Below are 57,671 nucleotides of genomic sequence, written 5' to 3'. Positions count from 1 at the left end.
CAGATTAGTACTGTAACTATTATTGGCTGGTCACATGTTCAGCAATCACCCTCGCATTTTCGGGTATTGATTCAAATGTAACGTTGAAAATAGCTTTGTTCGTTGGTCTTATTCTACGATGTCTATCGGTGCTTATTCTCCTTCTGTATTCTGCATACTTTTGCTGAATTACCTTTCCATCATCTGAAATGACTGATATCCGTATGCGAACATTTCGCATTGTACTGTGGGTGATTGACTGTAGCTCACCCCATACGTTCCAGCTATCTCCACTTTGGTTAACATTCACACTAAGAATAGTAACTGGGTCATTAGGTAAGTTTACTATTTCTGTTTCTCTAAGTGAGCTGCTGCAAGCCACGACAGACATCGTCAGGACTATTAGGAGTGCCCATCTTTTCAATGTATATGATTTTTTCATAATTTACTGTCCTTTGAAGAGATTAAGTCATTGATTGCAAAAGAGCCTCGCGTCTTGACGCCCCGAGGTTTCCTGACTATTTCATTTTTTTAGCATGAGCCATTCATTCGATACAGCACTGGCATCACAAAAGGGGTTAGTAAGGTTGATCTACCGATGGCCACTGTCGCCAGAGGCGTTTGAACTTCAGTACCCGTACCCACATTTAACTCCATGTGAATAAAACCCAAGTTCGCAACGAGCGCTGTCATCAACACAGGGCGAAATCTAGTGATTGCACCTTCTACAATCGATTCGATCTAATCATCTGTTTCCTCCAACTGCTGTTTAATAAACGAAATCATCACCAGCCCGTATAACGCCGCAATAGCAGATAGCGCTGTGAAACCTACTCCAGCGGATATAGACAATGTAAAAAAGAGATGTAATATTTTTTGGTAGCCTTTGATAGTTTTTCATATCTACTCCTATAAGGTTTGATGCTAGCCTATCGATGCTTATCGCATGCAACAGGCCAGCTCAAATTAAGATTATGCTCTTGCCATATCTTTTAACTTCCCTTTTGAAAACCAGGCGAATAGCACAGGTAATACAAATAGAGTTAAAAATGTAGCGGTTACCAAGCCACCAACGATTACACTCGCTAAAGGCTTTTGGATTTCAGCACCAACGCCATTAGACAGTAACATTGGAATAAGGCCTAGCGCAGATGTAATCGCTGTCATCAATACAGGGCGCAGTCTTGATGTAGCACCATCAAATACGGCGTCAGATACCGATAACCCGTCTGCAACACGCTGATTGATGCTTTCTACCATCACGACTCCGTTTAACACCGCTACGCCGAATAGGGTAATAAAACCTACGGAGCTCGGCACAGAAAGATATTGACCTGATAACCAAAGTGAAAATACCCCCCCGATAACAGCCAATGGTACATTTACAAGTATCAACATTGCCTGACCAAATGAAGCAAAAGCAAAGTACAATAATAAAGCTATTAACCCCAAAGAAAGTGGCACAACCAATGATAGTCGCTTCTGCGCTCGTTGCTGATTCTCAAATTGCCCGCCAATATCCACTGAATAGCCAGTAGGCAGTGCTAGCTGCTCATCAATAGATTGACGAATATCTGCCACCACGCTACCCATGTCTCGACCTTGAACATTTGCCTGGATAACAACTCGCCTCTGTACGTCATCACGTCTGACTTGCGGTGGACCAGAAGCAATCGTCACTTCTGCAACATCTCCTAAACGAACCCATGCACCTGACGGAGTTTGTAAGCGCAAGTCGGCTATCGTTTGACTGTTATTTCGAAATTGTTCAGCAAGCCTGACATAAATATCATAGCGCTCATTACCATTGATGATTTGGCCAGCGCTGGCTCCACCTAAACCTTCGCTTACGAGCTCCATTACATCACCCACGGCCAACCCATAGCGCGACAGAGCGCGGCGATTCGGTGTCACAATCAGTTGAGATTCACCGGCAATTTGCTCCATAGCAACATCTCTTGCACCTTCAACTTCTTTTACTAAAGCTTCAATGGCTTGGCCTTTTTCAGCCAAGATGTCAAGATCAGGTCCAAATAATTTAATGGCAAGTTGAGCTCTTACACCCGATAACAACTCGTCCACTCTTGTCGCGATAGGTTGAGAAAAATTGAAGAGCAAACCCGGATGTTGCTCCATTTTTTCTTCCATTAACGCTTGCAGTTCATAGCGGTTACTTGCACTTGTCCATTCAGGCACTGGCTTTAACCCGATATAAATTTCGATATTGTTTACAGGCTCAGGATCGCCTCCTATTTCGGCGCGACCGATACGCGACAATGTATAGGTGACTTCTGGAAACCCCATTAATATATTCTCAAGCTTAGGGGAGACCTCTAGGGCAGTATCTAAACTAGATGAAGGCGCTAAAGTAACACGCAAGTTAATGGTGCCCTCTTCCAGTTCTGGTACAAACTCTGTGCCAAGCCGAGGAAGCACTACACCAGCAGCGACTACCATAATTGCAGCAATTCCAATCACTACTTTTTTATGCAAAATTGCCCACGATAGCCCTTTGCGATACCCCGCGTCTAAAGGTTTCAACACAACGCTTTCTCGTGGTTTCACGCCTTTTTTAAATAGATACGTCGCCAATGCCGGTACAATAATCAGTGCAACTAATACCGCCGAAAGCATGGCCAACATAATACTAATAGCCATTGGTTGAAATAATTTTGCTTCAACGCCTTCAAAGCTAAACAAAGGCATGAATACCACAAGGATTATGGCTGTTGCGAAGAAGATAGGCCGGGCTACCTCCTTGCCCGCTTCTTGTAATCGCAAAGCGATACCGTGCGTATCATGGGACGAGTCTAATGGATCATCATCTTCAACATGTTCACCCAATTGTCTCTTGTGATCATGCTCAGCATCAGTGTGAGTCAAGTGTTTAAACATGTTTTCAACCATTACCACTGAGCCATCTACTAGCATGCCGATTGCCACTGCAATGCCCCCAAGCGACATAAGGTTGGCAGAAAGTCCAAACCACGACATGACCATTAAGGCAATACCAATAGAAATAGGGATCGAAATCAGGACTAAAAACGTGGCTCGTAGATTCATCAAAAATAAAGCTAGAATAACAATAATAAATACGAACGCTAACATTAGCGCATTTACAACCGTATCCACGGCTTGAGTAATTAAGTCAGCTTGATCGTAGAATACTTCAAAACTCACGCCATCAGGCAATGCTTGGTTAATTCGCTGAATACGAGCATTGACGCCATCAATTGTGGCTTTCGTGTTAGCTCCCATGCGCTTAAGTACAATGCCTGAGACGACTTCACCTAAGTTTTGAATGTTACCGTCGGCGTCTTTTCTGGTCATGGTGGCAGCACCCTGACGAATTTCGCTACCTAACTCAACGTTCGCCACATCGGATACAGTAATCGTTGTTCCGTCTACGGTTTTTAAAGGTACCTGACGTAATTGCTCTAACCCTTCCTCGCCATGATCTAACCAGCCAGTGCCTCTTATCACAAGTTGCTCCTGCCCTCGGTTCATATACCACCCCCCCACATTGGTATTATTCCGCTCAAGTGCTTCCATCACTATATCTTGAGTCAAGCCATATCCAAGTAATTGAGATGGATTGAGGTTAACTTGGTATTGGCGTACTTCCCCACCAAAAGAGAGCACATCCGTTACGCCATCGGCAGGAAGCAGCAGCAATTTCACCACCCAATCATTTAAACTACGCAACGCCATAGCGTCTAGGCCTGAATCGGGCTCAGCCAACAATAGATACTGATACACTTGCCCCAATCCTGATGTGTTGGGTCCCATTTCTGGCGTACCGACGCCCTCGGGAATTAACTCTTTAGCCGCTTGCAGACGCTCGAATACCAATTGACGTGCAAAATAGATATCTGTGTCCTCGCTAAACACAACGGTCACACCTGAAAGACCTGTTTTGGAAATAGAGCGCACTTCCATCACATCCGGTAAGGCATACATCACCGCTTCTATTGGATAAGTAATTAACTGCTCTACTTCTTCGGCAGCTAACCCCGGTGCTTCTGTATTGACAGATACTTGCACGTTGGTGACATCTGGAAATGCATCCAAATTCAGTTTTGGAATAACAAAAACCGCGCTGACTATTAACGTTGTCAGAGCAATCACCACTAACAAACGATTAGTAACAGCCCAATCAATTAATTTATTAAACATAAAGACTCCTCCTAATTAGTGGTTGTGTGGGTCAAAACCGCCTTTAGCGATTTGTGAAGCGACAAAAAAAGCACCTTCGCTTACTACGCGAGAACCCGGCTCTACACCGGTTATTTCCCGCAAGCCACCAAGCGCTCTTCCAAGTTCAACTTCGACGGGTAAAAACTCGCCGGGATGATCTTCTACAAATACCATCCAGTCTCCATCGGGCCCTCGCATTAGCGCACTTTCTGAAACAGCCATTACCGGCATTTTTGTCAGAAAACGGAAATACACCTCGGCAAATTGACCAGGATGCAAACGATGTTCAGGGTTGCTCACTAATAGCCGAACCGTTCTCGTTCGAGTAATTGGGTCAATGGTATGTGCCTCTTGTGTAACCGTTGCATCAACTGTGAAGTCTCCCACTTTGATTTGTGCCGGAGAACCTGCACCTAACCGCAGGTTAATATTCGATGGTAGATGCGCTTCTACCCAAAGTTCACTTTCATCTGCCAACGAGATCAACGGCTCTCCCGCATCAATACGCTGACCTTGTTCAAACGAGTCACTGAGTACCGCGCCATCAATTTCAGCACGTAAGCTATATTCTCCTAATGCTATTGATTGCTGTGAGGTGAGCGTTTTCAAATCTGCATCGGATAAACCATATGAGATTAATACTGCACTAGCCGCTTCAAAATTAGCTTTTGCATCAATGTAGCGCTGCTCTCCAACAGTTTTTCGACCAAGTCCTTTTACTCTTTCCCATTCTGGATATGTTGTTCGGTAATTGGCTTGTGCTTGCGCAACGGTTTCGCTAAAAAGCGTGACAAGCACTTGGCCTTTATTTACCCTGTCTCCCAATGCCACATGACGACGCGTGACAACGGATGCCACTCTGGGTGATACTCTATAGCTGCTATAGCCGTTTGATAATATTTCACCCGGTGCATACAAAGTATAATTGACAATTTTGGGGCTTAGTGTGCTTACTTTAATGTTGGCTAATGCCATTTGATTGGAGTCTAGCGATGCAGAAGCAGATTCATCATGCTCTTCATCGTCTTTATTCTCGCTTTCACCTTTATCATGAGCATGTTCGCTTTCGTGATCATCATGTTCATCGGCCCCCTCGCCTCCGTGCTCATCATGCTTTTGACCATCTTGTAGTTCATGTTCTTCATGACCATCATCAGTATGTTCGTCATGCTTATCTTGTATGCTTTTATCAATTCTTGTTACCGTTTCATTGTGAGCATGCTTTTGATCAGACTCTTGTGCGAAACTTGGTGCAGCGCCGACATATGAGGCGATGAAAACTGCTAATACTGTTTTATTCATTTTGTTAATCCTGATGATCAATAGAGAAATCGTGTTGAACTGGGGGCAAGTCGATAAGGCGACCTGATTGCAGCATGAGATTTTTCAATGCTATGCGCGTTTGCTTTTCCAGCTCTATGCCAGACAGTAAGCTTTCTGCGCGTTGATTCAGTGCTAGCAGGTAATTAGTTGTTGATAAATCGCCACTTCGCCACTGCTTTTCTAACAAATTAGCACTACTCTCGATGCGACTCTTTACGAGCGATTGCCATTGTGAAAACTGCTGGTTGTAGCTTTGCCATGCGCCAAACGCACCTTGTAAATCGAAACGTAGTTTCTGATACTGCGCTCTAAAACGTGCTTCGGTTTCTAACGCCATTCGTTCAGCGGAACGAGTTTCTGCACTGTAATTATTACGAATGTTTAACGGTATAGAAAAGGTCAGTCCAACGACGTTTTCTCGCTCTTCCCGCCCCGCATTAATACCAAAAGTAGGATTTGCTTTTGCATTACGTCTAGTGACTTCTGCTTCTTCTTTTTGCGTGAGCCATTGCGCATAAGCTTTAGCTATTTTGGGGTGCTTTAGTAATTCTTCATCAGACGGATATGCAACTTTAGAAGGCCAAAACTCGTCCGGTATCCGCCCTCGCTCTGGCTCCCAATCAGGAAGTAACTCACGCACTATTGCTTCGGCCATTTGAAGTTGAGCCTCTGATCCCGCCACCTGAGCAAATTGTTTCGACAACGACAAAAAGGTAAGCTCTGCATCGATACTGCCTAGATCACCGGCTTCTTGGCGTATTTCGACTAATTCAAGTAACGAATTAAGTTGCTGTTGTTGTGATTTGGCAATAGACGCTGCGCGTTTTGCTGCATGCCAATTAATTAATGCGTCGATAGCATCGGCTGATTTGTTTAAAACGACTTCTTGGTATTGAGCTTGTGCAGCAGTGCGCATAAAACCGGCTTTTTGTCGCCTTGCGCCTTGCCTGTCCCAAAGGTCGATTGTCTGTTCAACACCCACGCTGTAGTCATTGTTATCGCCATTACGCGTATAGTCAGTTGACAATTCAGGGTTATAAAGGGCTCGTTCAGAAGCATCAGCGAGCGCACCTGTGCTTAACAATTGTTCTTTGGCCGCGACAATATCGGGATGTTTGTTTATCTGTGAAGAGAACCAACTTTCCCAGTTCTGATTTTGCGCATGAGCAAAAATCGGTACAAACAATAAGCAAGTGCACAGCAGTTTGGTGCCATTAAATGTAAGTAAGCTAAGCCGTCTCAATGATGTGGCTTTTGTTGTTTGAATACGCTTAAAAGGCGCAGATAGCAGTGGCGACCTGACATGCAGGTCACGCCCAATAAAATGAGTAAGATTCATAATAATCCTAAAATTAAATAATAACGGACGTCGCGTTTAAGGTTATCGCGACTAGCTTTAAACAGAATTTAGGATTTTTGCTTAGGTGGGCGCAGTAAGCGGTTGATAGGTGCGTCTATAAGAGCATCTAGATAGTTAAAGTTGTGGTTTGACACCACGTGATGGTGTTTATTGATACTGTCATGACCGACCCACTGAACATGTGTACCATGGCAATGACCACAGTGATGACAGTCGGCTGGATTATGCTGCCCCTGTACTTGGTCGGTACTTGCATCTTGCGTACTTGTTGATGACAAACTCTTATCATGCTCAGCATGATTGTGTTCATGTTGCAAATGTTGAGTGTCTATTGCATCAAAATCTAACGAATTGGCCACAGCAGAAAACGACTGAAAGAGTATCAGCGAGATCATGATGTAACATATACGTTTTAAATTTTTCATAACAAGTAGCATACCAAACCTATTTCATTTCGTCACGACATTGTTCATCGGCAAATTCTAGCTCAACTGTAGTATGTTCAAAATGATACTTGGCTAATGAGCTTTGTATGCTCTCTTTTAATGACTGAATGTGTTCAACACTAACTTCTCCTTTTAAGACAAGGTGGACAGTCATAACATTGCGCTCTCCGTCTAACGACCAAATATGAAAATGATGGAGGTCGCTTACCTTATCGTTTGCAAGCAAGTCGTTTCGGATTGTTGACATTTGCTCTTCATCTGGCGTTGCCTGTAAAAATAGCATCAGGGTTTCTTTTAGGTTACGAAACACATTGAAGAGGATGAACAAAGTGAAGCCAATGGATAAGATGGGATCTAAAATCGCCCAAGGCTTGAACATTAAGACGATGGATACGATAAATACTGCCACCCAACCGAGAACATCTTCTAACAAGTGCCAATTAAGCACTCGTTCGTTTAATGACGTTCCTTCGCTTAGTTTATAAGCGGCAAAACCGTTTACTGCCATACCAAAAATAGATAAGGCTAACATTCCCTCTACTTGGGGCATTTCAGGCTCTGCTAAACGAGGGATTGCTTCAAACAAGATCCAAATAGAGCCTATGGTCAATACAACTCCGTTGATTAACGCCCCCAATAGTGAAAACCGCTTATAGCCATAGGAAAAAGTGCGATTGGCATCTTTATCGCTAAGTTTATTTAAGCCCCAAGAAGTACCAATCGACAAACTGTCGCCCAAATCATGCACCGCGTCAGCCATGATAGCGGTGCTGTTGGTTAGCCAACCACCAATAAATTCGATGATGGTGAACACCACATTTAGAAGGAACGCCCAGCCAATGCGCTTTGATGCATCGTCTGAATTGCCATCTGAGTGCGTATGGCTATGTGAATGATTATGACTGTGCATGTTTAATTTCCAATAATGCATTTACCTTATTATGTTTGTATGGATTCACTTAGCATATAAAACCCCGTTCTTTATCTTGTCTTATATCTATTGAATAGTGACTTTTTTGCATTACTCTCGATGTGTAGATACAGCTTCAAGCGCAATCTCCCTCTCACTTTTAAGACCGAATAATTTTTTGAGTATAATGGTTGCTGGACAAAAGCCCGTAAAGCTTTGTTGGAACAAATTTACGCCGACAAAAACAGTGAACCATACGAAATATGGGTGTAGCCAAATAGTTAGAATAACAGACAACAAAACCATAAAACCTGCAAATGCAGTGAGTGCTCTCTCTGAAGACATGACAACTCCTTAATAAAAATACCGAAAACGAACAAAAAAATTTGAGGCATCCTCGAACTGTCCCCAAAAAGTAAAAGGTTGTTTACCATAAAAAATGTTTAAACCACCTGATAATCGCCATAAATCAACAGGGCTATATTCTGCACTAACTTTTAAATAACCATCCTTATCTGTGGTTGAATAAAAGTTAAAGGCATTTAATACCAATGCTTGCTGCATACCTTTATAACGCAATCTTTGCGTAAACCATACTCGATGTTGTTTAGGCTCAAATTTAGGCGTCAGTGAATTTTGAATCAACGCTTGATGATCGAGGATGCTTTCGGTGTATAGTTGGAGGCTTCCTTCGAGGTTTCCAACAATTTCCTGTTCATATCCGAGTAACCATCGAGCTTGCCCATTAGGTACTAACGGGTTATCGCCATTTTTATCATCAACCGAATCGTAATAAGCAAATTCGGCATTAAATATACCATTTCCCAACGTAGTGCGAAAGCTTGCTCCGTAGACGTTCAATGATGAAAATGTAGGTCTATAGTCTTGTGTAAGACTATTAGGGCTTTTATGAAATCCACTGTAAAAATACCCCGCGTACTCTGATGTGCCTACCGATTTATATAGCCTCAACGCATACTCAGGCGATTGGGGTCTCAGGGGAGGAGTGACATCAAAACCTAATGCTACCTGAGTGGCTGCAGTGGGGAGAAAAAATGAAAAATAGTCGCCATTGATGTATACGTCAGGTTCAAATTCAGGTGTCAAAACTACATCTAGATTAAACACATCAAAATACGCCGATACCTTTGCAGACAATGATGGAGACTTTAAATATTCAACCTCTCGTCCCGCAAAAAATGATTGAAAGTCTTTCGGAAAAAGATCGTTTAAAAAAACATTATCTCCAGTTCCCCACGTCAAAACTTGTTGACCAACCTTCGCATCAAATCTGTTTCCCCATGCACCCAAAAAACCAAGGCGAGCCTCCCATGTAGCTTCTCTGATGTTTATTCTTGTCTGTTCCAAGACACCATCAAAATATGCGTCTGATACAAAAGAAAACTGGGAGGCCTGAAGGTCATAATCAAACTGCACTTGTAGACGTAGATCACTGAGGGTTTTGTCTGTTCCAATAATAGGATCATTCGACAAGCGGACGCCTGAAGCCATTTCTAGAAATCCGCTCAGCTGATAAATGTCTTCACTTTCCTCTTCCCAATCAATCATTCCCCAATCATCTTCATATGGTTCAGGAAAAGGTTTGGAATATACCTCGCCATGAACACAAACAATGAATATGATTATACTCAGAACTCGCTGAAGCAAGCGCCTTTGCATGTCCTCTTTGTTAAACCGGCTCATTATCATAGCGTTAGTCTAGCCAACGTCTAGGGGGATTGCGTAAACTGCGCTCGCTGAATACGTCGTCATCAAGGCCAACGTTGTATTTTATGTTCCTAAACTCCATCAACGTATACCCACCGGTCTTGAGGTCTGAAACTTTGGAACGCACTACGGTAGGAAATCCTTGTACATCCTGAATTTCAACAGCCTCTACTCGTCGATAGTTGTCATCACTTTCCTTATAAAAGTTAATGAGAATGGGTAAAAAGCTTTTCTTATCAATCGTAACAGAATAGTAATCAAACTCTACAGTTGATTTGTCAAGAGGCACTCCTTTTAATACATAGTACTTTTTGTTTTCTTCGATTAATTCAAAGTTATCCTCAGAGACTGTGCGGCCAGATACATCTTCATAGAAAAAATGAGAGCCCACAAATGAAGTTCGTTTGTCCCCAGCCGATATACGCTTAACCAGATCCAACGCTGGCATATATAACCAACGATCATCATCCTTTTTTAAATCTGCATGCTTTTCAACACGAAATACCGTGTCCCTAACATCAGATGGCCTAGAGAAAAACACCATCATTTGCTGATCACCGTTATCAGTGATGTCACGACGTAAAATAGTAAATTGCCTCATTTGCTTACGACCTTGTGCGTCTATTATCAGCATCCGCGCATCGGCAATGCCGTCTTCTCCGGAATAGTAGGCAGCCTTCTCTGCTTCTCGCACTATTTCATCTACATTAACGGACTGCGTGATAGCCGCATCAGCATTATAAACAACGCTATTCAATACTAAAGCTAACAACGTTGTTGCTATTGCTATTTTGTATACCTTCATTCTTCTATTCTCCTCTAAATGACTGACCAAAAACCCAACGAGCACCTAAAATCATGACCGATGGCAATATAAGCAACGTCACCAATGCCGAAATTGCCATGATGCTTGCAAGAAAAACACCAACAGTGATATACGGTACGAGTGGCGCAAATAACAAAGGTGTAAATCCAAGGGCGATTACAATTGCGTTGCGAGATATCGCGATTGCGGGCTCCTCGAACATTAAATCAAAAGTTTTTTTAACGCTTTGCGTAGATTTAAACGTTTCTCTTGCACGCTCTAGAAAATGAATCGCAAAATCTACCGATAGTCCTAGTGTCAATGCTGATAAAACGGCAATTGGCATATCGTAATCCTTGCCGATAATTCCAATAAGTCCATAAATAAAAGTGATGGTAATGGTGAGTGGAAGCATTGCCAACAAGCCAAATATCAGGGAACGAAATAAAGCCACCATAATAATAAACACAATTACGAAAGCACTAATAAGGCTGTCAAGCATTCCAGCAACCATATTTTCTTGCCATACAACATTAAGATAAGCTTTACCTGCCCAATCCAACTTTATAAATTTCGGAAGCGGATTTTTTTCTATATACTCATCTACAAGATTAACCACTCGACTCATATCTTGGTTATCTCCAGATCTCAATTGCAACCATACAAGTGTTTGTTGAAAATCAGGAGTCACAAAGTGCCACAGATCATCTGGTCTGTGTGAGGATTGATATTGTAAAAATGTTTGGGCAACTGCTTGAGGAGAATTCGGAATTTGATAATCTTTACTCTCACCTGACCGAAGCTCACGCGCAACCAGTTTGGTGACATCTGCCAGTGAATTAGATTTACCAACTAAACCAGATCCATTTAGATGGATTTGCAAGTCAGCAATATAACGAAGCAGTTCTGGTGACTGAAATGCTTTAGATCTACTTAACGTCGTTTCCAGTTGCTGCAACGTATTCTCTAAATAATTGACTTCTTCACCTGATAGATCAGTGAAAAGTTTATCCTCAATAATGATGATCATGTTTTGATATTGAGTATGAAGACTCGCTTCTATGATCGCATCGGACTGCTCTTTCACCCACTCAAATAAAGTGTGTGGAAGTTCTTTATTTAATATTTCCACAACAGATAATAGTGGTTGAGTAGACGTCAAAACCATATAGGCATCATATGTGCCTGCAAAATTCTCATTCAGTACTTTGTCCGCTACTCTAATTTCGTGATCAGTTTTAAACCAACGAACAGGGTTGTCATTTATTTGAATTTTACTTACCCCCCAAACAGAAACGACAAAAACTGCGACAAAAACAAAGAGAAGCGACACTCGGTTCTTTATCGCGAATCTTCCAGTAGATTTCACAAAGCGGAGCAGTTTATTGCTGCTTTCCTTCGAGTGCATGGTGGTTTGCAACGATCTCAAAGATTTATCTGACAATCTTGTTAGAAATGCCGGAATGAACGTGATGGTGATTAAAAATGCGAGTAAGATCCCCGTCCCTACAAAAGCACCAAATATTTGAACCGGTGGAATTGGGGTTAACATCAAGGAATAAAAACCTATGGACGAAGTGATTGAGGTGTATAACATTGGTGTAAATAAATGCCCGACAACCCCCTCAACGGTTTCTTTCAAATCATTGCCGGGTTTGTAACGACCGCTAAACTCGGATAATATGTGCACAGAGTCTACGACTGCAATTGGCATTAAAAAAATTGCAATCATTGAAGACATGATATGCACAGTAAATCCGGCTCCAATCAAAGCCCCCATAGTTATCAAGACTGTCGCCATTGCAACTATCATCGGTGCAATGATCAGAGGAAGATTACGAAAAAACACTAACAACAATATAAATATTGTGAGACCCGCTAAAGGTGCAGCAACTATCATTTGATTAAACATTTCCACACCAAACTGATCTTCAGCTACTGGTAATCCTGTCACGTACCATTTAGCATTGCCACTCAGAGAACTAGTCGCTAAGCGGATTTTCTCAGCAATTCTAAAACTTTCATTTTTATTTTTAATAGGGATATAAATCGCGGCAGCTTTGCCATTTTTGGACACAAGCGTCTCTTGTAACAGTGGTAACCGAGAAAGACTTTGCTTAATCTTCATAACCTCAAATTCACTGATTGGCGGCTTAGACATAAGCCATTCGAATCGTATCGTTCCGGAGTCATTTTGAGTTATGTTGTCAACCGTTGATATCGACATCACATCCGCTGAAATCACACCATCAAAAGCCATGATTTGTTTTGTAATTTCAAAAATGTCTTTCAATGTTCGAGAGGTGAATATACCGCTGTCACTCTGAGTATCTACAACACCCACCACAATGGAATCGTGCATTGCAAATTTAGTCTTCACTTCGTTATGAAATAGGCGAGCAGGATGGGTTTCATCAAGCATATTTTCCGGGTCAGTATCGATTATGATACTCGGGATTTGTGCGATGAATACAGTGGTTATAAGTAGCAATAAAACATAGACCAATCTTGGTGAGGACGTACAGTGATGTATTATCTTTTTTGCAATCAAGTTCATTTTAACCATTCCCTTTTTCTGACATTAACTCGAAAATTAAACCAATAAGTAAGGCATGTTTTCGGTGTACACCATATATACGTTGCCTACCTTGTTGATGACAACGGACTAATTCGCTACGAGCTAAAATTTTTAGATGCTGTGAAACAACGTAAGCGTCCGGTAATCCCCACATTCAATTCATAAGTTAGCTGCGGCATGGTGTTCTTTTTTGCTAAGGAGAATATCCATGCAGCGACATCAACGAAGAGACATACAAGACTGGCTCAATTTATTTGAGCAACAAAAACAAAGTGGACTCACTGCGGTGGAGTTTTGTCGCCAGCAGCAGATTAACGTTCAAACCTACTATACGCGGCGTCGTGACATTAGGCTTCAACGAACGAGTAGCAAGTTCGTTCAGGTGAAGCGTGAAGTCAAGAAAGTTGAGTCATACACTGAGGAAATGGGGGGCGACCTTCTCCTGCAACTTGGAAACGCTCAATTGAGCGTGCCAACGAACATGAGTCCTCATTGGGTTGCTATTGTGATGAAGGCATTGGCGAATGAAGATGTTTGTTGAGCCTGCCGATATTTATCTATACATGGATGTCGTCGACTTCCGCAAATCGATTAACGGCTTAATTGTCGTCGTTGAGCAGGATATGAACCTGAATCCGTTTCGCGATGCACTGTTTGTGTTTTGCAATAAAAAGCGCGATAAGCTCAAAATACTCTATTGGGATAAAACGGGCTTCGCACTCTGGTACAAGCGGCTTGAGAAGCATCGGTTTAAGTGGCCTGTCGATGCGGACTCACAGCAAATGCATGTGAATGAACAGCAGCTACAGTGGCTGTTATCGGGCTACGATGTCATAGGTCATCAGCCGTTGCATTACAATGCATCCGGCTTATAACCTGTGATCATAAGTAGTGATTAACGATCACGAAATAGTCTTAATAATGTCGTGTAATCAGTGGCTTATTGCATGATAATAACGTCATGAATATTGATATCGAAAACCTACCCGACGACCCAGCAACATTGAAAAAGATGTTGTCGCAGGTGATGTCGCGGTATCAATATCTTGAAGAACAGTTTCGTATTGCCCAGCATAAGCAGTTCGGTAAAAGCACCGAAGGCCACCCTGGGCAAGGTGAGTTGTTCAATGAAGCGGAAGAGCTGGTTGTTGAAACTGAAATAGCCGAAGAAGCGATTAGCTACACTCGTAAAAAGCCGACACGTAAACCATTGCCTCGAGACCTGCCCCGCGAAGTTATTGTTCACGATATCAGCGACGAAGAGAAAGTCTGTGCCTGTTGTGCGAGTGAGTTACATCGCATAGGTGAAGATACGTCAGAAAAGCTTCAGTTTATCCCTGCTCAGGTTAAAGTGATTGAGCATGTTCGTCCTAAATATGCATGTCGTACTTGTGAGAAAGACGGTATCAGCAATAAGGTAAAACAAGCGCCCGTACCTCACAGCGTTATCCCAAAAGGCTATGCCACACCAAGCTTGTTAGCCCAAATTATCACCAGCAAATATCAGTATGGGCTACCGCTGTATCGTCAAGAATCTATGTTTAAACAGCATGGTATCGAATTAAGCCGTAAGACGATAGCGGACTGGATAATCCGCTGTGCTGAGTTGTTTAAACCGCTTTATGACCAGCTTCATCAACATCTGCTAAAACAACCCGTTATCGCGGCGGATGAAACTACGTTGAAGGTGGTTGAGTCTGAAAAAGCGAACAGTTATATGTGGTTGTACGCCAGTGGCGCTGATTCACCTAGCGGTAATATCACCGATACAGCGACATCCAATATCGTGTTGTACGATTACCACAATAGTCGGGCTGGGCAATGCGCAGTAGACTTCCTGCAAGGCTATAGCGGCTACCTACAAGTAGACGGCTATCAAGGCTACGAACAAACGCAAGCCACACTCATCGGTTGTTGGGCACACGCACGTCGCAAGTTCATGGAAGCGAAGAAAGGCGCAGGGAAAAAAGGCAGTGGCAAAGCAGATTGGGCACTCAATCACATCCAAAAACTCTACCGCATCGAAACACAGCTAAAAGATAAAACGGTGGAAACGCGCTATCTCGCCCGACAAGAAAAGAGCCTGCCGTTACTCAATCAGCTCTACACATGGCTAGAAAAATCAGTTCAACAAGTGTTACCGAAAACCAAATTAGGTGAAGCGATACAATACAGCTTGAATCAATGGGAAAAGCTTGTTCGTTATACACTCGACGGCCAACTAAGTATTGATAATAATCGCGCTGAGCGCGCGATTAAACCGTTCGTCATAGGCAGAAAAAACTGGCTGTTTAGCCAAACCGCCACAGGCGCAAACGCCAGCGCAATGCTCTACAGCATCATCGAAACCGCTAAGGCCAACGACCTCAATGTGTTCGAGTATGTGATGACGTGCCTTGATGAACTCAGCAAGCCAGAGTCGAACATCGAGCAACTACTACCATGGCAGTTTACTAAGCGCTAGGTGGGATTGCCGGACGCTTACGAAACAACAGCTTGCGGTAATGCCAATTGAAACGAAATTGAATCTACACTTCGCTCGGTTGTCAGTAATAAATCAATAATTAACAGCCGAGTTTTATTTGCTAATGCTTTGATAACTGGTAAGGCTTTCTCAATAGGAGCAGGTGCCCGATCACAACTTAAATCCAATAGATCTCTCTTGATATCTTTCAACTTTAACACCCTGACATCACCTGTTTTTCTTACAAAAATGAATAAACTGCTCTTTGATTGCAATAAGCTCGTATCCTTTAGGAGTGGTTAAAGAATTTAACGCTTCAAAAGTCTTCGAGGCACGATTCATCAATGCCCATAAATGCACGGCCCGAGTGCCCGTGCGGCAGACACAATGTACTTTCGCTTGCTCAAGATCACCGTGTATCGCTAGTTTAAACTCTGCAATTATATGATCACTGTATTCACCGCTCGTCACTGGGATATGAATGTAGGTCAGTCCGAAATCTTGACATATTGCGGCGTACTCTCGACTTGACATTTGGCCTTGCTCTTCACCATCAGGGCGCACATTTATTAAGCTACCAACGCCTAAATTCGCCAATTTTTCGATAGTATTTCTATTCAATTCACCCGATACGGAATAGTTATCAGTAATCGAAATAATCTCCATAACAATTCCTTAAATATTGTTGAACAGCACAAAACCAGAGAGCGGAAGCAGCAATAAACCAAACAACCTTTTTAAGTGATATTGTGACATCCGCTTACTTACTTTAAAGCCAACTAAAGTGCCAAGAATCGAAAACACAGTGATTAACATGATAAGCATCCAATTTAATTGCTCTGCATTTTGCTTGAGTAAAAATGCGTGTTTAGCAAAGCCTGAAAAACCTTGCATGGCAATGATTAATAAACTTGTACCGATTGCTTGTTTCATTGCTAACTTTGAGAAGATCAATAAGGCTGGAATGATAAGAAATCCACCACCAATCCCCACAAAACCCGTTATCAATCCTATTAATAGACCAGCAATAGACAATTTAGCCTTAGAATAGGATGTCGTATATGACGAATCCCTGTTCAGATTAACTGGGAAAAGAATCACTAAGCTAGCTAAGAGCATTATTAGAGAAAGTGTGATCATCTGCACTTCCCCTTCTACGAACTGAGAGAGATAGGCCCCACCGGATGCAGATATCATACTTGGAATACCAACAAACAGCGCAGATTGTATGTGCAGATGGTTTTTACGACTGTGGGCTATGCATGCGACTAATGCAGTCATGCCGACGATGAATAATGACCCAGCGATTGCTAGCTTTTCGGGTTGATCAGCAAGATACACTAGTATTGGAACCGTGAGAATACTGCCCCCCGCTCCCAATAGTCCAAGCAACACACCCATGAGTAATGCCGCGAGCCAAACACTTAAATTAAGCATGATTAGCCTTTAGTCATGCTTAACGGTACCTTCACATAAGCGATACCGTTATCTTCAGCGATGGGGAGTGTTCCAGCACGAATATTTAACTGAATGGATGGAAATAACAATTTAGGGACAGCTAACTCGGCATCTCTATCCGAGCGCATTTGAACGAACTCACGTTCAGACTTTCCGTCTCTAACATGAACGTTACCACGTTTTTGTTCTGCTACCGTGGATTCCCATGCATATTTTGCTCGATCTGGTGATTTATAGTCATGGCCGACGTAAATTTTAGTATCATCAGGTAACGATAGTATTCGCTGTATTGAGCGATACAGCGTTTTGGCGTCACCACCCGGGAAGTCTGCTCTTGCTGTCCCGAAGTCCGGCATAAATAGCGTATCTCCAACAAAAACATTATCTTCTATTTTGTAGCTAACGCAGGCAGGTGTATGGCCAGGCGTATGGATAACGGCTATATTGAATTGCCCCAGTTCAATAACATCGCCATCTTTGAATAGACAATCAAACAGCTCAATATTGCAGGTGAGCTGTTCTTTACAGTTGAACGTTTCTCCAAACGCATCGTGTACATCCTTGATATGTTCACCAATCCCTATTTTCCCACCGCACTTTTGTTGCAAATAGGTTGCCGATGTAATGTGGTCTGCATGCGCATGCGTCTCTAAAATCCAATTTAAATTAAGTGTACTTTCGTTAATAAACTGGATCAGAGTATCTGCACTGTCCGTGCTCAATTCACCTGATGCCATGTTAAAATCAAATACAGGATCGATAATGGCTGCATCCTTTGTTAATCGGTCGAAAACCACATAGGTCACAGTTTTGGTCTCATCATCAAAAAATGCTTTTATCTGTAACTTACTCATTTCAATTCACCGTTGTTGTCGTTGCACATGTGGTATAACAACCACTTACAGTATTTTAAAATTTATTGCTCCAACAATATCTTCGTTCGCTCAAACTCGTCTTTATCAATTTCACCCATTGCGAACCGTTTCTTCAGAATACTTATCGCATCGGTGTTTTCGTCGTATTGTGTAGACACGGATTGTTTTTTATGACCTCCAAGCGCTTTCACAACTAGCATCACCACAGCGGTACCCAACGCGATAAACAAAAGCATCATAAAGACGCCAAAAAGCCAACCATAAACGCTACCACCCCACATCATATTATGGTCATAATACCGACCTGTTTGCTGAGCCCAAGCTACACTACTGGTGCTTATAGACGTTATCAATAAGCCGCTCTTTACTATTAAATTTTTCATATAACCTCTCTACCTTTCTACTTAAAAACGTTCGTTATTGACGTACCTATCGGGATACATCGTTCTTATTTACGTATCTATGTTTGGCTATTCACAATAGAGCTCATAAAGCACTGTGATCACTTTTTGCGCCGCTTCACCTTTGAGTGAGTAATACACTGTCTGCGCATTTTTTCTATAACTGACAAGCCCTTGGTTTTTCATTCTAGATAACTGTTGTGATACGGTGGGTTGGTTTAAGTCCAATAATTCAACTAATTCACCCACGGATTTTTCACCATCGACTAATTGACACAGGATCATAAGTCGATTTTCGTTCGATAAAATTTTCATTAGTTCCGATGCTACTTCGGCAGACCGTCGCATTTCTTTTATATTCATATATTCCAATATACCTATACACACATATTAATGCAAGTTAGAATATACGTTTATAATGTTTTATCAAGCAAAAAGGTGAAGTAATCAATGACAAGTTCTGATTACTTCATCTACTCTAATTAAGAACACCTTCTCGTTTTGCATATACTATGCGATAAAGAACCGGAAGAATGACAAGCGTCAGTAGTGTCGATGATACAATGCCGCCTATCACAACAGTGGCCAACGGTCTTTGTACTTCTGCACCAATACCTGTATTCAGCGCCATGGGTACAAATCCGAGGCTTGCCACTAGTGCCGTCATCAATACTGGCCGCAAACGAATAAGTGCGCCTTCAACGATGCTGTTCATCAATTCGCCCGTTTCCAACAAACGTTGCTTGATAAACGACAACATCACCAAACCATTGAGCACTGCAATTCCTGACAAGGCAATAAATCCTACTGAAGCAGATATCGACAATGGCATACCCCGTAACCAAAGCGCCATAACACCACCCGTCAGTGCCAACGGGACGCCAGTGAAAATAATTAAAGCGTCACGTATTGAGCCAAACGCAATTACCAACATAGTCACAATCACAAATAAGGTGACAGGTACTACAATAGTCAAGCGTTGGCTTGCACTTTCAAGCTGCTCAAAGGTGCCACCATAATCAAGCCAGTATCCAGCTGGCAAATTGACTTCATTTTTTATCCTCGCTTTCGCTTCTTCGACAAAAGAACCAATATCTCTGTCACGCACATTTGCTGTGACAACAATACTACGTTTGCCATTTTCCCGGCTTATTTGGCTAGGTACTTCTTTAAATGCCAGTGTGGCTAATTCGCTTATCGGTACATGCTCACCAGAGGGCGTGACGATGGGAACGCTCTCAAGCTGAGTGAGTTCATTTCGAATGTCGTCGCCATATCGCACGACAATCTCAAAGCGTCTGTCGCCTTCAAAAATCATTCCAGCGGTTTCTCCACCTGTCGCAGCATTGAGCCATAACTGCAAGTCGGCTATATCCAAACCAAAGCGTGCCAATTGATCAGGCTTTGGTGTGACGGTGAAGATTGGAATGCCTTCTACCTGCTCAAGCCTCGCGTCATCAGCTCCTTCAATCGTTGAAATAACGGTCAAAATGTCAGAAGCAGATGCAAAGAGCGTATCTAAGTCATCCCCAAATAGCTTTATCCCCAAATCTGCCCTTACGCCACTAATCAATTCGTTAAAACGCATTTGTATAGGTTGCGTAAATTCATAATTATTGCCGGGCAAAGTAAACAAGTCCTCTTCAAACGTTTTCACTAACTCAGCTTTTGTCATTGATGGATCGGGCCATTGCTCCCTAGGCTTTAAAATAACAAACGTATCAGTAATGTTTGGTGGCATAGGGTCGGTGGCGACCTCACCCGTACCCGTGCGACCGAATACCGTCTGTACTTGCTCATACTGCATAAGTTTCGCTTCAAGAGTTTTTTGCATTTCAACTGCTTGTTCTACCCCTGTCCCAGGGATCCTAATGGCTTGTACTAAGATATCACCTTCATTGAGCTGGGGAATAAACTCGGAGCCTAATTTACTGCCCATCCATAAACTGCCGACAACCAAAGCACTCGCTGCTACTACCACTAGCCATCTAAAACGCAGCGCTCCGGTTAAAACAGGACGATAGACTGCCTTTGCACCTTTAATAATTGGGCTTTCTTTTTCGCTAATTTTACCTCTCATGAAAATTGCTATCGCCGCAGGCACTACGGTAAAACAAAATACCATTGCGGCAAGCAAAGCCATTATCACGGTCGCTGCCATGGGGTGGAACATTTTACCTTCGACGCCAGTGAGCGTGAACAAGGGGATATAAACAATGGTAATGATCAATACACCAAACAAACTGGGGCGTATGACTTCATTAGTGGCTTCATAAACAACATTCAGCCTTTCTTTGAGCGGTAGAGTAGCGCCGTTTTGTTTCTGGGATTCGGATAATCGTCTGATACAGTTTTCAACAATGATAACTGCGCCATCGACAATCAAGCCAAAATCCAGTGCGCCTAAACTCATTAAGTTAGCAGACACATCGGTTTTGACCATACCCGATATCGTGGCAAGCATTGCCAGGGGTATTACAGCGGCTGTAATAAGTGCAGCTCGCACATTCCCAAGCAAAACGAATAGCACAACGATGACAAGTAAAGCGCCCTCGACGAGGTTTTTTTGTACTGTGTCGATGGTTTTGTCAACGAGGCTTGTTCTATCGTAAACCGCTTCAAGGATAACGCCCTCGGGTAAGCTTGTTTTAATGGTTTCGAGCTTACTGTCCACAGCTTTGGCGACCGTACGAGAGTTTTCTCCCACTAACATCATTGTCGTGCCAATCACTGTTTCTTGGCCATTTAACGTGCCGGCTCCAGAGCGCAGCTCTTTACCGAGGTTGATTTGGGCGATGTCTTGAATTTTTACCGGTACGCCATCAATGATCTTAACAACCACTTGGCCGATATCGTCGATGCCCTTCAGTTGGGCTTCCGATCTGATCAGTACTTGTTGCCCATTTTGTTCTACAAAACCAGCGCCTTGATTCGCATTGTTGCGTTCTAGCGCACTGAGAAGGTCACCTGTACTTATCCCAAAGTTTATCATTGCGACTGGATTAGGATTCACATGATATTGCTTTTCAAATCCGCCTACCGCATAAACCTCGGTCACCCCCTCAACAAGCGACAATTGGGGCTTAACTACCCAATCATGGATCTCCCTTAATGCCATAGCATCATAGGGTTGACCGTTGTCCTGTCGCGCCTGAGGCTCAGCACTTAACGAGTACATGTAAATTTCACCCAAGCCTGTGGCGATAGGGCCCATTTCAGGGGTTAACCCTGTTGGCAATTGCGCCGCGATGGCGGTGAGACGCTCGTTGACGAGATTTCGTGCGAAATATAAATCGGTGCCCTCTTTAAACACGACTGTGACTTGCGACAAGCCATAGCGTGATATCGAGCGGGTATACGATAAATTAGGCAAACCGGCCAGCGAGGTTTCAACTATAAACGTTATGCGTTGCTCAGTCTCCAAAGGCGAGTAACCTGGGGTTGCGGTATTTATCTGCACTTGCACGTTGGTGATATCAGGCACAGCATCAATCGGCAGTTGTTTGTAACTGTACATACCAAAAAAGGCGACAAACAAGGCGAACAACATCATGACACCACGGCGCTCAATGGATAGACGGAGTATTCGTGCAATCATGCTCTCACCTCACCGTTTTTATGGACTTGGCTTTGCTTTTGACAATAAATGCGCAAGTAATTAGTCATCATCGCCCGCCTCCATTTTTAATAAATCAGCTTTTAGTAGATAGCTATTTTCTACAACGACTTGCTGGCCTATTTGCACGCCCTTCACAATCTCTACTAAACGGTTGTCCGTGTTCCCAAGTTTTACTTGGCGGGGGTAAAATCGTTCCCCTTCTTTGACAAAAACAATGGTTTGCCCATCTAACTCTTGTATTGAACTTTTGGGGAGTGCCAGATTGACTTCTTGGAAACCAATCTGAATATTACCCTCTACCATAGCGCCTAAAGGCCAATAACCACTGCCATTATTAACGTTCACAAACGCGATAGAATAGGGTTTGTCATCTGGTGAGGACGTAATGTGGCTTATACTTGATTGTTGCTGCAATTCCTCAAGCCTTAAAGTGACTTCCATATCAGCGGCAATATGAGTACGTTGTTTGGGGAAAATAGCCAATTGAGCAATTGCGCGAGAGTAATTAGCAACAGAAAGCAGCACTTGACCGTTGGTGAGCTCACCATCATTGGCGTGTCTAGCTATGATTTTTCCAGACATCGGTGAGGTGATTGAGTATTGATTTAAACTCTCGTTTGACTCAATGATTGCCAGCGTGTCACCTTTTTCTACTTTATCTCCAATATTCACCATGATACGTTTTACAACACCGTCGAAGCGGGCACGAATATGACTCAGTGACGCAGGATCATGAACTATCCGCCCAAAGGTTCTGGTTGTGAGCGATAATGTTCCTGATGCGGCCGATGCAGTCACGATATCGTGTTCAAGCATCCGTTCTTGAGATAACACTACGTACTCGGGTCTTTCTTCGGCTTCCTCATCGTCATCATCAGCCAGGGCGACAGAAGCAAACAGTAAAGTAACTAGCATGACTAACATGCCAAGCAAGTCACGTGCGCTAGTAACTAATGTAAATTGTGATTTATTCATTATTTTTTCTCTATTCATTGTGATGATTGAGCAGAAGTCGAAGGGGACGTCGTAAAAATTGGAAGACCTGTAAGTGCTTCCAGATCTGCGCTTCGAAGGTGAACTAAGCCTGCGGCTTTTATCATAGTTCGTTGCATATCTATGAGTTGCTGTTGCGTTGTCACCCACTCTATATAGTTGTAGCGACCACTTTCATAGCCATCCCGCGCCAATTTCAATGCAGATTCTAATGTTGGGACGACATTGTCTTGAAGGGTCGTAACAGTGAGCAAGGCTTGGTCTTTTGCGCTAATGACTTGATTTAATTGGCGAGTGAGTTCACGAATTTTCGCTTGTTTTTGATAGTCTATACTGTCAAGCAATGCGCGCTGTTGTTCGTATTCACCTAGATTCCGCTGCTTGGTATTTAACGGCACCGAAATACTGGCGACTAACGCTGTGTCATCAATTCCCTGCATTCTTCGGATACCGGCTTCCCACGCAATGTCGAACTGCTGACTGGCCTGAACCACTCTCAATCTGGCCTCTTGTACCCGATAGTTATCAGCATAAAGCAGAACGTGTGGATTGCTTTGAAGCTGTGAAAGCATATGTTCAAGTGATAGTGAATTTGGAAACGATAACAGTGTCCCTTCAACTTCCGCAAACGCAGCGTTAGTGTCACCCCACATGATGGCCAGGTCGCGTTTATACTCATTGAGTTTTTGTTCACTTATCAATAACGACAAACGCGCCTGCGACAACGCTGACTCTGCACGTTTTTTCTCAAGTGGTGAAGAAGCCCCCGCTTCAACCCGTGTAGAGACTGTCTGAAGCATTGTGCGAGCCAGCATTTCAGCTCGTTGCTCAGTCTTGTGCAACGCTTGTTGGACAATGACATTGATATATCGTCGAGTTGTTTCACCCAAGATGTCCAGCGTACGAATGCGCCGTTGTGTAAGCAGTTGTGCTTTTTTTGAACTCACCACATTCATTCGGCCGCTGACTTTATCTCCAAGCTCGATGACCGACGATAAGGTCAGTGTCAATTCGGCATTTTTGATACCAGACACTTCGCCTGTTCCCAACACATTTTCAACTTCAACCCCAACAGACATTTCAGGTCGTAAGCTGGCCATTTTTGATTCACCATCCAAAGCCGAAGATTTAAATTCGAACACAACTAAATCTGGGTTGTTTGATAATGTGCGTTTGAGCGCATTTTCAAGCGTGATTGAAGACTTTTGCGCATTGGCAGATTGAACAGATATGCTCATGGTTACCAGTGCAGCAGATATCAATTTCAGATACGCTGAGCTAGCTTTTTTTATGCCCAATGGGCGTGAAGAACTCATAAAAGAACCTTTTGTTCATAAGATAACGACATACATGGAAAGCACCCATGCAAACATATAGGAGGGAATGGATTAATGTTGAGGTGGGCGCAAAAGGCCTTCGACTAGGCCGTCAGTGACGTTGCGGGAATAACTGTATTGATTGGTATATAACGGTTTAGATACGTCATTTATTGGGTGTTGTGCCAGAAGCTTCATCTGTCCACATTGACACAGCACACAATGGACACACTTAGACTCTTCACTCGACGTATTATCACCAGCATTTACATTTTTTTCGGGAACATCATAAGTGCCTATCGACTTTGATTGTTCAGGGACTGACGATACCTCCGCAGGGTAGTCATCGCATTGAGCGGCGAACGAAAAGCCCGATTGACACATGAGCAAAGTAATAAGTAGCCATGCCAACCTACGCAGTTTTGATGTGCAATTAAAAATTGGCATTTTCTTATCAACTTTGCGCATTAAGCGCTCGCTGTCTTTCATTTCCAGCATCTTCGAGGATCATTTTTGCCCCGCGCAACACAACGCACGAAACTATCACACCGATAACCAGATCAGGCCATCGAGAATCGAGCCAAAACACCAAAACGCCAGCAAAGATAACACCTAAGTTGGCAATAACATCGTTGGCTGAAAATATCCAGCTTGCCCGCATATGCACTTCTTCATTTCTTTGTTTGCGTATGATCACAAGACAAATGACATTAGCAACCAGTGCAACTGCCCCCATAGCCATCATTAGTCCCGATACAGGTTCGCTACCGTAAATTGACCGTCTTACAATATCAATGATAATCAACACACCCAGTGCCATCTGAAAAAAGCCGCTAATTCTAGCCGCATTGGCTTTGTGTAATAGCGATTTACCAATTGCATAAAGGGCAACACCATAGACAACTGCGTCGGCGAGCATATCAAGTGAATCGGCTATTAATGCGGTTGAATCAGCAAGCAACCCGATCCCCATTTCTATAACAAACATTGTCGCGTTTATTCCCAAAAGCCAATACAAAACCTGTCGTTGAGACTGGTCTTTTATTTCAACTTCGCACCCACATCCGCTCATTAGAAACACACTCTTTACTGATGAATAGTATGAGTATAAAGTCTATACTTGGTATAGAGTCAACGGTTAGGAGTAAAAAATGAAAATTGGTGATGTCGCAAAGACGACAGGTTGTAGTATTCAGACCATTCGTTTTTATGAAAAGAAAGGGCTATTGCCTGAGCTCAAGCGCTCAAGTGGAAATTATCGTGTCTACGACAAGGGGACTATTGAACAACTCCTATTTATTAAACAGTGTCGTTCATTAGATATGTCTATCATGGAAGTAAAAACGCTCATGGACAGTCGTTCGAAGCCAGATCAGAGCTGTTCAAATATCAATACGTTAATAGCTAAGCATTTATCAGACGTCATTATTCGCATTGAAGAGCTAAACGCATTAAAGTCATCACTCGAAAATATGGCGTCAAAGTGTGATCAAAACAAAACCATTAGGGACTGTGGCATTTTAAATTATTTACACACTTAAAAGTGTAAGAAGCACACAGTTTCACTGTGCGCGCTCACCTTAACTTGTATCTATCGGCTAACATTCGTCATTTGTGTAGATTTATAAGGCAAAAATCAATAGCCTGAACTTTTGATACTGAGTCAGCCATGCATATTCATTTGTGGCCCTACAAAGCGATTTACATCGGAATCAGTCCTGATAATGATGTTCATGCACATCATGCTGTCCAAATTTGCATTGGTTTAGACAAAGACATCTCGGTTCAAGATTACAAGGCACAAAGTATTCACACCGGACAATGTATTGTGATTTTCGAAGATGTCCCTCACAAGCTTTTTGCGCAGGATGATCAAATTGTAGTCATCTATTTAGAGCCTGAGGATAGGCATAACCAACAATTTCTCACTGCCTTGCGTCAAACCAGGAGTGATGGAATTAATACTCTGCCGCTTACTGGTAAAGAATTGGGATACATTTCTAAGCATCTATTTACTGACGTCGATATCGACAAAGTGTGGAAAACAGTAAATAAAGCGGTAGGGCTAGTCTATAGTCCTGCGCTTTCATCGCGCCCTGAGAATAAACGGGTACGAGCGGTCATCGACATTATTGCTTCGCAGAGAGGTTGTGCAATCGATATGGCGTTTTTATCATCGAAGGTTTTCTTGTCCCCAAGTCGTCTAACACATCTTTTTAAGCAAGAAGTGGGTATACCTATTAGTCGTTTTATTGTCTGGTGGCGTGTGCGCGCCGCAATAGAACAACTGAGTAAGTCAGCAACATTGACTGAGGCTGCCCATGCTTCGGGTTTTTCTGATTTACCTCATATGAGTAAAACGTTTAAACAGCTGTTTGGATTTGCACCTTCCTCGTTATTCAAACCGCACACCATTAAAATTCACAGTAATTAGCCGTTTGATACAAGCCGAATTAAGTTTGACTAGGGAATAATATACGCATCAATAAAAACGCGAATGTGTAAATACTATGAGAACGTTGGTCCAATGGATGTTCAGCCCATTATTTTTTTAAGCTTTATCTTTGCTGCATCCAGTATCTCCCAAAACACAGGATCTGCAGCTTGGCTTATACCCCTGCTTTTATTCGCCATCGTCGTATCTTTTGCAGCTGAGAAATGGTTACCATATGAAAAAGCATGGAATACACCGCAGGGCGATTTCGGGCGAGATATAGTGCATGCCATTGTCAATGAAGGCTCTTTGGCTCTCACGGTCGCGTTTATCCCAATAATGACCGCGATAGTGCCCCACTTCAGTATTTGGCCACACCATTGGCCACTACTAGTACAACTTGGCTTTGCCATCATCGTCGCTGACTTTGGGATAACGATGGCACATTATTTTAGTCATAAATACAAAGTGCTTTGGCGCTTACACGCGGTTCATCATAGCATCAAACGAATGTATGGGTTTAATGGGCTATTGAAGCATCCCCTTCACCAAGCGATTGAACTAAGTGCAGGTACACTCCCATTACTTTTGATAGGTATGCCCTTAGAAATAGGCGCATTGTTAGGGTTTATTGCTGCCATACAGTTGCTGTTGCAACACTCTAACGTTGATATGCGGCTTGGCCCGCTAAAATATGTTTGGGCTGTTGCTCCAGGTCACCGACATCATCACGTAAAAGACGGTACCAAAGGTGACGTTAATTTTGGGTTGTTTACACATTTATGGGATCACCTCCTTGGCACTTTCGTCACCAATTCTAATGAACGACCCTCACCACGTGATGGGGAGCTAGGAATTGGTAGTCAACCTAATTACCCACAAAATTATATCTCGCAGCTTTTTCAGCCTTTTAAGTGAAAGATTTAGCTTTTGGTTTTCTAATCAACTGCTCGACAATTGCTGCTCCAGAATATTATTCATGAGGAATATTACAAACATGTAATCAACCAGTAATAGCAGCGTCATGAGTTAATTACTTATGTTCGGTATCCTAACTTAGCAGTTATCGTTATTTCGAGGAAAAACAAATGCAAATTGAGCAATTCAGTGACATTTTAGAGTGGACAGCTAATTACCATAAGGCTCTCGCTGAACAACTGTATTGCTGTTGTAAGAAGACAGATTTGAACAAACTTGTACTCGATTATCTCGCAATGCATGAAAACCACCTAAGTAAGCTGATCTTAGCCTTCAAAAACTTAGGTAAAACCGGAGAATTGGATACTTATTTTGTTGAGTACATAAACGATAAGCCTGACATACCTTTACTGTGTCCGCCTAACCTAGATGATTGCACTACTTATGAACAGGTCATAGAGCACGTTATGAAGCGCCATCAACAAATTATCGAATTATTTTCGTATCTAAGGAAGCAAATGGTCGTTGGGCATCAAATAGAACTACTTGATTCTATTTTAGAAACCGAACAACAAGAGATTAAAATAATGGCACATGGTATTAACCGAGCGCACGAATTATAAGCCTTTAATTGGATTCATAAACTATGGAGTGAGGTTGTGAGGAAGCACCAACACAAGTCAAATTACAAAGAAGGAAGTCTCAGTCTTATTGGCGCGGTTGCAATGGGTACAGGTGTCATGATCGGTGCAGGTATCTTTGCTTTGACCGGACAAGTGGCTGAATTGGCCCGCGAGTGGTTCCCATTAGCCTTTATCATAGCGGCAATGATCACATCAGCAAGCGCGTATTCCTACGTGAAGTTATCCAATGCTTATCCTTCTGCAGGAGGGATTGCCATGTTTTTACAAAAAGCTTATGGCAAGGGGACTGCCACTGCGGTTTTTGCATTACTCATGTACTTTTCAATGGTAATTAATGAAAGCCTAGTTGCGCGGACATTTGGTCAATATACCGTACAAATAATTGATACAAAACCCAACGAGTGGTTAGTCCCAGCATTAGGTGTAGCAGTATTGATCTTTGCCTTTTTCATAAACATTATGAGTAACAAGGCTATCCAATCTATTTCATTTGTAATGGGAATCGCCAAAGCTTTAGGATTGGCGGTGTTAGCGGCTGGAGGAATATATGCGGCCCAAAGAGGGGTTGTTGAGACTTTTGTTCAAACGACCGACGCTTCGTTTGTTGACTTTCTGGGGGCCGTCGCGCTAGCCGTATTGGCATTTAAAGGTTTTACTACGATAACAAATAGTGGCGGTGAAATCGAAAATCCACGTAAAAACGTGGGTCGCGCAATAGTCATTTCAATTGCGATTTGTATTTTCATATACCTATTAGTTGCCGCAGCAGTTGGAACAAACCTATCAATCCAGGAGATCGTCGCAGCGCGCGATTATGCATTGGCAGAAGCAGCAAAACCAGCCTTCGGACAATATGGACTTTGGATAACAGTCGGTTTTGCGATAATTGCTACCGTGTCAGGCGTCATCGCAAGTGTATTCGCTGTATCGCGTATGTTAGCGATGCTAACTGACATGGAGCTTGTACCACACAGCCATTTTGGTATGCCAGGAAATATCCAAAAACACACGCTGGTATATACAATAGTCCTTGCTATGACGTTAACGATATTTTTTGATTTAAGCAGAATCGCTTCTTTGGGTGTGATTTTCTATCTGCTGATGGATATTGCGATTCACTGGGGCGTACTAAACTACCTGCGTAAAGAAATTTCTGCCAACCGGTTTATACTGTTAACCGCCATTACATTAGATTTAATTGTACTGATAGCTTTCATCGTCGTTAAGGTGAAAACGGATAGCATCGTAATTTGGACGTCATTAGCGGGCTTGTTTCTGATAATTACCGCAGAGAAGCTTTATCTTAGCCGCAAAAGAAAATGATCTTACTGTTATATAGATAGGTAACTGAGGTCTGCATAACTCTTTTCCACATTCTGATTTTAGTAGAAGTAATCTCACACTAAATTGTAATCCGTATTTTCCGACGAATGAAAATCGTTACTTTATTCAGCTTATTGATTGATAATTGTAACAGCAATATCACGTATTAAAGAACTTATGGCACAAATATTGGATTGTCTTAGGTAAACCGTAAATACATACTAAGCAAACGGCATAAGCCATCTGACGCTGTAAATGTTATGCGCGGATAGGTAATTTTTACACTGTGTCGAATTGCAGCTATTAAAGGATTGTAAATTTAGATGACTCACGACGACCACACGACAATAGCTTTAAGTACACTTATCAAGTGCTTGATGCTTATTGCAAGTGTGACTTATGGTTCATCTGTATTGGGTTGCGAAAGTGAAGGTACTGGCAACATCTCATCCATGAAGGGAACACCGGAAATTGAACAAGCAAAGCTGCATGTTCAAATGCACATTGAAGATAATGTTGATGAGAGCTGTCATGAGGAGTGCTGCACAGGATCTTGCGATTGTTCTCATGGAAATTGTTTTACAATTTGGCTACTGACCGGCAATTATCACTACAAAATTAAGTCATTTGATTATGTTTTCTCATTATTCGAAGGTGATTTACTACGGTCTCCTCCTTCTAGATTGCTTAGACCCCCATAGCATAAGCCCGTTCTAGTTTTAACTACGAAAACTCGGTACATGCTCGGTCCGTTTTAACGTAAGCATGTGTCTGAATCTATCCATCAAATTAGAGAACAATTTATGTTAAACAAATTAAATAAAGATAGGCGCAGATTCGTTAAGTCTGCCGCTTTGACATTAGGTGGGACAGCGCTTTTACGTCAAATTTCACCAGCCTGGGCTAATCCAGAGGGCTTATCTCATGCTGGGCAAGAGTTAAAACCAAGTTTTGGAAACAACGTTGTCAGCGGGGAAAACATCAATATGATGATTAGCAGGCAGCACAAGCGTATTGCAAGCGCACCTGGCCTACCAATTACAATTAATGGTTCGTCACCGGGCCCGTTAGTGCGTCTAAAAGAAGGTCAGCATGTCACTATAAATGTAACTAACAACTTGCTTGAAAGTACGTCAATCCACTGGCACGGATTGATACTCCCTTACACGATGGACGGTGTACCTGGCGTATCGTTTCCCGGTATCGCCGCTGGCAGTACCTTTACCTATGAATTCGATATTGAACAAAACGGTACATATTGGTACCACAGTCATTCAGGTCTTCAGGAGCAGCTTGGGCACCTTGGTCCCATGGTTATTGAACCAAAAGACGGCGACATCGGTGCAGATCGGGAGCACACCATTATTCTCAGCGACTGGACCTTCGAAGATCCGCATGATGTTTTCCGTCACCTTAAAGTTGCTGAGGGCTATTATAATTATCAGCAACGTACAGTCGAAAACACGATTAAAGATATTAAGAGCCAAGGACTGATCAATACGGTCAAAGAACGAGCAATGTGGTCCCGTATGCGCATGAACCCAAGAGATATACTCGATGTAACTGGCGCGACCTATACATACCTGATGAACGGCCGTGACCCACAAACAAACTGGACTGCATTGTACAAACCCGGAGAAAGCATACGCCTTAGGCTTATTAACGGGTCAGCAATGACCTATTTTGACTTCCAAGTTCCCGGGTTGGATCTGACAGTTGTTGCAGTAGATGGTCAGCCTGTTAAGCCAGTAACAGTAGGTGAAATACGGATCGCTGTTGCAGAGACCTATGATGTCATCGTAAAACCCAAAGATACTAAAACCTATACTATTTTTGCACAAAGCATGGACAGAAGCGGCTATGCCAGAGGCACATTGGCAACATCTGTCGGCAAAGAAGCAAGTATCCCAGCACTTCGCCCAATGCCTGAATTAGGTATGGATGCTATGGGGATGTCGGGAATGGATGAAATGGCTAACATGGATTCGATGGCCGCTACGAACAACAAGGAGACTTATGGTGACCAAGAAAATCACGGCCCTAATCATTCGATGGCAGCGATGCAGAACAAGGTAGTTCCTGTGGATGGAATTCCTATTAAGCACTCACCGGACGGCCACGGACCAGGTGCGTCTATGATTGCCAAAAACCCGGTCAGCCGACTAGACGACCCTGGAATAGGGTTTGATGGGGTTTCTCACAAGGTACTTGTTTATTCAGACCTTACAGGTGCCAAGCAGTGGCCAGATAACCGTGAACCAACACAAACCATCGAACTGCATTTGACCGGTAACATGGAAAGATACATGTGGTCTTTTGATGGCAAAAAATTCACTGAAGTGGATAAGCCCGTTCATTTCAAGTACGGGGAACGCGTGCGCCTTATTCTTGTCAATGATTCGATGATGTATCACCCCATCCATCTTCACGGTATGTGGATGGAGCTAGAAAATGGTAACTCCCCTTCCCCCCGTAAACACACGATCAGTCTCAAACCGAGCGAAAAAGTCTCTTTACTGATCAGCGCTGACGCACCCGGAAATTGGGCATTTCATTGTCACCTTCTATATCACATGGACGCTGGTATGTTCCGCGTTGTAAACGTTTCTTAAGGGGTACCTTCATGAATTTACGAATTATATTTGGACTAATAATACTTACCGTAACACTTCGTAGTGTCGCACAAGAAACACCTGAAAGCTGGCCATCGCCTGTCAAAGATACACTTAATGGTATTGTTCTATTTGACAGGCTAGAAGTAGCGCGCAACAACCGTGAGGAGAACATCGCGGTTTGGGATATGATCGCATGGTATGGAGGCGACACGTACCGTCTTTATTTTAAAAGTGAAGGTGAAAATAAACAAAACGATGGGGAGCCAACGGATATTGAAAGAGCTGAACTGCTTGCTAGTCGCTTAATTGCACCTTTTTGGGAAATTCAGGTTGGAATTGGTGCCCGTGGCGAATTGACGAGTGACAGTAATATGGAAAATTATGCTGTAGTTAGCCTTTTTGGAATGGCTCCCTATCAATTTGAAGTAGATAGTTCACTTATTATTAACGAAGACGGTGATGTCAGTGTTTCAATGGAAGCCGAGTATGACTATCGCATGTCACAAACCTCATATTTGCAACCGCGAATATCACTGTCTGCTTCACTTTCTGAGTCAGAACGGTTTGATAGACCTTCTGGGTTTAATTCAATTCGTGTTGGCTTACGCTATCGAATGGAGGTCTCACGGGAATTTGCCCCGTATATTGGTGCTTATTGGTCTAGAGCCTTGGGAGCGTCAGCGGATAATCTACGTGGCATAGGCGATCCTGTTCATGAAACGGGTGTGGTTCTCGGTGCCCGTGTGTGGTTCTAATGCCTGAATTATCCCAACAGTTTATGGCGATACTAATTCAGTTATCAATAGCATTATTAGCAATTACCGCAAGTGCAATTAGCCATTACCGCATATTGCAGTACTTGACGAAATTCATAGCCCGCCTTCGTAATGGAGCACGCGGTTTAATTGTACTTTTTTGTGGGATTACAGCGTCTCAATTGCTAGCAGCTCTGTGGTTCACGTTTGCTTTTAAAGTGTCCATAGCAATGGGTCTAGGGAACGTAAATGGTGGCAGCCTAAACCAATTTATTGAGCTTTTCTATTTTTCCCTAATCAACCTGACCACGCTTGGACTTGGCCAGATTGAAGCGACTTCTCATTTGAGATTTCTTGCTGGAATAGAAGCAATGACTGGCTTTTTACTGGTGAGCTGTTCAGCCTCTGTTTTAATTAAATACATGAAACATTAATCTAGAATTCAAGGAATTAAACATGACTAAATATACTAAATTTTTCGCAATGATACTTACCTCTACCGCCTTTATGTTGGTTATGATGTACTTCAATTCATATTCAATTGAGCATGTTTTCTTTAGCGAGACTCGCTTATACATGGCTATCTACATGGGGGCGATGATGGCGGTCATCATGCTGCTATTTATGCTGCCCATGTATGAAAGCAAAATAAAAAACGTTTCAATTTTAATAGGCAGTGTCGTTATTTTTTGTTTGGCGCTATTTTTGGTGCGATCGCAAGCTACCATTGAAGGTCGCGCGTGGATGAAAGCAATGATACCTCACCACTCTATTGCGATCTTAACCAGTGAGCGTGCAAATATTGATGATGTCCGAGTTCAAAAATTGGCCGAAGAAATTATAAACGCTCAAGAGCGCGAGATTAAGGAAATGAAATGGTTAATCTCAGATATCAATAAAAATGGCATTGTGTCCTCAGCGAATGAGGCAATTCAGCGCCCTGTCCCCGATTTTAGTAAAAAGTAACAACTATCTTTTATTATTATTTTATACCGGAGAACAAACATGAGTAAATCTGCAACGCTTTACAGAATGCATACGAAGGGGCACATTTGCCCCTATGGTTTACGTTCAAAAGACCTGTTGGAAAGAAAAGGATATAAAATCGACGATCATAAACTTAGCTCTCGTGAAGAAACAGATAAATTTAAGGAAAAACATGGCGTTGAAACAACACCTCAAACATTTATTGAGGAAAACCGTATTGGGGGATATGACGAGCTAAGGGAGTTTTTTGATATGGGAGAAGCGGGGCAGACTGGCACAACCTACACGCCGGTTATTGCCATTTTTGCGACCGCATTTCTAATGGCGTTAGGTATTGTATTCGCGCACGCCGGCACAATTGGGTCACTTTCGACAGTTACAGTCATCGAAGTCTTTGTTGCACTTAGTATGTCGATTCTTGCGATTCAAAAATTACGCGATTTATATGGCTTTACTAATTCTTTTATTACTTATGATTTACTAGCGATGCGCAGTGTGCGATACGGTTACGTTTATCCATTTGCGGAAGCGTTCGCTGGGATTGGTATGCTTGCCGGAATATCAGGCTATGTCGTTGGCCCCGTATCTCTCTTTATTGGAACCATTGGTGCAGTATCGGTATTTAAAGCTGTTTACGTAGATAAACGCGAGTTGAAATGCGCTTGCGTCGGCGGAGACAGTAATGTTCCCCTCGGTTTTGTTTCGCTTACTGAAAATTTGTTTATGATTGGCGCTGGAATTTGGATGCTTTATCAAGCAATTGGAGCTTAAACATTGGGTGTTGCTCTAACACCTATTGATGAAGCCACAATCACTTTCCAAATTGCTCTAAAATACTTTATGCGCCCATTTGCCCGCAATGGGAAAATAGGCGCTTCCAGCGGCCAAAACTTGCCACGTTTTTAATCGTCACTCTTTGTCGAGAATGCTTTGAAAGCTTTTTCTAGCGAATCTTCAAACTTCTCTTTGTTACAACCCCCGTCTTCACTTTGTTTGGTTTCGTTGTCTGTTGGTTTAATGGCTTGATTTGGCGTGTTCGTGACTTGGAGTAAATCGGTATTTAGCATCGTGGAAACCCTTCTGTTCGCGTTGATCTCATTAAAAACTGGTGTGCCGGATAACACACACATTATCTAAAGCAAATAACAGGCCAAATGTCCATGTTAACAAATGTTTGGGGTTGACCCGAATGACAGTAAACTGCACTGAGAACGAATGCTTTCTATGTAGCTTTTCAAGGCGTCGTCTACCGACGCTATGTCACGAAAACATATATCAATCGCTTTATCTACATGTGGACGAGATTGGATACTTGCAATAACCTGATCTTTATCACCACACATCATAAGCAAACGGATAGCCTCTTCCAAGACGAGCATATGGCAACCTTCCATTGCTAATACACCGTTATGTTGCATTCGGTTAACCGCCTTTAAAGCTCTTTATCACCCGTAAAAAGGTTTGATGGTTTGTTTTCTTGAGCGCCAAACGTGAGAATAAGATCTCCTGCGTCAAGGTGAGGGGTACGAAGTTGTGCAATAACATCAAGGGCTTGCTCGTCGGAGATTGTGACAGGTTCGCTGTGAGATACAAAATAAAGAATACTTTGTATGTGCGCCGGTTCGAATCCCATTTTATTCGCTCTTGAAGGGGTGTGTATGCCCGCAACATATGGCAATGCATTAAGGTAACGGAACACATAGCTGTGATGAGTAAACAGGTCGACACAGTCAGTCAATAATGCATAACGTGCCAATTTAAAAATGACATCGTTATCCGTAAAAATATTAATTTTCACTATGCTACCCAGACTGCATACTCATTAGATACTCACTATCCTCTGAACGCACGTCTAGCTGCTGCATTGCCTCAGCACATGAAAATTGTAATGTCGCTATGGCGTTTCCCTTTTCTAAAAACCGCATCGCTTGCTGAGTCAAAATCCAATCTCTTGTTTCGCGCCCATACGTCAATGCAAAGTGCCCAGCACTGACGCCGCTCGCTTGGCTTGAACGCTTAGCCTGAATAGCCAATTCAGCAGGTCGACTCAATCGCCCAAGTCGCTTTACCATTGAAACAATATCTGTCTCTTTGCGCAGCAGTCGAAGCGCATACGCATCGGCTTCGTCTTCCTGTGGGTCGGTCTCAACTTCTAATGATTCCCCTAATTCAGGTAACACTGAATCCGTTAAGCTTCCATCCTGCGTGAGGTGATCACACATGATATGCCCAAGCACATGTAACAATACAAAAAGCTGCGTAGAGGGACTCTTGTGTTTATGACCCAGTACGGTGGCATAATGCTCATTAGAGCGCATCACCATTCCCGCAGGTCGTGCAATATTGGTTGGAAAGCGAGACACATGAATGACTGGTATATGGCAAGCCCAAAAAATTGGCAACACGTTGGCTAATGTGAGTTCCCCTAATGAGTCCAACGACTGTTGTAAACGGATAAGATCGGGTGTGCAGTGATTGTACTCGAGCACTGTGATAAGTGTATTTGCCACCGCTTGACATAAAAAAGTTGCGTCAGACAATTGTTGAATATCGATATGAGCGCGCTTTTTAAATTGTACCGTGTAAGCAGCGGGTAAAAATGATACGTTGCCATCGTTGACTGAGACACTTAATCCTAATCGTTGATCAAGTACTTTGGCAAACTGTAAAAAACCTGAGTTGCTTTGTAATAATGCATCATCCCACCACGCAGGCAGCACTCTATTGAGGGTAGCCCTACTAATGCCGACATCTCGGATCTGTTTGTAAACCGCCGACTTCGACGGAAGCTTGAATGCGGTCATCTCGCCCCCAATGTCATTATTATTGCTCAAGTTTACATGAGTGTGCCGCCAATAACAGCCTCCCCAATTGGGGTTCTAGGGATTTTCCCCTCTAAAAAGACATAATCCTCTGTAGACCACACCAATAAATGGCTGCGGAGGTGGGTTACTACTTATAAGTGTGGCAAATTAGGTAAATATCGTACATTTAATACGGAACAGCCCTGATATGGCCATCAAAAACGAAATTACTATTCTCACGAGAGCAGAACAGGCAGATCTTTATTCCCCACCCATTTTTTCAATCGAAGAACAACGTCTGTACTTTTCTCTGAACGATGCGGAATTGGCAGTTTTTCGGTCAATTCGTCTCAGAGCTCATAGATGTTACTTTGTCGCGATTTTGGGATACTTCAAATCAAAGCCCGTCATCCTAGATATCGCTTACTCGCAGGTTTCTAAGGATTTAATGTTCATCAGTAAAGAGCTGCTTGGCGGCAAGGGGCTCAGACCATTCACTCCCTCACAAAAACAAAAAGATCGACTCTACGCAAAAGTATTAGACCTTGCTGGTTATCACAAATGGGACGAAAGTCAGCACTTCAATTCTCTTTTCGACCACCTTGTTCAGGTGGGCAATGCCTGGCTGGAGCCGCGTTACCTCTTTGATACTGCTATTGAATTCCTAACCAGTCACAGCATTGCTATCCCTAGGTACACCGTACTCCAGAGACTGATAAGCAGAGCGATGCAGCAGGTCAGAAAAGACCTGGCGCACCAACTTAATCAACTCACCAGTCCTGAACTTCACGTCTTTCTGGACAGCATAACAGCCATTGATGACGGACTAAGCCTGAACCAGCTCAGAGGCGGTGCAAAAAGTCTGACCGTACCTGAACTTAAAAAAGAGCTTGCCCTTTATCATCAGTTAGCGCCATGGCGCACGCAAATCAATGGCGTTATCGATGGGCTTAATCTGTCTCTTAAAAATCGACAACACTTCGGTGAGCTCATCAACTATTACGGCAGTAAACTCAAACGATTCAAACGCGCACAGCAGCATCTATGGTTGCTATGTCACCTGACAGAGCGGATACAACTGGCACTGGAACGGTTAACTGATGGGTTCATTTACCATATCCGCAAGCAACAAGAAGCTGCCAACACCTTTGCACAACAAGCAGTGTTCCTGTCCTGGCAGTCAGCCGCGGACAATGTCACAAAAGCGGCAGAGTTACTGCATCTGTTTGTGGATGAGAACATTGATGATAATCAACCCTTCTCAGTAGTCAGACAACAGGCATTGAAGGTCATGAATGACAGGGATATCCAGACCCTCTGCCTTTACCTGAAAAAACAGAAACGGACCGTGGAAGAGTACCAGTGGCAACATTACGATGAACAATGCAATCTCCTGAAGCAACTGTTAAGGCAGGTGTTCTTGTGCCTTGATTGTGAGGCCGGTAAAGGCTCAGAAGCCGTCGTCGCCCAACTTCAACAGATTCAGACGGAAATCGCATCCGGTGGACCACTGAAGACGATGGATACGTCGCTCATCCCGAAAAAGCACCTCCCATGGTTGGTTAAACAGGATAACGTTAACCCGCAACGTTACGAATGGCTGCTCTACCGCCAGTTGACTTCGCGACTGAACGGACGCATTTATTTGCCAAATGTTACCAAATACCGCGCACTGGAAGACGACCTGATCCCCCAGACATCGCAGGATACCTTGCTGGCCTCATCAACACTGGACAGACTAAAACAGCCCGCAGAGTTATTGTTACAGGAGCAACAACACCGGCTGGAAAGTGCGCTCAAAGACGTTGCTCTCCATATTGATGAGGGAGACAATCGAAATGTGATCATGAAAAATCGTACCGGTACCCGCTGGCGTCTGCCGACCAAAAGCGCTACATCTCTGGTCAACAATCCCTTTTTTAAGCGAATGCAACCGGTCGATATCGCGGATGTACTGCGGTATGTAGAGCGCGAAACCGGGTTCATGAAATGTCTGACTCATGTACTTCCGATACAAAAACAAGGGTTCACTCATCAGGATGATTTACTGGCCATTCTGATTGCCAACGCCACTCACCGTGGTGTGTATGGCATGGCGCAGATCTCCGATCGAAGCTATGAACACCTGAGTACGGTGCAGGCCAACTATATCCGGCCTGAAACGCTGCATGATGCCAGCGATGTGATCAATAATGCGGTTGCAGCGCTACCCATCTTCCGCCACTACCATATTCAGGAGGACCAGTTGCATGCCAGTGCGGATGGTCAGAAATTCGAAACCCATCTGGAAACCTTTAAAACCCGGTACTCCTCTAAGTATTTCGGCACCAACAAAGGGATCACGGCCATGACACTGGTGGCCAACCACAGCGCCCTCAATGCTCGGATCATCGGTTCCAACGAGCACGAATCACACTATATTTATGACCTGTTACAATCCAACAGCAGTGAAATCAAACCTGACGTACTCTCGACAGATACACACGGTGTCAATCATGTTAACTTCGCCTTACTGGATCTATGCGGTTACAGTTTTGCACCGCGATACGCGCAGTTCAGTAGTGTCATCAATGATCTGTTTGACGTAACTGAAAATGAACACGGCGGCACCAACCTTGCCCTGAAAAAGCCCATCAGGACGAATGTCATCGAAACGGGATGGCAGGATATTAGGCGCATTCTTCTGTCACTTCAGACAAAGCGAACGACACAGGCAATGCTGGTAAGAAAGTTGTCTGGTTATCCTTCGGGGCACCCGACATTACAGGCGCTGACGGAGTATAATCGACTGGTCAAAGCGCAATATTTACTGGATTACATAGACAATGCCAGTTTGCGGCAGTACGTTCAGCGTGCCCTTAACCGGGGAGAAGCGTGGCACTTCCTGAGACGGGCTATTGCGTCGGTGAATGGCGATCAGTTCCGAGGCAAAAACGAGAGTGAAATCGCTATCTGGAATGAATGTGCAAGATTGCTTGCCAACGCGATCATCTACTTCAACTCCGCGATACTGAGTCATCTGCTGGGACACTTTGAAGCGAGAGGAGATGAAGAGAAAGCGGGTATCACTCGTGCTGTTTCGCCCGTTGCGTGGCAAAATATCAACTTAAGCGGAACGTATAACTTCACTAATACTGGGAAATTGCCCAATATTGGCGAAATAACAAGGCCGATAGTGGATGATTAGGCTCCAAGCTGAAAGTAAACCACCTCCGCAGCCATTTATTGGTGTGGTCTACAGAGGATTATGTCTTTTTAGAGGGGAAAATCCCTAGAACCCCAATAAGTGGTAGGTTAGTTTCTTTTTTTGACACTGCTTACTCCTCGTATAAGTTGTCGATTGAATAAGTCTATGAGCCGTACCAATGTACGGAGTCAAGCGTTATTTGTGACAAAATAAGAAAAAGTCACTAGGGTTGTAGGGAGTCGATAATAGGACAATAACTATCATCGTCATTGCTATTACATTGTGTTAATAACTCCATTAGCGCACTTTCTAACCGTTTCAGGTCTGCCATCTTTTCTTTGACGGTGCTCAACTTATATTCTGCAAGCTCTTGAACCTGTCCACATGGGTGATCATTCAAACTCAAGAGGTTGGCAATTTCATCTAGCGTAAATCCAAGCACTTGTGCGCGTTTGATAAAGCGAATTCGACTCACTGTGTCATCGGGATAGTGGCGGTATCCCACTTCGGGTTTAGTCGGTTGCAGAATTAAGCCTCTACGCTCATAAAATCGAACTGTTTCAACGTTTATATCGAGCTCTTTGGCAACTTTGCTGATACTTCGTGTCATTTTTCACCTCCTCTTTTCACAAACGGTACCTATGAGCTATTTTTACACCCACAAAAATCTTGGATGGTATTATTGTCGACAATTGACCTCCCACTATATAGCTTAGTCCTTGTTAACCGGTATTTGAAAGAGAAAACTAGGCAGGTGTTAGTTAGACCGATATCTGTTTTCCCTCAATGAAAAGTACTAAATTCTGGGGCTTCTGATTAGTTAGGAAAATTATTGGTTGTTCCAATGATGCTCAATGTGAGCTATCACCACATTAAAAGTGACTAAATTAAACCCTGTAGGGCTTACTACTCGATCAGTGTCACCTTATCTTCCCAAAACCTTAGATAGAAACAGCTATGGCGCCTTGTATGGCATGCAAACCCAACTTGGCTTACTTCGGCGAGAAGAACATCGCCATCGCAATCGGCTGCAATGGATTTCACGGTTTGCGAGTGGCCAGAGCTGCTACCTTTTCGCCACAAGCCTTGTCTTGAACGTGACCAGTAGCACATTTTCCCTGTTCTCAGTGTTTCATCTAAAGACTCTTTGCTCATCCAGGCAAACATAAGTACCTTCATTGACTTCTCATCTTGAGCAATCACAGGAATGAGCCCATCGGCATCAAAGTTTAGCTCTGCTATCACCTTGTCTAAGGAATAGCTCGTACCAGCCACATCGTTTTCAATGGATTTAAACCAGTGTTTCATACTACTTACTCGTGTGCGTTCTTAAAAGTGGCCAGCAAGAGAAGTTGCGCGAGTATCTCTCTCGGCTCTCAAAGTACATTGCTTGCTGTGCAATTTTTATTAGGCAAGCAAGACAACCCAATAGTTACTAGTCACTAACACTATGGCAAATAATACGGTTAACCAAAAAATATACTGTCGACGCTTGCGAACTTGAGGCACGGCACATGCATCACCTGGGTTGCAATCCTCAACAGGGCGATAGACTTTCCATCCTGCAAAACCAAGTAATAATATAACGAACAGGATAAAGATGGGCCGGTATGGTTCAAAGAACGTTAGACTGCCAATCCAGGAACCACTGACACCCAGCATGAGTAAAATGAGTGGTCCTGCACAGCAAATGCCTGCGCCTACGGCAGCAATAAATCCGCCAATAAGTGGTAGACTTGTTTCTTTTTGGGACATAACTTACTCCTCGAGTGTTAGTTGATGGAGAAAGTCTAAATGCCGTACTAATGTACGCTGTCAAGTGTTTTGGTGATTGGGGTTCAAGTTAGTACTGTGAAGGGAACGAGGAACAAATTGCTTCTAGCTGAGATTATATTATTACAAATAAAGACTTCAAGTGCCTTTGTAATGCGTTTGAAGTCTTCTGCTTTGGACGGTGCTACTGCCGGCAGAATTTTATTACCCATACTCACGTGGCAAGAAATTCAAATTCATAAGTCATGCAAATGTACACATCGACCTAAAATGCCGAGGTTGCTTTAATAGAGATCATGAAAAAAGCAATGCCTCTCTTAACCTTCCTATTTTCACGGAACTCCTATTATTTTGATACGACCGAGGGGTAGCCTACATTTGTTGTCGCTTTGGTTAGCTGTTCAATACTGACACTATTCTCATGATAGACAACCTTCGCCGTTTTATGGTCAAAATTCACGTCGGCATCTATTACGCCCTCTAAATTGGTTAATGACTTTTTCACTGTAATTGGGCACATGGCACAGGTCATATTTTCAACCGCTAATGTTGCAGTTCTAACGTCCGTACTAACACTTTCCTCTGCCTGAGCGGCATTGAAAGACGTCCCAAGAAGAACGGCAAATATAAAAATATTAAGGTACCGTACGAAATCAGTCGTTATCTTCATCATAAAAATCTCCAAGTTAAGTGATAATAAATTCTGCATAGTAGGGGAAAGTCAGCAACAGCATAATTAGTACTGACACGACCCAAAAAATAATACGTTGATTCCGCTGTACTCTCGGAATTGCACATAGCTCACCTTCATTACATTGACGTGGTGCGATATATAGTTTTCTGAACGTCCACACTAACAAACCAAGCGTTATCAAAATAAATATAGGTCGTACGGGCTCAAACGCAGTCAAGGTACTCGCCCAGCTTCCACCAACACCTAACGTCAGCAAAACCAATGGGCCAACACAACAAACTGAAGCGCCTATTGCAGTTAGACTGGCTACCAAAAGTGACTTTTTGGATTCACTGCGTTGTATCATAAATAGAATTCCATCGTTATTTCCTTCAGTAAGATTGGTACAGCTTTGTAGGTTCTTAGTCAATTATTTGGGTTGAAAATTCACTGCCAGAGTGACCTTTTTCTATTTTAATGCTCTGGGATACTTGACTCAGTACCGTGGTACCGAGTTTATATTCACGCACGTTTGTAACAATCAAACTTAACCATTCTTAAAGGAAATTAGTATGAAACATACCCGCTACCTCACCGAGATTGCAGAAAGTCTGACGCCAGCCAATCAGCCCCAAGGCTTCGGGGAACTGTTCGTCGTCGTGCTGCTGCGTGAGCTTGCCAAGGGGCGTCCAGTTTCACGAACGACGCTTGCCAAGTCTCTCGACTGGCCTGCTCAGCAAGTGAATGCGGTACTCGAACGGACGACTAGTACCGAGTACGATAGTGATGGGAATATTGTTGGTTATGGCCTCACCTTGCGCGAGACTTCGCATATCTTTGAGATTGACGGCCGCCGTCTATACGCTTGGTGCGCACTGGACACTCTGATGTTTCCGGCCCTCATCGGCCAGACGGCGCGCGTGACGTCGCATTGCGCTGCAACCGGGGCGCCAGTTTCCCTCACGGTTTCGCCGAACGAAATCCGGGATATCGCACCGACCGACGCCGCAGTGTCGTTGGTACTGCCGCAGGAAACAGCGGACATTCGTCGGTCATTCTGTTGCCACGTCCATTTCTTTGCATCGGCCGTGACGGCGAAAGATTGGGCCTCCAAGCATGAAGGAGTGGAGATCGTAAGCGTCCAAGATGGCTTCCGCTTGGGCCAAGAGCTTAATCGACATCTGCTGCAGACGATTCCATCGAGAAAATCGTGATTGGATAACGATTCTACAGCTAGGTATTCGCTTCCTAGGTGCGGATTGCACTCTGCGAAATCTACCCGGGTGGCCCAGCAATGCAAACAAAGCCGGTGTCAAATGGTCCCCACACGGAATCTCGTCTGGCCCACTATGCCGGCGTGAGCATCGACCGGCGGGGGCGGGGTCTTGCCCGTCTCGGGCTTGCGCCATCCCGCGCGCGTTTCCCGAGTCGATCGGGTCTTTGGTGGTCGTCCGGTGCAGCGGTTCGTCCTGATCCCTTGGGAACTGCGGTTGCAGGACTGCCCCGCGATCCTGCCTCGCGGCGAGCAGCGCAGGCAAAGGCGACTTTCGCTTCCCGAGATCAAAGCCATGCTGCGGGTTCTGCTTCCGCTTAGAAAGCGCCTTCAGCTCCCGCTGAAAATCAACATTCGATGTAACCGATCGAGCCGCGCTTGCGAACTTATGGTGGTAGGGCGCCTGTCGGCGGCGTCTGGAGCGCGAGGCCGCAGACCTCGCTCTGAAATAACACTTGAACCTGTAGGTGCTACAGGCCACATCTTGAAAAGATCGAGGAGACAAGGAATGAGTGAGTATGTTCGAACGGCCCCGGCGCGGCTGACCGGCAAACCCGAAGCAGGGACGTCGCAGGGCGGGCAAAAACTGTTGATGGCGGGCGGCGTCCTGGCCGCCGTTGGCGCATCGTCCTGCTGCATACTGCCGCTTGTTCTGTTCAGCATTGGCGTGAGCGGGGCGTGGATCGGAAACTTGACTGCGCTTGCGCCTTACCAGCCCGTCTTTGTGGTCGCAGCGCTTGTCTTTCTCGCTGTGGGCTTCTGGCGCGTCTACCGCCAACCGAAGGTGGACTGCGCGGAAGGTAGTGCTTGTGCTCGCCCGGGCGCGAGCCGGATTGCCAAAATCGGGCTGTGGGCTGCGACCGTGCTCGTCTTCGCAGCGATGGCGTTCCCTTACGCTGCGCCGTTCCTTCTCGACCTCTGATGCAACCTTTCAAACCAGGAGACTTGTGACCATGAAGACCTTGATTCGCACTGCAGTGACCGTCGCCGCCTTGACTCTCGCCGGAGGCGCTTATGCCGCCCCTCGGACCGCCACGCTTGCGGTTGAGAATGTGAGCTGCGTCACCTGTGCACCAATCGTAAAGAGAACTCTCTCGCGCATCTCCGGTGTCAGCCAGGTCGCGGTGGTCGTGGAGCGGGACGGTCGGGCCACGGCGACCGTGACCTTCGACGATGAGAAGGTCACGGCGGAGGCACTGGCCCAGGCGATCACGAATGCAGGCTATCCTTCGACCCCGACGGGCGTGAAGAGCGCGGCTCTCGCGCGCTGACGTGACCGCAATGAATAATCGCGCCCTTATGCGAACGGGCGTCATCGGTGCGGTCGCGCAGCGCTCTGCTGCGCGACCCCAATACTTGGAATTGCGCTGGGAACGATTGGGCTTTCGGCGCTGGCGGCCAAGGCCGATTACGTCCTCATCCCTATCTCGCCGATGAGGGTATCAAGGTCGTGGGTGGTCTGACCTACGAGTCCGTCCGTCGGACAGAGAACGGCGTCGCACTCACGTTGGTTCGGGACGGACGCCCTGAGACGCTTGCGGCCGAGCAGATTCTTGTCGCAACCGGTCGCGCGCCGAACACGGAAAGCCTTGGCCTAGCGGAAGCTGAGATCGCCCGGACGCCCGCGGACACCATTGTCGTCGACGACCGGATGCGCACCTCCAAAGTTGGCGTTTACGTGGCCGGCGATGTGACGGGCAAGGACCAGTTTGTCTACATGGCGGCCTATGGCGCGAAGCTCGCGGCAAAGAACGCACTCAACGGCGACAGCCTCCGCTACGACAACTCGGCGATGCCCGCGGTAGTCTTCACCGATCCGCAGGTGGGGTAATCCCCCCACAAAAAGAGCGCGTTTAGAAGTAGATTTTCTACTTAAACAGAAAGCTCTACATGAAGACGTCCCGCTTTACCGACAGCCAGATCATCGCCATCCTGAAACAAGCCAAAGCCGGCAGCCCTGTACCGGAGCTGTGCAGCGAGCACGGCATCAGCAACGCCACGTTCTACGAATGGCGCGCCAAGTTCGGCGGGATGGACGCATCGCTCATGGCACGCATGAAGGAACTCGAGGATGAGAACCGTCCTAATTGCGCCGCCGTGTGGGTGCCGGACAGCCTCATGTACCAGATCGTACTGTTTCCGTTCTCGCTTATCGGTGGCATCTTTGCATCGTGGATGTGCGACGTACTAATGTCGATCTGCTGAGAGTCGGCTTCACTGTACTGTCGGACGCGGGATGGCTCTTTACTGGGTCGACGGATGACAAACATCGCGGCTTAAGCAGGTCGGCGACGGCAGGGAATTATGAGCGGCTAGAAGCGGACTTGTTTCCACATTTACAAGCATAATGTGCGACACTCAGCTCTGCACGGTCATACATGCCAGTCAGCTTTCTCTCGAACGACCAGCGCGAAAACTACGGCCGCTACGTCGGTCCGCCTTCGCCCCACGACCTCGCCCGGTATTTTCACCTAGACGATACCGATCATGCATTGATCGCACCGAAGCGCGGTGCGCATAATCGGCTGGGCTTCGCCGTCCAACTCGCGACGGTGCGCTACTTGGGCACGTTTTTGGAAGACCCGCTGGCAGTGCCTCAGCCCGTGCTGCGGACACTGGCCAAGCAGCTGCGCATCGAAGCGCTGGACAAGGCAAACCCTTACAGCGCCGGCGAGCAGCGCTGGGAGCACGCAACGGAAATTCGCGCTTCCTATGGCTACGTCGAATTCACGGAACCTCTGATCGCCTTTCGTCTGACGCGGTGGCTCTACGCCTTGTGCTGGACCGGCACCGACCGGCCGAGTGTACTTTTCGAGCGCGCCACAACATGGCTCGTGACGCACAAGGTGCTTCTGCCTGGATGTACAACGCTTGAAAGGTACGTCGCGCGCCTGCGTACCCGCGTCGAGGAGCGATTATGGCGCTCGCTTGGAAGTGGGATCAGCCTCGACCAGCAAACGCGCCTCGAAGGCCTCCTCGTATCTTCAGGCGGCAGTCGCAATTCCCCGCTTGACCGCCTGCGCACCGGGCCGGTGGTGGCTAGCAGCCGATCAATGAGCCTGGCGCTGATGCGACTGCAAGCAGTCCGCGAGCTCGGCATCCGTTTGCCCGCCGCTACACGCATCCCAGCAACGCGGGTCGCAGCGCTGGCACGATTCGCGGACGCCGCCAAATCCAGCGCGATCCTTCGCCTACCGGTGCTGCGCCGTCTGGCCACCCTGGTAGCGTTTGTGCACTGTCTCGAAGCATCGGCACAAGATGACGCTTTGGAAGTGCTCGAAGTCATTCTGCGGGAGCTTTTTGGTGACGCCGTGAAGGCCGACAAGAAATCGCGCCTCCGCTCGCTCAAGGACTTGGACGAGGCTGCGGCCACACTCGCCAGCGCCTGTCAGATGCTGCTGGACGACACGGTGCCGGATGCCGAGCTGCGCAAGCAGTTGTTCGCTCGGATTTCGCCGGACGCGCTCGCGCTGGCCCTTGCCGGCGTCAACAAGTTAGTTCGACCGACTGACAATGTGTACTACCAGGAACTGGACGCGAAGTACAAGACCGTGCGGCGCTTTCTGCCGGCGCTGGCCGAGCACATCCACTTTGGCGCGAATGCCGCTGGCGGGCCGTTCATCGCCGCCTTTGCTTGGCTTCGCGCTAACATGATGGTAAAGAGACCCGACAACGACGCGCCACGCGAAATCATCACCAAGCCTTGGCAACGCCATGTGCTGCGCGAGGATGACGCCATCGACTTCCACGCTTACACTTTCTGCGTTCTTTCCGAATTGCGTATCGCGCTGCGTCGGCGCGACGTGTTCGTAGCCCCGAGCTGGCGGTACGCCGATCCACGCGCCGGCCTGCTCGATAGCACTGAATGGGAATCTACGCGTCCGATCATTTGCCGCACGCTGGGCCTCTCGGCGGTACCGGGGCCGACATTGACGGCCCTTGCCGATGAACTGGACCGGACCTACCACGCCGTCGCCGCCCGGTTGCCCGACAATCCGGCCGTGCGGTTTGAGAAGGTGGGCGACAAAAAAGAACTGGTGCTCAGTCCTTTGGACAAAATGGATGAGCCAGCTTCGTTGATCGCGCTGCGCGCCAAGGTCACAGGCATGCTGCCGCGCGTCGATCTGCCGGAACTGATCCTGGAGATTGCAGCCCGTACCCGCTTTACTGATGCCTTCACCCACATATCGGAGCGCACGGCGCGCGCTTCCGATCTGCATGTGAGCATCTGCGCTGTGTTGATGGCCGAGGCGTGCAACACGGGACCGGAACCGCTAACTCGCGGCGACGTATCGGCGCTCAAGCGCGACAGGTTGTCCTGGGTGGACCAGAACTACCTGCGCGACGACACCATCACTGCGGCGAACATCATGCTGGTCGCCGCGCAGGGCCGTTCGGCGCTGGCCAATGTGTGGGGCGGCGGCGAGGTCGCGTCGGCCGACGGCATGCGGTTCGTGGTGCCAGTTCGATCAGTGCATTCCGGGCCGAACCCAAAATACTTCGGCGTCGGTCGCGGTGTCACTTGGTACAACCTCATATCGAACCAGTTTTCAGGGCTGAACGACATCACGGTGCCGGGCACGCTGCGCGATAGCCTGGTCCTCCTGGCCGTCGTCCTGGAACAGCAGACCGACCTTCAGCCGACCCAGATCATGACCGACACAGGCGCCTACAGCGATGTGGTTTTCGGGCTCTTCCGTCTGCTTGGATACCGATTTAGTCCGCGCCTGGCTGACGTTGGCGGGACGCGTTTCTGGCGGATCGACTCGAAGGCCGACTACGGGCTGCTCAACTCTGTATCCGGACACAATATCAGCCTGCAAAAAATCGAGCCACATTGGGGTTCTGGGGATTTCCCCCTCTAAAAAGACATAATCCTCTGTAGACCACACTAATAAATGGCTGTGGAGGTAGGTTACTACTTATAAGTGTGGCAAATTAGGTAGATATCGTACATTTTAATACGGAACAGCCCTGATATGGCCATCAAAAACGAAATTTCTATTCTCACGAGAGCAGAACAGGCAGATCTTTATTCCCCACCCATTTTTTCAATCGAAGAACAACGTCTGTATTTTTCTCTGAACGATGGGGAATTGGCAGTTTTTCGGTCAATTCGTCTCAGAGCTCATAGATGTTACTTTGTCGCGATTTTGGGATACTTTAAATCAAAGCCCGTCATCCTAGATATCGCTTACTCGCAGGTTTCTAAGGATTTAATGTTCATCAGTAAAGAGCTGCTTGGCGGCAAGGGGCTCAGACCATTCACTCCCTCACAAAAACAAAAAGATCGACTCTACGCAAAAGTATTAGACCTTGCTGGTTATCACAAATGGGACGAAAGTCAGCACTTCAATTCTCTTTTCGACCACCTTGTTCAGGTGGGCAATGCCTGGCTGGAGCCGCGTTACCTCTTTGATACTGCTATTGAATTCCTAACCAGTCACAGCATTGCTATCCCTAGGTACACCGTACTCCAGAGACTGATAAGCAGAGCGATGCAGCAGGTCAGAAAAGACCTGGCGCACCAACTTAATCAACTCACCAGTCCTGAACTTCACGTCTTTCTGGACAGCATAACAGCCATTGATGACGGACTAAGCCTGAACCAGCTCAGAGGCGGTGCAAAAAGTCTGACCGTACCTGAACTTAAAAAAGAGCTTGCCCTTTATCATCAGTTAGCGCCATGGCGCACGCAAATCAATGGCGTTATCGATGGGCTTAATCTGTCTCTTAAAAATCGACAACACTTCGGTGAGCTCATCAACTATTACGGCAGTAAACTCAAACGATTCAAACGCGCACAGCAGCATCTATGGTTGCTATGTCACCTGACAGAGCGGATACAACTGGCACTGGAACGGTTAACTGATGGGTTCATTTACCATATCCGCAAGCAACAAGAAGCTGCCAACACCTTTGCACAACAAGCAGTGTTCCTGTCCTGGCAGTCAGCCGCGGACAATGTCACAAAAGCGGCAGAGTTACTGCATCTGTTTGTGGATGAGAACATTGATGATAATCAACCCTTCTCAGTAGTCAGACAACAGGCATTGAAGGTCATGAATGACAGGGATATCCAGACCCTCTGCCTTTACCTGAAAAAACAGAAACGGACCGTGGAAGAGTACCAGTGGCAACATTACGATGAACAATGCAATCTCCTGAAGCAACTGTTAAGGCAGGTGTTCTTGTGCCTTGATTGTGAGGCCGGTAAAGGCTCAGAAGCCGTCGTCGCCCAACTTCAACAGATTCAGACGGAAATCGCATCCGGTGGACCACTGAAGACGATGGATACGTCGCTCATCCCGAAAAAGCACCTCCCATGGTTGGTTAAACAGGATAACGTTAACCCGCAACGTTACGAATGGCTGCTCTACCGCCAGTTGACTTCGCGACTGAACGGACGCATTTATTTGCCAAATGTTACCAAATACCGCGCACTGGAAGACGACCTGATCCCCCAGACATCGCAGGATACCTTGCTGGCCTCATCAACACTGGACAGACTAAAACAGCCCGCAGAGTTATTGTTACAGGAGCAACAACACCGGCTGGAAAGTGCGCTCAAAGACGTTGCTCTCCATATTGATGAGGGAGACAATCGAAATGTGATCATGAAAAATCGTACCGGTACCCGCTGGCGTCTGCCGACCAAAAGCGCTACATCTCTGGTCAACAATCCCTTTTTTAAGCGAATGCAACCGGTCGATATCGCGGATGTACTGCGGTATGTAGAGCGCGAAACCGGGTTCATGAAATGTCTGACTCATGTACTTCCGATACAAAAACAAGGGTTCACTCATCAGGATGATTTACTGGCCATTCTGATTGCCAACGCCACTCACCGTGGTGTGTATGGCATGGCGCAGATCTCCGATCGAAGCTATGAACACCTGAGTACGGTGCAGGCCAACTATATCCGGCCTGAAACGCTGCATGATGCCAGCGATGTGATCAATAATGCGGTTGCAGCGCTACCCATCTTCCGCCACTACCATATTCAGGAGGACCAGTTGCATGCCAGTGCGGATGGTCAGAAATTCGAAACCCATCTGGAAACCTTTAAAACCCGGTACTCCTCTAAGTATTTCGGCACCAACAAAGGGATCACGGCCATGACACTGGTGGCCAACCACAGCGCCCTCAATGCTCGGATCATCGGTTCCAACGAGCACGAATCACACTATATTTATGACCTGTTACAATCCAACAGCAGTGAAATCAAACCTGACGTACTCTCGACAGATACACACGGTGTCAATCATGTTAACTTCGCCTTACTGGATCTATGCGGTTACAGTTTTGCACCGCGATACGCGCAGTTCAGTAGTGTCATCAATGATCTGTTTGACGTAACTGAAAATGAACACGGCGGCACCAACCTTGCCCTGAAAAAGCCCATCAGGACGAATGTCATCGAAACGGGATGGCAGGATATTAGGCGCATTCTTCTGTCACTTCAGACAAAGCGAACGACACAGGCAATGCTGGTAAGAAAGTTGTCTGGTTATCCTTCGGGGCACCCGACATTACAGGCGCTGACGGAGTATAATCGACTGGTCAAAGCGCAATATTTACTGGATTACATAGACAATGCCAGTTTGCGGCAGTACGTTCAGCGTGCCCTTAACCGGGGAGAAGCGTGGCACTTCCTGAGACGGGCTATTGCGTCGGTGAATGGCGATCAGTTCCGAGGCAAAAACGAGAGTGAAATCGCTATCTGGAATGAATGTGCAAGATTGCTTGCCAACGCGATCATCTACTTCAACTCCGCGATACTGAGTCATCTGCTGGGACACTTTGAAGCGAGAGGAGATGAAGAGAAAGCGGGTATCACTCGTGCTGTTTCGCCCGTTGCGTGGCAAAATATCAACTTAAGCGGAACGTATAACTTCACTAATACTGGGAAATTGCCCAATATTGGCGAAATAACAAGGCCGATAGTGGATGATTAGGCTCCAAGCTGAAAGTAAACCACCTCCGCAGCCATTTATTGGTGTGGTCTACAGAGGATTATGTCTTTTTAGAGGGGAAAATCCCTAGAACCCCTTGAACGTATAATTCGTTGAACGTCGCATTTGCCATCACCTCGCCTAAGAGGTAAACATCGAGTTGAGGGTATTCACGACGCATTTCCTCACTCAATGCATAGGCATATTGCACCGCATTATGCTCTGCACTAGCCGGTTTACCGCGAACATTGACCAAAACATTTACGGCTGTTACCGAGGCTTCATTATTGAGTAACCGCCCCATTAGTCCAGGCTCACGCAACGCAGCCTCCTTTGCCTACGCAAGTCTTTCAAACGATAAATTATCAATGTCGGGGAGTAGATCTTCAACCATAAGATCGTCGCCAACAGATCATGAATATTGATAGTTAGTCAGTGAATCAACACGATAGGAATGCGGGATCTGCCAGGCTCGCTCGGTTAGTTGATGAATGGCCGTAAAAACTTCTTCCGTAAAGACATCCCGCGATGCGAGAACCAGTAAAAACATGATATTGTCGCTACTGCCGAAAACGTCTTGGATTTCGTCAAACTTCATGCGCTGCGGATCGTTGATTTCAAAAAACTCATGATAGTCCGCATTAAAAACCACATGGTTGATACCCATGCTTAGTCCGCCTATCAAAATGAGTAAGGCAAACAGGGCAATGAGCCGATACCGCGAGAGTATCGACACCCACAAATCACAAAATTTTTCTGAACGAATCAAAAGGCGCTCACCTTATACGGGTATAAGCCCAACACAATTATGCAGAAAAACGACCGCATACGGAAACGAGTCACTCAGTGCCCTATCCTATTCCATACGCAAGCATCGCATCGGCGACTTTTACAAATCCAGCGATGTTGGCCCCCTTCACATAGTTGATGCCACCGTATTCTTTTCCATATTCAACACATTGGCGATGAATATGCGCCATGATCTGTTGAAGTCGTGAATCAACTTCCTCTCTTGTCCAAGGAAGCCGAAGTGAGTTTTGTGTTTGCTCTAGCCCAGAAACGGCAACGCCTCCAGCATTTGCCGCTTTTGCAGGTGCAAACAGTACACTTTTAGCCTGAAAGTATTTGACCGCCTCAAGGGTACAAGGCATGTTTGCGCCTTCTGCGATCAACTGTATACCGTTATCAACAAGGAGTTTAGCATCCTCAAGTTCGAGTTCATTTTGTGTTGCACAAGGAAAGGCCAAATCAGCCTTTATAAGCCAAGGCCTTTTGCCCTGATGATAAATGGCGTGTGGGTAGTTTTCCGTGTATTCGCTCAAGCGTTGCCGTTTGACAAATTTAAGCGTTTTTAGAAATGCTAATTTTTGATGGTCAAATCCATCAGGATCGTAAATGAAACCACTTGAGTCAGACAGTGTCATGACCTGGGCACCTTCATTAATCAATTTTTCTGCGCAAAAAATCGCAACATTGCCGGCGCCCGAAATTAAGGCTGTTTTTCCTGCTAATGTCTCGTTACGCATATTCAGCATGTGCTGAGTAAAATAAACAACACCATAGCCTGTCGCCTCCGTTCGAATAAGACTTCCACCATAAGAAAGTCCTTTGCCTGTTAGCGTACCCACGAATCTGTTTTTTAGTCTTTTGTATTGACCAAACAGATAACTAATTTCTCTTCCACCCACCCCAATATCGCCGGCTGGAATGTCAGTATCTTCCCCAATATGCTTAGAAAGTTCGATCATCAATGACTGACAAAATCGCATGATTTCGCGATCACTCTTTCCTTTCGGATCGAAATCACTTCCCCCTTTACCACCTCCCATCGGAAGTCCAGTCAATGCATTTTTATAGACTTGCTCAAACGCTAAAAATTTAAGAACACTTTGCGTAACATTGGGATGAAAGCGCAAGCCTCCTTTATAGGGTCCAATAGCATTGTTAAATTGGACTCGCCATGCTCTATTGCAGTGAATATGGCCGTTATCGTCCTCCCAACATACTCTAAAAATGACAATACGGTCTGGCTCTGTCATTCTTTCTAATACATGCCCATCATCATATTTGGCATTGGCCATAACATAGGGCATTACTGCCCCTGTGAACTCTTGCACAGCTTGATGGAATTCATGTTCAGCTGGGTTTCTTGCAATTATTGCCGAATTAAATGAATTAATTCTGTCCATTTCATTCTTACTATGATCCACAGTGCTAATATCCTGTTTTAATTAGTGCTGATTGGTGAAGTCCAACATAAAGTTGCTCGATTCGCGCTACGCTATTTCTTTCTATTGCTTTGCCCGGGTGGGACACGATGGCAGCTCCAGGGTTTATGTTTCGCATTTTCACGAATGTTTTCGTCAACGAATTGGTAGTAGCCTTCTTTTATCTTTGTCCAAAAATCATCAGAAATGTCTGCACCGTGTGCACGAATGATTGTCTCAATGCCATCTAAATTGCAGTGGGTCGCGTCATAGCCGATATGCAAAGTGTTTTTGGCTTCTTCAAATGAAACGGCATCAATACCAAAGGTCCCATCAATTTCAGCAACAATTGCTAATAAATTACCGTCGGTAATGCCGGTTAACTTCAAATGCCGTACCACTAAATTAGCCTCAGAAACGCCCACTCTGTGATCTAAATCGCTCATACTTTTCTCCTATAAATTAATTTCCTACACAGTTATGTCAGTCACGTCTCTAATTACTTAAAACGCTATTGGCATTAACCACTTGCTGCATTAACGATCGTAAAACTGTCATTCTTTGTTCTATTAACAACAAATGTTCATCTATCGAGTTCCCCATCACAACAATGTCGCTTGCTGATATGCCGCTTTCGATAAGAACAAGACTTCTTTGCAGGCCTTTTCTATATGTCTCTTTTAATCGTATCTTTTGTTCAGTATTAGATTCACTTTGGATCCTCTTCTCAATACTCGTTAAGTAGGTATCCATCATCTTCATATGCTCAACAATCAACGTTTGCCTCTCAGAAACGTCATTGATCCGTTGGATGCGTTGCATTAATGCATCCATGACGCGCTCGTTACTGCGTAACATCTCATCGGCACTCATGGATGTCTGAGCACTCGTAAAGGTAGCGGATAAAACGCCTGCGACAAACAATATTGAAACTAATGCTTTCTTCATTTTGAAATCCTTACACGGGGCTTGAAACGTTTGAATTGAGAAATCGTGGGAACCAACCTGGCGTGGCTTGCTTATATTGCCTATAGGTATCACCAAACTCAGTTTCGGCGTGCTGCTCTTCGCGTTTGGCCAGTCGAACATAGACAACAATGAGAATGGGAAACATGAGCAAAGTGGGTAGTGTTGGCCATTGCAGTAAAAAGCCAAACATGATCACAATGAAGGCAACATATTGGGGATGCCGACAACGTGCGTACCAACCGCTGGTCGCTAAGCTGCTCGTTTTTTGCGCGTGATGCAGGACATTCCACGAAGCAGATAAAACAAAGAATCCTAAAACGATGAGAACATTACTCAAGATGTGCAGTACATCCCAATGCGCATCGCCAGATAACCCCAACAGTGTATGCCACAAGTGACCATTTTCGTGACTTAAAAAATCTACGCCTGGGTAACTTTCGGCTAACCAACCGGACAAAAAATAGATGGTGAGCGGGAAACCATACATTTCAGTAAATAACGCCACGATAAAAGCGGAAAATACGCCTAAGCTTCGCCAGTCTGTTTTTGACTTCGGCTTGACGAAACTAAACGCAAAAAAGATAAATATTGCGGAGTTAATGATGACTAACGTCCAAAGCCCATAATCTGATTCACCGTGCATTGTCGCTCTCCGTTTTACGTCTTTCCTTGCGTGCCTGCTCTAACCCTTCGATATAACCTTGTCTGTATTGATCATTGTCTTCGGTTTGCTCTTTAAATGTTTGCTCGTCGTTAGTATGTGTCTCATGCCCTTTACCATGACTTCCGTGCATAAAGATATGCATCACTGGGCATAGCAGCAGGATCAAGTATGGTAAATAAGGGAAAACATGTTCACCATGCTCGACAAACAAGAAATAGCTTGCCGCCGCTATAAGTCCGATGGCGGACCAACCACTGGGGGTGCGCCAAAAAGGTAATTTTTGTTTATTCACAATACACCTCGCTTTTGTGTCGTTTAAGTTTTCAGAAAACGATAAATCACTTGATCACCAAAGTGCCACGGTACATTTGCATCTGACAATGAAACGGATAGCGACCTGCCTTTTTGGGTGGAATAGTGACCATCACACGCTTGTTAAGCACTAATGTTTCACTGATCTCCAACTCGGGTATTAGTAGTGTTTCCGCACAGGGGGTCGCATCTTCTCTGTAGAACATCAGTTGTACAGACTCATTCGCGGGCACTGTGATATTGGCAGGTTGATATACGCCATCTTTCACGCGGACTTCGATACTGCCGTCTCGTACTTCAGTTGACTTTGTTTGGTAAAGCCAAAACCACCATACAATAAGCCCAATCACGACTAACCCTATCAAATTAATCCACATCATCTTTAGGTTCTCCTAGTGCTCTTTAGCTTTGAATAAACGTAATCGATTCGCGTTGGTCACTACCGTTAACGACGAGAATGCCATCGCTGCACCGGCAATTACTGGGCTTAGTAGTAAGCCTAAAAATGGATAAAAAACACCTGCAGCAAATGGGATCCCCGCGACGTTATAGATAAATGCTCCGAAGAGATTCTGCTTTATGTTTCTCAGCGTTGCCTTACTCACTGCAATCGCATCCGCTAACCCATGTAAGGAGCCTCGCATCAACGTGATATCTGCACTTTCTATTGCAACATCAGTGCCTGTTCCGATAGCAAATCCGACGTTGGCATGGGCTAAGGCGGGCGCATCATTGATCCCATCGCCGGTCATTCCGACGATTTCACCCTCACGTTGAAGTTCGAGCACTTTGTTTGCTTTATCTTCTGGCATCACTTCAGCAACGTAATCAACAATCCCCGCCTTTCGAGCAACGGCTTTTGCAGTCATACGATTGTCCCCCGTCAACATCACCACACGTATTCCGTTGTGCTGTAGGCGGTTAATCGCATCTATTGAGTCTGATTTTATGGGATCGGCAACAGCAATGACGGCAACTAATTTTGAATCAATCGCGAAATACATTGGGGTTTTAGCCTCTGCGGCCAGCCTCTGCGCTTTATCAACGTAATGATGAAGTTCTATTGATTTTTCTTTCATCAATTTTTCATTGCCAAAAAGCAAACGCTGAGAATTCAGTGTTGCCGCTACGCCCTTCCCTGCAATGGACTCAAAATCAGTCACCGAGTGGATCGGCACACCTTGCTCTTTCGCTGATTCAACGATCGCCATTGCGAGTGGGTGTTCGGAACCCGACTCCAGGCTTGCAGCTAACGAAAGCACGTCATCTTGATTGTGAGCTGACGCAATAACAACGTCGGTAACTTTAGGCGCCCCCTCTGTTATGGTGCCGGTCTTATCTAATACCATTGTGGTAATTTTCGAAGCAGATTGCAGCGCTTCACCGTTGCGGATAAGTACGCCTGCTTCAGCCGCCTTGCCAACCCCCACCATGACCGACATCGGCGTGGCTAAACCTAATGCGCAAGGACATGCAATAATCAGTACCGTGGTTGCTGACACGATTGCGAAGGCAACCTCGGGAGCCGGACCAAAATTGAGCCACGCTAGTGCGCTCATTACGGCAATGATCATAACAACCGGCACGAAATAGGCAGAAATAACATCTGCCAATCGACCAATAGGTGGTTTTGAATTTTGTGCACGTTTTACCATGTTGATGATCTGAGCTAGCGCGGTGTCTTTTCCCACGCGTTCTGCCCGAAAGACGATAGAGCCTGATTTGT

Annotated in this window: 58 protein-coding genes and 3 pseudogenes (1 of these 61 running past the window's edge); 23 read left to right on the top strand and 38 right to left on the bottom strand. The window is 45.2% G+C overall.

The genetic code is table 11. The features are described 5' to 3' along the window. Window positions 1-510: 510 nt before the first annotated feature. The 10 genes and pseudogenes from CW735_RS08930 to CW735_RS08885 form a co-directional block, all read right to left on the bottom strand. A pseudogene (locus CW735_RS08930) lies at window positions 511-831 on the bottom strand (efflux RND transporter permease subunit); the annotation flags it as partial. Window positions 832-951: 120 nt separating this feature from the next. Next, entirely contained in the window at window positions 952-4,155 is a 3,204-nt protein-coding gene (locus CW735_RS08925; RefSeq protein WP_100971765.1) for an efflux RND transporter permease subunit, read from the bottom strand. A 15-nt stretch (window positions 4,156-4,170) separates the two neighbouring features. After that, window positions 4,171-5,478, bottom strand: a complete 1,308-nt coding sequence (locus CW735_RS08920) for an efflux RND transporter periplasmic adaptor subunit (protein ID WP_020744072.1) — start codon at window positions 5,476-5,478, stop codon at window positions 4,171-4,173. 4 nt (window positions 5,479-5,482) lie between these two features. Continuing rightward, window positions 5,483-6,838 (bottom strand): TolC family protein, encoded by a 1,356-nt coding sequence (locus CW735_RS08915; RefSeq protein ID WP_020746029.1) that lies wholly within the window; start codon window positions 6,836-6,838, stop codon window positions 5,483-5,485. Between the two features lie 68 nt (window positions 6,839-6,906). Next, entirely contained in the window at window positions 6,907-7,284 is a 378-nt protein-coding gene (locus CW735_RS08910) for a hypothetical protein (protein ID WP_071981290.1), read from the bottom strand. Between the two features lie 19 nt (window positions 7,285-7,303). Next, window positions 7,304-8,215 (bottom strand): cation diffusion facilitator family transporter, encoded by a 912-nt coding sequence (locus CW735_RS08905; RefSeq protein WP_020746027.1) that lies wholly within the window; start codon window positions 8,213-8,215, stop codon window positions 7,304-7,306. Between the two features lie 111 nt (window positions 8,216-8,326). Then, window positions 8,327-8,560, bottom strand: coding sequence for a YgaP family membrane protein (locus tag CW735_RS08900; protein ID WP_020746026.1), 234 nt, complete (start codon window positions 8,558-8,560; stop codon window positions 8,327-8,329). Between the two features lie 9 nt (window positions 8,561-8,569). Further along, window positions 8,570-9,784: a hypothetical protein gene (locus CW735_RS08895; RefSeq protein WP_126873342.1), complete on the bottom strand. Its 1,215-nt coding sequence runs from the start codon at window positions 9,782-9,784 to the stop codon at window positions 8,570-8,572. A gap of 145 nt (window positions 9,785-9,929) precedes the next feature. Further along, the gene (locus CW735_RS08890) at window positions 9,930-10,748 is read right to left on the bottom strand and encodes an outer membrane lipoprotein-sorting protein (protein WP_020746024.1); all 819 of its coding nucleotides are present in this window, start codon (window positions 10,746-10,748) and stop codon (window positions 9,930-9,932) included. A gap of 4 nt (window positions 10,749-10,752) precedes the next feature. Continuing rightward, complete coding sequence (locus tag CW735_RS08885) at window positions 10,753-13,305, bottom strand: efflux RND transporter permease subunit (protein ID WP_232368400.1); 2,553 nt, start codon at window positions 13,303-13,305, stop codon at window positions 10,753-10,755. A gap of 229 nt (window positions 13,306-13,534) precedes the next feature. Between CW735_RS08885 and tnpA the strand changes: the two genes are divergently transcribed. The 3 genes from tnpA (at window position 13,535) to tnpC (ending at window position 15,790) form a co-directional block, all read left to right on the top strand. Beyond that, a complete protein-coding gene (tnpA, locus tag CW735_RS08880; protein WP_100971759.1) occupies window positions 13,535-13,867 on the top strand; it encodes an IS66 family insertion sequence element accessory protein TnpA in 333 nt (110 codons plus the stop codon). Beyond that, on the top strand, window positions 13,851-14,201 hold the full coding sequence (gene tnpB, locus CW735_RS08875; protein WP_100971757.1) for an IS66 family insertion sequence element accessory protein TnpB: 351 nt from the start codon (window positions 13,851-13,853) through the stop codon (window positions 14,199-14,201). The genes tnpA and tnpB overlap by 17 nt, the downstream gene beginning before the upstream one ends. A gap of 86 nt (window positions 14,202-14,287) precedes the next feature. After that, window positions 14,288-15,790, top strand: a complete 1,503-nt coding sequence (gene tnpC, locus CW735_RS08870) for an IS66 family transposase (protein ID WP_100971755.1) — start codon at window positions 14,288-14,290, stop codon at window positions 15,788-15,790. Window positions 15,791-16,018: 228 nt separating this feature from the next. Here tnpC and CW735_RS08860 read toward each other — a convergent pair whose 3' ends face one another. From CW735_RS08860 to CW735_RS08815, 10 genes are all read right to left on the bottom strand, one after another. Further along, window positions 16,019-16,456, bottom strand: a complete 438-nt coding sequence (locus tag CW735_RS08860) for a beta-lactamase hydrolase domain-containing protein (RefSeq protein ID WP_020746021.1) — start codon at window positions 16,454-16,456, stop codon at window positions 16,019-16,021. A gap of 9 nt (window positions 16,457-16,465) precedes the next feature. Beyond that, window positions 16,466-17,227 carry a sulfite exporter TauE/SafE family protein gene (locus tag CW735_RS08855; RefSeq protein WP_020746020.1) on the bottom strand — a complete coding sequence of 254 codons (762 nt, stop codon included), beginning with the start codon at window positions 17,225-17,227 and terminating at the stop codon, window positions 16,466-16,468. Between the two features lie 2 nt (window positions 17,228-17,229). Next, window positions 17,230-18,102: an MBL fold metallo-hydrolase gene (locus CW735_RS08850; RefSeq protein ID WP_100971751.1), complete on the bottom strand. Its 873-nt coding sequence runs from the start codon at window positions 18,100-18,102 to the stop codon at window positions 17,230-17,232. A gap of 62 nt (window positions 18,103-18,164) precedes the next feature. Then, window positions 18,165-18,506 (bottom strand): SHOCT domain-containing protein, encoded by a 342-nt coding sequence (locus CW735_RS08845; RefSeq protein ID WP_020746018.1) that lies wholly within the window; start codon window positions 18,504-18,506, stop codon window positions 18,165-18,167. Window positions 18,507-18,593: 87 nt separating this feature from the next. Continuing rightward, window positions 18,594-18,887: an ArsR/SmtB family transcription factor gene (locus CW735_RS08840; protein WP_020746017.1), complete on the bottom strand. Its 294-nt coding sequence runs from the start codon at window positions 18,885-18,887 to the stop codon at window positions 18,594-18,596. Between the two features lie 115 nt (window positions 18,888-19,002). Further along, a complete protein-coding gene (locus CW735_RS08835) occupies window positions 19,003-22,122 on the bottom strand; it encodes an efflux RND transporter permease subunit (protein ID WP_100971749.1) in 3,120 nt (1,039 codons plus the stop codon). A gap of 60 nt (window positions 22,123-22,182) precedes the next feature. Next, the gene (locus CW735_RS08830) at window positions 22,183-23,118 is read right to left on the bottom strand and encodes an efflux RND transporter periplasmic adaptor subunit (protein ID WP_100971747.1); all 936 of its coding nucleotides are present in this window, start codon (window positions 23,116-23,118) and stop codon (window positions 22,183-22,185) included. Window positions 23,119-23,132: 14 nt separating this feature from the next. Continuing rightward, on the bottom strand, window positions 23,133-24,452 hold the full coding sequence (locus CW735_RS08825) for a TolC family protein (protein WP_100971745.1): 1,320 nt from the start codon (window positions 24,450-24,452) through the stop codon (window positions 23,133-23,135). Between the two features lie 72 nt (window positions 24,453-24,524). Beyond that, window positions 24,525-24,920 (bottom strand): hypothetical protein, encoded by a 396-nt coding sequence (locus tag CW735_RS08820; RefSeq protein ID WP_100971743.1) that lies wholly within the window; start codon window positions 24,918-24,920, stop codon window positions 24,525-24,527. Then, window positions 24,907-25,524, bottom strand: coding sequence for a cation transporter (locus tag CW735_RS08815; RefSeq protein ID WP_015065928.1), 618 nt, complete (start codon window positions 25,522-25,524; stop codon window positions 24,907-24,909). Before CW735_RS08815 ends, CW735_RS08820 begins: the two co-directional genes overlap by 14 nt. Before the next feature lie 79 nt (window positions 25,525-25,603). Here CW735_RS08815 and cadR point away from each other — a divergent pair, with 79 nt between their 5' ends. The 11 genes from cadR to CW735_RS08760 all read left to right on the top strand — a co-directional run bounded on the left by cadR (window position 25,604) and on the right by CW735_RS08760 (window position 34,899). Continuing rightward, complete coding sequence (gene cadR, locus CW735_RS08810) at window positions 25,604-25,993, top strand: Cd(II)/Pb(II)-responsive transcriptional regulator (RefSeq protein WP_004588587.1); 390 nt, start codon at window positions 25,604-25,606, stop codon at window positions 25,991-25,993. Between the two features lie 128 nt (window positions 25,994-26,121). After that, window positions 26,122-26,886 carry a helix-turn-helix transcriptional regulator gene (locus tag CW735_RS08805; protein WP_100971741.1) on the top strand — a complete coding sequence of 255 codons (765 nt, stop codon included), beginning with the start codon at window positions 26,122-26,124 and terminating at the stop codon, window positions 26,884-26,886. A 63-nt stretch (window positions 26,887-26,949) separates the two neighbouring features. Beyond that, window positions 26,950-27,804: a sterol desaturase family protein gene (locus tag CW735_RS08800; RefSeq protein WP_198521000.1), complete on the top strand. Its 855-nt coding sequence runs from the start codon at window positions 26,950-26,952 to the stop codon at window positions 27,802-27,804. 170 nt (window positions 27,805-27,974) lie between these two features. After that, window positions 27,975-28,427 carry a hypothetical protein gene (locus CW735_RS08795; protein WP_071980006.1) on the top strand — a complete coding sequence of 151 codons (453 nt, stop codon included), beginning with the start codon at window positions 27,975-27,977 and terminating at the stop codon, window positions 28,425-28,427. A 102-nt stretch (window positions 28,428-28,529) separates the two neighbouring features. Next, window positions 28,530-29,771 (top strand): APC family permease, encoded by a 1,242-nt coding sequence (locus tag CW735_RS08790; RefSeq protein ID WP_442857508.1) that lies wholly within the window; start codon window positions 28,530-28,532, stop codon window positions 29,769-29,771. Window positions 29,772-30,094: 323 nt separating this feature from the next. Continuing rightward, window positions 30,095-30,472, top strand: coding sequence for a hypothetical protein (locus tag CW735_RS19730; RefSeq protein WP_100971739.1), 378 nt, complete (start codon window positions 30,095-30,097; stop codon window positions 30,470-30,472). Between the two features lie 102 nt (window positions 30,473-30,574). Continuing rightward, window positions 30,575-32,383, top strand: a complete 1,809-nt coding sequence (locus CW735_RS08780) for a copper resistance system multicopper oxidase (protein WP_071980009.1) — start codon at window positions 30,575-30,577, stop codon at window positions 32,381-32,383. Window positions 32,384-32,394: 11 nt separating this feature from the next. After that, complete coding sequence (locus CW735_RS08775; RefSeq protein WP_071980010.1) at window positions 32,395-33,141, top strand: copper resistance protein B; 747 nt, start codon at window positions 32,395-32,397, stop codon at window positions 33,139-33,141. Continuing rightward, window positions 33,141-33,575 (top strand): two pore domain potassium channel family protein, encoded by a 435-nt coding sequence (locus CW735_RS08770; RefSeq protein WP_198033555.1) that lies wholly within the window; start codon window positions 33,141-33,143, stop codon window positions 33,573-33,575. Before CW735_RS08775 ends, CW735_RS08770 begins: the two co-directional genes overlap by 1 nt. Before the next feature lie 22 nt (window positions 33,576-33,597). After that, window positions 33,598-34,107, top strand: coding sequence for a DUF305 domain-containing protein (locus CW735_RS08765; RefSeq protein ID WP_071980011.1), 510 nt, complete (start codon window positions 33,598-33,600; stop codon window positions 34,105-34,107). A gap of 39 nt (window positions 34,108-34,146) precedes the next feature. Then, on the top strand, window positions 34,147-34,899 hold the full coding sequence (locus CW735_RS08760) for a MauE/DoxX family redox-associated membrane protein (protein ID WP_100971737.1): 753 nt from the start codon (window positions 34,147-34,149) through the stop codon (window positions 34,897-34,899). A 131-nt stretch (window positions 34,900-35,030) separates the two neighbouring features. On the opposite strand, the gene CW735_RS08755 is transcribed toward CW735_RS08760, so the two are convergent. The 4 genes from CW735_RS08755 to CW735_RS08745 all read right to left on the bottom strand — a co-directional run bounded on the left by CW735_RS08755 (window position 35,031) and on the right by CW735_RS08745 (window position 36,932). Beyond that, complete coding sequence (locus tag CW735_RS08755) at window positions 35,031-35,195, bottom strand: hypothetical protein (protein ID WP_044447465.1); 165 nt, start codon at window positions 35,193-35,195, stop codon at window positions 35,031-35,033. A gap of 96 nt (window positions 35,196-35,291) precedes the next feature. Further along, on the bottom strand, window positions 35,292-35,546 hold the full coding sequence (locus CW735_RS19910) for a hypothetical protein (RefSeq protein WP_232368399.1): 255 nt from the start codon (window positions 35,544-35,546) through the stop codon (window positions 35,292-35,294). Window positions 35,547-35,560: 14 nt separating this feature from the next. After that, on the bottom strand, window positions 35,561-35,926 hold the full coding sequence (locus tag CW735_RS19905) for a hypothetical protein (protein ID WP_232230483.1): 366 nt from the start codon (window positions 35,924-35,926) through the stop codon (window positions 35,561-35,563). A gap of 4 nt (window positions 35,927-35,930) precedes the next feature. Continuing rightward, complete coding sequence (locus tag CW735_RS08745) at window positions 35,931-36,932, bottom strand: ImmA/IrrE family metallo-endopeptidase (protein WP_071980013.1); 1,002 nt, start codon at window positions 36,930-36,932, stop codon at window positions 35,931-35,933. A 208-nt stretch (window positions 36,933-37,140) separates the two neighbouring features. Between CW735_RS08745 and CW735_RS08740 the strand changes: the two genes are divergently transcribed. Further along, window positions 37,141-40,119: a Tn3-like element ISShfr9 family transposase gene (locus CW735_RS08740; protein ID WP_100971735.1), complete on the top strand. Its 2,979-nt coding sequence runs from the start codon at window positions 37,141-37,143 to the stop codon at window positions 40,117-40,119. Between the two features lie 223 nt (window positions 40,120-40,342). On the opposite strand, the gene merR is transcribed toward CW735_RS08740, so the two are convergent. From merR to CW735_RS08715, 5 genes are all read right to left on the bottom strand, one after another. Then, on the bottom strand, window positions 40,343-40,729 hold the full coding sequence (merR, locus tag CW735_RS08735) for an Hg(II)-responsive transcriptional regulator (protein ID WP_012517601.1): 387 nt from the start codon (window positions 40,727-40,729) through the stop codon (window positions 40,343-40,345). Between the two features lie 296 nt (window positions 40,730-41,025). After that, entirely contained in the window at window positions 41,026-41,427 is a 402-nt protein-coding gene (gene hisI / locus CW735_RS08730; RefSeq protein WP_007106064.1) for a phosphoribosyl-AMP cyclohydrolase, read from the bottom strand. A 99-nt stretch (window positions 41,428-41,526) separates the two neighbouring features. Beyond that, complete coding sequence (locus tag CW735_RS08725; protein ID WP_007106065.1) at window positions 41,527-41,874, bottom strand: mercuric transporter MerT family protein; 348 nt, start codon at window positions 41,872-41,874, stop codon at window positions 41,527-41,529. A 364-nt stretch (window positions 41,875-42,238) separates the two neighbouring features. Beyond that, window positions 42,239-42,565 (bottom strand): heavy-metal-associated domain-containing protein, encoded by a 327-nt coding sequence (locus CW735_RS08720; RefSeq protein WP_012517600.1) that lies wholly within the window; start codon window positions 42,563-42,565, stop codon window positions 42,239-42,241. A gap of 13 nt (window positions 42,566-42,578) precedes the next feature. After that, window positions 42,579-42,932 carry a mercuric transporter MerT family protein gene (locus CW735_RS08715; protein WP_007106067.1) on the bottom strand — a complete coding sequence of 118 codons (354 nt, stop codon included), beginning with the start codon at window positions 42,930-42,932 and terminating at the stop codon, window positions 42,579-42,581. 205 nt (window positions 42,933-43,137) lie between these two features. Here CW735_RS08715 and merB point away from each other — a divergent pair, with 205 nt between their 5' ends. The 8 genes and pseudogenes from merB (at window position 43,138) to CW735_RS08680 (ending at window position 51,796) form a co-directional block, all read left to right on the top strand. Beyond that, window positions 43,138-43,779, top strand: coding sequence for an organomercurial lyase MerB (merB, locus tag CW735_RS08710; protein WP_100971733.1), 642 nt, complete (start codon window positions 43,138-43,140; stop codon window positions 43,777-43,779). Between the two features lie 567 nt (window positions 43,780-44,346). Then, window positions 44,347-44,760: a mercuric transporter MerT family protein gene (locus CW735_RS08705; protein ID WP_040514080.1), complete on the top strand. Its 414-nt coding sequence runs from the start codon at window positions 44,347-44,349 to the stop codon at window positions 44,758-44,760. Between the two features lie 31 nt (window positions 44,761-44,791). Continuing rightward, entirely contained in the window at window positions 44,792-45,109 is a 318-nt protein-coding gene (locus CW735_RS08700) for a heavy-metal-associated domain-containing protein (RefSeq protein ID WP_040514076.1), read from the top strand. Window positions 45,110-45,190: 81 nt separating this feature from the next. Continuing rightward, window positions 45,191-45,301, top strand: a complete 111-nt coding sequence (locus CW735_RS20120) for a mercury resistance system transport protein MerF (protein WP_226993068.1) — start codon at window positions 45,191-45,193, stop codon at window positions 45,299-45,301. Then, window positions 45,289-45,669 (top strand): FAD-dependent oxidoreductase, encoded by a 381-nt coding sequence (locus tag CW735_RS08695; RefSeq protein WP_442857507.1) that lies wholly within the window; start codon window positions 45,289-45,291, stop codon window positions 45,667-45,669. Before CW735_RS20120 ends, CW735_RS08695 begins: the two co-directional genes overlap by 13 nt. 59 nt (window positions 45,670-45,728) lie before the next feature. Then, window positions 45,729-45,920, top strand: a pseudogene (locus tag CW735_RS08690) (transposase); the annotation flags it as partial. Between the two features lie 296 nt (window positions 45,921-46,216). After that, window positions 46,217-48,679 (top strand): annotated as a pseudogene (locus CW735_RS08685) (Tn3 family transposase); the annotation flags it as partial. Between the two features lie 138 nt (window positions 48,680-48,817). Continuing rightward, window positions 48,818-51,796: a Tn3-like element ISShfr9 family transposase gene (locus CW735_RS08680; protein WP_100971720.1), complete on the top strand. Its 2,979-nt coding sequence runs from the start codon at window positions 48,818-48,820 to the stop codon at window positions 51,794-51,796. Between the two features lie 58 nt (window positions 51,797-51,854). On the opposite strand, the gene CW735_RS08675 is transcribed toward CW735_RS08680, so the two are convergent. The 9 genes from CW735_RS08675 to CW735_RS08635 form a co-directional block, all read right to left on the bottom strand. Further along, the gene (locus tag CW735_RS08675) at window positions 51,855-52,115 is read right to left on the bottom strand and encodes a hypothetical protein (RefSeq protein ID WP_156844032.1); all 261 of its coding nucleotides are present in this window, start codon (window positions 52,113-52,115) and stop codon (window positions 51,855-51,857) included. 90 nt (window positions 52,116-52,205) lie between these two features. Next, entirely contained in the window at window positions 52,206-52,529 is a 324-nt protein-coding gene (locus CW735_RS08670; protein ID WP_157812667.1) for a hypothetical protein, read from the bottom strand. 115 nt (window positions 52,530-52,644) lie between these two features. Further along, the gene (gene gdhA, locus CW735_RS08665; protein WP_071978957.1) at window positions 52,645-53,982 is read right to left on the bottom strand and encodes an NADP-specific glutamate dehydrogenase; all 1,338 of its coding nucleotides are present in this window, start codon (window positions 53,980-53,982) and stop codon (window positions 52,645-52,647) included. A 92-nt stretch (window positions 53,983-54,074) separates the two neighbouring features. Next, window positions 54,075-54,446, bottom strand: a complete 372-nt coding sequence (locus CW735_RS08660) for a hypothetical protein (RefSeq protein ID WP_071978956.1) — start codon at window positions 54,444-54,446, stop codon at window positions 54,075-54,077. A 49-nt stretch (window positions 54,447-54,495) separates the two neighbouring features. After that, a complete protein-coding gene (locus CW735_RS08655; protein WP_044447461.1) occupies window positions 54,496-54,948 on the bottom strand; it encodes a hypothetical protein in 453 nt (150 codons plus the stop codon). A gap of 10 nt (window positions 54,949-54,958) precedes the next feature. Continuing rightward, window positions 54,959-55,612, bottom strand: a complete 654-nt coding sequence (locus CW735_RS08650) for a methyltransferase family protein (RefSeq protein ID WP_013755267.1) — start codon at window positions 55,610-55,612, stop codon at window positions 54,959-54,961. Beyond that, window positions 55,602-55,925 (bottom strand): DUF2933 domain-containing protein, encoded by a 324-nt coding sequence (locus tag CW735_RS08645; RefSeq protein WP_013755268.1) that lies wholly within the window; start codon window positions 55,923-55,925, stop codon window positions 55,602-55,604. Before CW735_RS08645 ends, CW735_RS08650 begins: the two co-directional genes overlap by 11 nt. Before the next feature lie 46 nt (window positions 55,926-55,971). After that, complete coding sequence (locus tag CW735_RS08640; RefSeq protein WP_044447459.1) at window positions 55,972-56,325, bottom strand: cupredoxin domain-containing protein; 354 nt, start codon at window positions 56,323-56,325, stop codon at window positions 55,972-55,974. Between the two features lie 12 nt (window positions 56,326-56,337). Then, window positions 56,338-57,671, bottom strand: partial view of a heavy metal translocating P-type ATPase gene (locus CW735_RS08635; protein WP_198520999.1) — the 3' portion only. It continues 1,015 nt past the right edge of the window; 1,334 of the gene's 2,349 nt are visible here — the last part of the coding sequence; its start codon lies beyond the right edge, outside the window; its stop codon occupies window positions 56,338-56,340.

It is taken from the genome of Alteromonas sp. MB-3u-76 (assembly GCF_002831605.1).
Lineage (GTDB): Bacteria > Pseudomonadota > Gammaproteobacteria > Enterobacterales > Alteromonadaceae > Alteromonas > Alteromonas hispanica.
This window is presented reverse-complemented; position numbering and strand designations above follow the sequence as displayed.

Coding starts and splice junctions, on each gene's coding strand:
- CW735_RS08925 (WP_100971765.1), bottom strand. CDS start 4,155: ATGTTTAATAAATTAATTGATTGGGCTGTTACTAATCGTTTGTTAGTG.
- CW735_RS08920 (WP_020744072.1), bottom strand. CDS start 5,478: ATGAATAAAACAGTATTAGCAGTTTTCATCGCCTCATATGTCGGCGCT.
- CW735_RS08915 (WP_020746029.1), bottom strand. CDS start 6,838: ATGAATCTTACTCATTTTATTGGGCGTGACCTGCATGTCAGGTCGCCA.
- CW735_RS08910 (WP_071981290.1), bottom strand. CDS start 7,284: ATGAAAAATTTAAAACGTATATGTTACATCATGATCTCGCTGATACTC.
- CW735_RS08905 (WP_020746027.1), bottom strand. CDS start 8,215: ATGCACAGTCATAATCATTCACATAGCCATACGCACTCAGATGGCAAT.
- CW735_RS08900 (WP_020746026.1), bottom strand. CDS start 8,560: ATGTCTTCAGAGAGAGCACTCACTGCATTTGCAGGTTTTATGGTTTTG.
- CW735_RS08895 (WP_126873342.1), bottom strand. CDS start 9,784: ATGATTGATTGGGAAGAGGAAAGTGAAGACATTTATCAGCTGAGCGGA.
- CW735_RS08890 (WP_020746024.1), bottom strand. CDS start 10,748: ATGAAGGTATACAAAATAGCAATAGCAACAACGTTGTTAGCTTTAGTA.
- CW735_RS08885 (WP_232368400.1), bottom strand. CDS start 13,305: ATGAACTTGATTGCAAAAAAGATAATACATCACTGTACGTCCTCACCA.
- tnpA (WP_100971759.1), top strand. CDS start 13,535: ATGCAGCGACATCAACGAAGAGACATACAAGACTGGCTCAATTTATTT.
- tnpB (WP_100971757.1), top strand. CDS start 13,851: ATGAAGATGTTTGTTGAGCCTGCCGATATTTATCTATACATGGATGTC.
- tnpC (WP_100971755.1), top strand. CDS start 14,288: ATGAATATTGATATCGAAAACCTACCCGACGACCCAGCAACATTGAAA.
- CW735_RS08860 (WP_020746021.1), bottom strand. CDS start 16,456: ATGGAGATTATTTCGATTACTGATAACTATTCCGTATCGGGTGAATTG.
- CW735_RS08855 (WP_020746020.1), bottom strand. CDS start 17,227: ATGCTTAATTTAAGTGTTTGGCTCGCGGCATTACTCATGGGTGTGTTG.
- CW735_RS08850 (WP_100971751.1), bottom strand. CDS start 18,102: ATGAGTAAGTTACAGATAAAAGCATTTTTTGATGATGAGACCAAAACT.
- CW735_RS08845 (WP_020746018.1), bottom strand. CDS start 18,506: ATGAAAAATTTAATAGTAAAGAGCGGCTTATTGATAACGTCTATAAGC.
- CW735_RS08840 (WP_020746017.1), bottom strand. CDS start 18,887: ATGAATATAAAAGAAATGCGACGGTCTGCCGAAGTAGCATCGGAACTA.
- CW735_RS08835 (WP_100971749.1), bottom strand. CDS start 22,122: ATGATTGCACGAATACTCCGTCTATCCATTGAGCGCCGTGGTGTCATG.
- CW735_RS08830 (WP_100971747.1), bottom strand. CDS start 23,118: ATGAATAAATCACAATTTACATTAGTTACTAGCGCACGTGACTTGCTT.
- CW735_RS08825 (WP_100971745.1), bottom strand. CDS start 24,452: ATGAGTTCTTCACGCCCATTGGGCATAAAAAAAGCTAGCTCAGCGTAT.
- CW735_RS08820 (WP_100971743.1), bottom strand. CDS start 24,920: ATGCGCAAAGTTGATAAGAAAATGCCAATTTTTAATTGCACATCAAAA.
- CW735_RS08815 (WP_015065928.1), bottom strand. CDS start 25,524: ATGAGCGGATGTGGGTGCGAAGTTGAAATAAAAGACCAGTCTCAACGA.
- cadR (WP_004588587.1), top strand. CDS start 25,604: ATGAAAATTGGTGATGTCGCAAAGACGACAGGTTGTAGTATTCAGACC.
- CW735_RS08805 (WP_100971741.1), top strand. CDS start 26,122: ATGCATATTCATTTGTGGCCCTACAAAGCGATTTACATCGGAATCAGT.
- CW735_RS08800 (WP_198521000.1), top strand. CDS start 26,950: ATGTGTAAATACTATGAGAACGTTGGTCCAATGGATGTTCAGCCCATT.
- CW735_RS08795 (WP_071980006.1), top strand. CDS start 27,975: ATGCAAATTGAGCAATTCAGTGACATTTTAGAGTGGACAGCTAATTAC.
- CW735_RS08790 (WP_442857508.1), top strand. CDS start 28,530: ATGGGTACAGGTGTCATGATCGGTGCAGGTATCTTTGCTTTGACCGGA.
- CW735_RS19730 (WP_100971739.1), top strand. CDS start 30,095: ATGACTCACGACGACCACACGACAATAGCTTTAAGTACACTTATCAAG.
- CW735_RS08780 (WP_071980009.1), top strand. CDS start 30,575: ATGTTAAACAAATTAAATAAAGATAGGCGCAGATTCGTTAAGTCTGCC.
- CW735_RS08775 (WP_071980010.1), top strand. CDS start 32,395: ATGAATTTACGAATTATATTTGGACTAATAATACTTACCGTAACACTT.
- CW735_RS08770 (WP_198033555.1), top strand. CDS start 33,141: ATGCCTGAATTATCCCAACAGTTTATGGCGATACTAATTCAGTTATCA.
- CW735_RS08765 (WP_071980011.1), top strand. CDS start 33,598: ATGACTAAATATACTAAATTTTTCGCAATGATACTTACCTCTACCGCC.
- CW735_RS08760 (WP_100971737.1), top strand. CDS start 34,147: ATGAGTAAATCTGCAACGCTTTACAGAATGCATACGAAGGGGCACATT.
- CW735_RS08755 (WP_044447465.1), bottom strand. CDS start 35,195: ATGCTAAATACCGATTTACTCCAAGTCACGAACACGCCAAATCAAGCC.
- CW735_RS19910 (WP_232368399.1), bottom strand. CDS start 35,546: ATGCAACATAACGGTGTATTAGCAATGGAAGGTTGCCATATGCTCGTC.
- CW735_RS08745 (WP_071980013.1), bottom strand. CDS start 36,932: ATGACCGCATTCAAGCTTCCGTCGAAGTCGGCGGTTTACAAACAGATC.
- CW735_RS08740 (WP_100971735.1), top strand. CDS start 37,141: ATGGCCATCAAAAACGAAATTACTATTCTCACGAGAGCAGAACAGGCA.
- merR (WP_012517601.1), bottom strand. CDS start 40,729: ATGACACGAAGTATCAGCAAAGTTGCCAAAGAGCTCGATATAAACGTT.
- hisI (WP_007106064.1), bottom strand. CDS start 41,427: ATGAAACACTGGTTTAAATCCATTGAAAACGATGTGGCTGGTACGAGC.
- CW735_RS08725 (WP_007106065.1), bottom strand. CDS start 41,874: ATGTCCCAAAAAGAAACAAGTCTACCACTTATTGGCGGATTTATTGCT.
- CW735_RS08720 (WP_012517600.1), bottom strand. CDS start 42,565: ATGATGAAGATAACGACTGATTTCGTACGGTACCTTAATATTTTTATA.
- CW735_RS08715 (WP_007106067.1), bottom strand. CDS start 42,932: ATGATACAACGCAGTGAATCCAAAAAGTCACTTTTGGTAGCCAGTCTA.
- merB (WP_100971733.1), top strand. CDS start 43,138: ATGAAACATACCCGCTACCTCACCGAGATTGCAGAAAGTCTGACGCCA.
- CW735_RS08705 (WP_040514080.1), top strand. CDS start 44,347: ATGAGTGAGTATGTTCGAACGGCCCCGGCGCGGCTGACCGGCAAACCC.
- CW735_RS08700 (WP_040514076.1), top strand. CDS start 44,792: ATGAAGACCTTGATTCGCACTGCAGTGACCGTCGCCGCCTTGACTCTC.
- CW735_RS08680 (WP_100971720.1), top strand. CDS start 48,818: ATGGCCATCAAAAACGAAATTTCTATTCTCACGAGAGCAGAACAGGCA.
- gdhA (WP_071978957.1), bottom strand. CDS start 53,982: ATGGACAGAATTAATTCATTTAATTCGGCAATAATTGCAAGAAACCCA.
- CW735_RS08660 (WP_071978956.1), bottom strand. CDS start 54,446: ATGAGCGATTTAGATCACAGAGTGGGCGTTTCTGAGGCTAATTTAGTG.
- CW735_RS08655 (WP_044447461.1), bottom strand. CDS start 54,948: ATGAAGAAAGCATTAGTTTCAATATTGTTTGTCGCAGGCGTTTTATCC.
- CW735_RS08650 (WP_013755267.1), bottom strand. CDS start 55,612: ATGCACGGTGAATCAGATTATGGGCTTTGGACGTTAGTCATCATTAAC.
- CW735_RS08640 (WP_044447459.1), bottom strand. CDS start 56,325: ATGATGTGGATTAATTTGATAGGGTTAGTCGTGATTGGGCTTATTGTA.